The sequence below is a fragment of the Herbaspirillum sp. AP02 genome, assembly GCF_015767275.1.
In the GTDB taxonomy this organism is placed as follows: Bacteria; Pseudomonadota; Gammaproteobacteria; order Burkholderiales; family Burkholderiaceae_D; genus Herbaspirillum.
The window spans coordinates 113,382-169,337 of the sequence record NZ_JADWMY010000011.1 but is presented as its reverse complement, the minus strand read 5'-3'; the positions used below and the strand labels follow the sequence as shown (position 1 = coordinate 169,337).

Here is a 55,956-nt window from a genome sequence, read left to right as displayed (position 1 = left end):
GGCGTCGAAGGCAGCCTGCGAAACGAAGGTCATGGACGTCTTCAAGCCCCCTCCATAGGCGCCGAACATCATCCGGTAATGCACCGGCTGCGGCGTCGGGATGGAGGCATTCGGGTCACCCATCTGGGCCGCCGCGATCATGCCGCTCTTCAGGATCATCGAGGGCTTGGCACCGAAGAAGGCCGGCTTCCACAGCACGATGTCGGCGATCTTGCCCACCTCCAGCGAACCCACCACGTGCGAGATGCCGTGGGTGATGGCCGGGTTGATGGTGTACTTGGCGATGTAGCGCTTGATGCGGAAGTTGTCGTTGCGCGAGGTATCTTCTTTCAGCGAACCGCGCTGCACCTTCATCTTGTGCGCGGTCTGCCAGGTGCGCAGGATCACTTCCCCGACGCGGCCCATGGCCTGCGAATCGGAAGACATCATCGAGATCGCGCCGATGTCATGCAGGATATCTTCGGCCGCAATCGTCTCGCGCCGGATGCGCGATTCGGCGAAGGCGATATCCTCGGCGATGGCCGGGTCCAGGTGATGGCAGACCATCAGCATGTCCAGGTGCTCGTCCAGCGTATTGACCGTGAACGGGCGCGTCGGATTGGTGGAGGACGGCAGCACATTGCCTTGCCCCACCGCCGCAATGATGTCCGGCGCGTGCCCGCCGCCCGCGCCTTCGGTGTGGAAGGTGTGGATGGTACGGTCCTTGAAGGCGGCCAGGGTGTGCTCCAGGAAGCCGCCTTCGTTCAGGGTATCGGTATGGATGGCCACCTGGATGTCCATGCGGTCGGCCACCGTCAGGCAGTTGTCGATGGCCGCCGGGGTGGAGCCCCAGTCCTCGTGCAGCTTCAGGCCGATGGCACCGGCGCGGATCTGCTCTTCCAGCGGCAGCGGCAGGCTGACATTGCCCTTGCCCAGGAAGCCGAGGTTCATCGGGAAGGCATCCGCTGCCGCCAGCATCGAATGGATGTGCCAGGGACCGGGCGTGCAGGTGGTCGCCGCCGTCCCCACGGCCGGGCCGGTGCCGCCGCCCAGCATGGTGGTCACGCCGCTCATCAGCGCTTCCTCGATCTGCTGCGGGCAGATGAAGTGGATGTGGCTGTCGATGCCGCCGGCGGTGACGATCATGCCTTCGCCGGCAATGATTTCGGTTGCACCACCGATGGCCATGGTCACGCCGGGCTGGATGTCCGGATTGCCGGCCTTGCCGATGCCGGCGATCTTGCCCGACTTGATGCCGATGTCAGCCTTGACGATGCCCCAGTGGTCCACGATCAGCGCATTGGTGATGACGGTGTCCATCACGTCGGCATGGGCGCGCTGCGATTGGCCCATGCCATCGCGGATCACCTTGCCGCCGCCGAATTTCACTTCCTCGCCATAGACCGTATAGTCCTTCTCCACTTCCAGGAACAGCGCGGTATCGGCCAGGCGCACGCGGTCGCCGACAGTGGGGCCGAACATCTCGGCATAGGCCGAGCGGGAGATCTTGCTCATTGGGTCTGTCCCTTCTTGTCAGTAGCCAATTGGGCCTTCAGCTTGCCCATCACCAGTGCATTGAAACCATAGACGCGGCGGTCCCCCGCCAGCGCCACCAGTTCCACCGTGCGCTCCTGGCCCGGCTCGAAGCGCACTGCCGTACCGGCGGCGATGTTCAGGCGCATGCCATAGGCCACGGAGCGCTCGAAGCGCAGCGCCGGATTGGTCTCGTAGAAATGGAAGTGGGAACCCACCTGGATCGGCCGGTCGCCGCTGTTGGCCACCGTCACGGTGGCCGTGGCGCGGCCGGTATTGAGTTCGATGTCGCCGGGTTCGACCAGCATTTCGCCTGGAATCATGACGCGCTCCTCAAGGAATCGGATGGTGGACGGTGACCAGCTTGCTGCCGTCGGGGAAGGTGGCTTCGACCTGGATGTCGGGGATCATCTCCGGCACGCCTTCCATCACATCGTTGCGGGTCAGGATGGTGGTGCCCTCGGACATCAGCTCGGCCACGGTCTTGCCGTCGCGCGCGCCTTCCATGATGGCGGCCGTGATCAGCGCCACCGCTTCCGGATAGTTGAGCTTCAGGCCACGCGCCTTGCGGCGTTCGGCCAGCAGCGCGGCGGTGAAGATCAACAGCTTGTCTTTTTCTCTTGGTGTCAGTTCCATGTTGGCTCCCGGCCGGCTGGCGGCCTTCAGTTTCTATCACTTGCTGGGACTTCGCTTGATTCGGTTTTCTTGTGTCGCTCAGGTATTCAGGTATTCCAGATGCGCGGAATTGCCGCCACCCTGCCCGTGACCGCGGGCCGCAGCACCTGCCACGCCGTATGCAGCCATCGCCGCGCCACCAGGCTGGATTGGCCCATGTAGCGGGCGATGAGCACCTGCTTCATCAGGGTGGCGCCGCTGCGTCCTTCCAGCTGCAGCGCGCCGATGGTCTCGCGCAGGCGGCCCAGCAGGGCGGCATCCATGCCATCGCCCACGGCGATCAGAGTGCCGCAGATGGTCTGCCCGTCCAGTGCCAGCGGCCCTTGCATGGCACCCGCCTCGGCCTGCAGGCGACCCTGCTCGAACCAGACCAGCTTGCCGCCACGGCGGATGCTGGTGCGCTGGCTCACTGCGCCGGTGGTGAAGGTTTCGCCGGAGGCGGTGCGACCAAAGCAGAGAATCTCCGCACCCAGGTAGGCGGCGTCGGCCGCCAGCGTCACCTCGTGTTCCATGCGCACATCGGCGCCATCGAAGAAGATGGTTTCCTGCGGCAACCATTCCAGCTTTGCACCTGCGCCGGCGTCCAGGCGCACCACCTGGCGCGAATGCTGGCCGTTGGCGCGATACCACTTGCCGGCACCCGGCGTGGTCAGCAGGGCATGGGCGCGTTCGCCCACCTCGGCGGTAATGGAGAGCTGGTCGCCGCCCACGATCCCGCCAGGGGGATGGACGATGATGGCATGGCAGATGGAAGGGTCTTCGGGGTAGAGCGGCTTCTGCACGCGCAAGGGGCCGAAGTGCTGGCGGCGCAGCAGGCGCGTGGTGCCATGGTCATCGGCAAAGCCCAGCACCAGGCGTGCCTGGTCCGGCGCATGCCGCAGGGGCGCGCCTGGAGTCGCTGGAGCTGGCATGCTGGCGGGTTCCGGATCGCCGGGGAGTCGTTTCATACCTGGTTCTTGATGGCTTGGTGGGCAGCGTGCGCCGGGTCTGCCGGCCGCGATCATGCGACTTTATAGCAGACCCGGTGCAAATGCGCAGCCTTCCCGTACGACGGTCTCAGACCGCCAGATGCTTCCTCACGTCCTCGCCATCCATCTGGTCCTGCGTGCCGGCAGCGACCACTTCGCCGCGTGACATGACCACGAAGGTATCGGCCAGTTCGCGGGCGAAGTCGAAGTACTGCTCGCACAGCAGGATGCCGATATCGCCACGCTGGCGCAGCAGGCTGATGACGCGGCCGATATCCTTGATGATGGACGGCTGGATGCCCTCGGTCGGCTCATCCAGGATGATCAGCTTGGGCTCGGCCAGCAAGGCCCGGGCAATCGCCAGCTGTTGCTGCTGACCGCCGGAGAGGTCACCGCCGCGACGGTGCAGCATTTCCTTGAGCACCGGGAAGAGTTCATAGACCTCGCCCTTGATGCTGGAGGCACGGCGACCCGACAACGTGGCCATGCCCATGAGCATGTTCTCTTCCACCGTCAGGCGCGCAAAGATCTCGCGCCCCTGCGGCACGTAGGCGATGCCCAGCCGGGCGCGCTGGTGGGGCTTCAACCTGGTGATGTCCTGGCCCTCGAACATGACATTGCCACGGGCTACCGGGAGCACGCCCATCAGGCATTTCAGCAGCGTGGTCTTGCCCACGCCGTTGCGGCCCAGCAGCGACAGCACGCGGCCCTTCTGTACATCCAGCGAGACACCGCGCAGCGTATGCGCCGCGCCGTAGTACTGGTTCAGTTCATTGACTTGCAGCATGGATGATGGTCTCCGCTCTTATCTTCCCAGGTAGACTTCGATGACGCGCTCGTTGGATTGCACCTGGCGCATATTGCCCTCGGCCAGTACCGATCCCTCGTGCAGCACGGTCACCTTGCCACCCTGGGCAATCTCTTCGACGAAGCCCATGTCGTGTTCCACCACCATGATGGAATGCTTGCCGCGCAGCTCGTTCAAGAGCTCTGCCGTGCGGGCGGTCTCGGCGTCGGACATGCCCGCCACCGGTTCATCCAGCAACAGCAGTTGTGGCTCCTGCATCAACAGCATGCCGATTTCCAGCCATTGCTTCTGGCCGTGCGAGAGCAGGCCGGCGATGCGATGTTCCTGGCCGTTCAGGCGGATCAGCTTGAGGATTTCCTCGATCTTGCCGATCTGCTCCGACGACAGGCGTGCAAAGAGCGTGGTCTTGACGCGCTTGTCCATCTTCATCGCCAGTTCCAGGTTCTCGAACACGGTGTGCTGCTCGAACACGGTAGGACGCTGGAACTTGCGGCCGATGCCGGCGTGCGCGATTTCATACTCGGTCATCTTGGTCAGGTCGATGGTCTGGCCGAAGAAGGCGGTGCCGGCAGTGGGCCGGGTCTTGCCGGTGATGACATCCATCATCGTGGTCTTGCCCGCCCCGTTGGGACCGATGATGCAGCGCAGCTCGCCCACCGAGATATCCAGGTTCAGGTTGTTGATGGCCTTGAAGCCATCGAAGGAGACCGTGATGTTTTCCAGATAGAGGATGGCCCCGTGGGTGGTATCGACGCCCTCGGGTTTGATGCGGTCATAGGACGTGCCATGGTCGGCGCGGGGCGTATCGACATTGCCGCCCAGGCCACCGATACCGACCGGGTTCTTGCCAGGTTCGACTGCACTCATGCTGCCTCCTTGGATGCGCTGCCTTCAGCGGGTGCTGCATCGCGTTTCTTGAATTTCTGCACCAGGCCCAGGATGCCCTGCGGCAGGAACAGCGTCACCAGGATGAAGATCAGGCCCAGCGCATACAGCCACAGGTCGGGGAAGGCGGCGGTGAACCAGCTCTTGAGACCATTGACGGTAAAGGCGCCGATGATGGGGCCGATCAGCGTGCCACGGCCACCGACGGCGGCCCAGATCACCATCTCGATGGAGTTGGCCGGCGACATCTCGGAAGGATTGATGATGCCCACCTGCGGCACATACAGCGCACCGGCGATACCGCAGATCACGGCCGATAGCGTCCACACGAAGAGCTTGAACCACAGCGGGTTGTAGCCGATGAACATGAGGCGCGATTCGGAATCGCGCACGCCCTGCAGCACCCGGCCCAGCTTGGAGGTGACGATCATGCGGCAGACCAGCAGTGCGCCCACCAGCAGGCCCAGCGTCACCAGGTACAGCACCGCCTTGGTGGACGGTGCGGTAATGGTGAAGCCCAGGATGCGCTTGAAGTCGGTAAAGCCGTTGTTGCCGCCGAAGCCGGTATCGTTGCGGAAGAACAGCAGCATGAAGGCGAAGGTCATGGCCTGCGTGATGATGGAGAAGTACACCCCCTTGATGCGCGAACGGAAGGCGAAGTAGCCGAACACGAAGGCCAGCAGACCCGGCACCAGCACCACCAGCAGCATGGAGAACCAGAAGTGGTCCGTCATCCACCAGTACCAGGGATAGGCCTTCCAGTTCAGGAACACCATGAAGTCCGGCAGGTTGCTTTGATACACGCCGTCACGCCCGATGGCACGCATCAGATACATGCCGTGCGCGTAGCCGCCCAGCGCGAAGAACACGCCGTGACCCAGCGACAGGATGCCGGTATAGCCCCACACCAGATCCAGCGCCAACGCCGCCATGGCGTAGCACATGAACTTGCCGACCAGCGCGATGGTGTAGGAGGACACATGCAGGCTGCTGTCCGCCGGGAACAGCAGGTTGCAGATCGGCAGCAGCGCCAGCACCACGGTGCCGATGACGATCCCGGCCCAGGCCGGGCGATTGAACAGCGAGGGGCGCATGATCATGGTGCTCATTCCACGCTCCTTCCCTTGAGTGCGAAGAGACCTTGCGGACGCTTCTGGATGAATACGATGATGAAGACCAGGATGGCGATCTTGGCCAGCACGGCGCCGGCCATCGGTTCCAGGAACTTGTTGACTTCGCCCAGACCGAAGGCGGCGATCACGGTACCGGCCAGTTGACCGACGCCGCCCAGCACCACCACCATGAAGGAGTCCACGATATAGCCCTGGCCCAGGTCGGGGCCGACGTTGCCCAGCTGCGAGAGCGCCACGCCCCCCAGGCCGGCGATGCCGCAACCGAGGCCGAAGGTCATCATGTCGATCTTGCCGGTGGACACGCCCACGCAGTCGGCCATGCGGCGGTTCTGCGTGACGGCCCGGACGAACAGGCCCAGCCGGGTCTTGTTCAGGATCAGCCACACCGCAAACACCACGAACAGCGCAAAGAACACGATCACGATACGGTTATAGGACAGCACCAGCGAGCCCAGCACGGTGACCCCGCCCGACATCCAGCTCGGATTGGCCACCTCCACGTTCTGTGCGCCGAAGATGGAGCGCACACCCTGCATCAGCATCAGGCTGATGCCCCAGGTGCAAAGCAGGGTCTCCAGCGGGCGACCGTAGAGCCAGCGGATCACCAGTCGTTCCAACGCGATACCCACGGCCGCGGCGACGATGAAGGCGGCCGGCAGGGCCACCACCAGATAGGCATCGATGGCACCGGGGAAGAACTTGCGGAACACCAGCTGGCAGACATAGGTGGTGTAGGCGCCGATCATCAGCAATTCACCGTGGGCCATGTTGATGATGCCCATCAGACCGAAGGTAATGGCCAGGCCCAGCGCGGCCAGCAGCAGCACGCTGCCCAGCGAGACGCCATAGAACAGCTTGCCGGCGAAGTCCACGATGGCCAGGTGGCGGTCCAGCGCCGACAGGGTGCGCACGGCTTCCACCCGCACGCCTTCATCGGGTTCGACATAGGAGCCGTCGGGATTCTTGGCCAGCATGTTTTCCAGCGCCGGCTTCAACGACGCATTGGTAGTCTCGGCCAGCGTCTTCACCGCAGCACGGCGCGCGGCCGGGTCCGCAGCGTGCAGGTTGGCGGTGGCCTGTACCTGCAGCAGCACATCCTTGATCTGGGGATCGCTTTCCTTGACCAGCGCCTTTTCGATCAGCGGGATCTGCGCCGGGTCGGCATTCTTCAGGAGCTCGCTGGCGGCGGCCAGGCGCTGGTCGCGTTGCGGCGAGAGCAGCTTCAGGCCTGACAGGGCGCCATCGACGGCGCCACGCAGGCGGTTGTTGACCGTGATGCCCTCGGCATCATCGGGTGCCGGGCCGGTCTGGTCGGTGGCCGGGTTGAAGGCCTTGCCCGCATCATCGACGATGAGCACATCACCGGCAGGGGTGACATACAACGCGTCGCTGTTCAGGGCATTGAGAATCTTGAGGGCGTCGTCGTTGGCCAGCGCCGCAATCTGGTTGACGGCGGCGATGCGCGCGTCGGGGTCGTCTCCGCCAAGGGGCTTGAGCAGGTCCGGTGCGATGGCCGCGCCCGCCGTCAGGGCGTGCACGCAAAGCCAGGTCGCGAGGAGCCCGCGTAGGAACTGGATGGCTGGTGTCATGGTCGTGGTGCGCCTCGAAGCGCGAGCCGGACACGAAGCCGTGGCCGTTGCACATCGTCGGGCGTTCTTCTTGTGGAGGGAGGAACGATCGGCGGTTGGAGCGCCTTCGACAGGCGGCGCGGGTGCCTGTCGAAGGCGCTCCGAAGAACGCCGTTACAACAGCAAGCCTTAGTTCTTCTGCTTGCTTTCGTTACCCGGGATGTACGGGCTCCACGGTTGTGCGCGGATGGTGGTCTTGGTCTTGTAGACCACGTTGAACTGACCGTCTGCCTTGATTTCGCCGATCATCACGGGCTTATGCAGGTGGTGGTTGGTCTTGTCCATTTCCAGCGTGTAGCCCGACGGTGCCTTGTAGGTCTGGCCACCCATGGCGGCGATCACCTTGTCGGTATCGGTGGACTTGGCCTTTTCCACCGCCTGCGCCCACATGTGCATGCCGACGTAGGTGGCTTCCATCGGGTCGTTGGTCACGACGGTATCGGCGTTGGGCAGGTTCTTGGCCTTGGCGTATTCCTTCCACTTCTTGATGAAGGCGGTGTTGACCGGGTTCTTCACCGACTCGAAGTAGTTCCAGGCAGCCAGGTGACCCACCAGCGGCTTGGTGTCCACGCCGCGCAGTTCTTCCTCGCCCACGGAGAATGCCACCACCGGCACGTCGGTCGCCTTCAGGCCGGCGTTGCCCAGTTCCTTGTAGAAGGGCACGTTGGAGTCGCCGTTGATGGTCGAGATCACAGCAGTCTTGCCACCGGCCGCGAACTTCTTGATGTTGGCCACGATGGTCTGGTAATCGGAGTGACCGAAGGGGGTATAGACCTCGTCGATGTCGGAGTCCTTCACGCCCTTGCTGTGCAGGAAGGCGCGCAGGATCTTGTTGGTGGTGCGCGGGTAGACGTAGTCGGTACCCAGCAGCACGAAGCGCTTGGCGCCGCCACCTTCCTTGGACATCACGTATTCCACGGCGGGAATGGCCTGCTGGTTGGGCGCAGCGCCGGTATAGAAGACGTTCTTCTCCAGTTCTTCACCTTCGTACTGCACCGGGTAGAACAGCAGGCTGTTCAGTTCCTTGAAGACCGGCAGCACCGACTTGCGCGACACCGAGGTCCAGCAACCGAACACCACCGACACCTTGTCCTGCGAAATCAGCTGACGTGCCTTTTCGGCGAACAGCGGCCAGTTGGAAGCGGGGTCCACGATCACCGGTTCCAGCTTCTTGCCCATCACGCCGCCGGCGGCGTTGATCTCGTCGATGGTCATCAGGGCCACGTCCTTGAGGGAGGTTTCCGAGATGGCCATGGTGCCCGACAGCGAGTGCAGGATACCGACCTTGATGGTATCTGCAGCAAAGGCGGCCGGCAGCCAGGAGGAGGCGGCCAGTGCGAATGCGCCCAGTGCGGTGGCTTTCAGTACGGTACGACGTGACATGTGGTGCTCCCTCGAGAAAAGTTTTGGAAGATTTTTTTCACTGCCCAGTCGCTTTAGCAGAATGCGTGCCAATGGCGCGCCGTGGGCGCGGGCTTGCATCAAAGCGGGGCGCAAGGGCAGGGCGAGAGAGAGAAATGTTGTCAGCCGGAACAGATTTGCGCACCAAAGTCGAGCGCAATTGTCGACAGTGTCATGGCGCAACGGCAATATTCACCAAGCTGGCGCTTGCGTCTGCCCGAAGTTGGGGCGCTGCGCCAGGCGCCAGCACAGGCGGGTTCTGCGGGATCGGGCCGCCAGACGGCGGGGCTGGAACCGGGTCCTCAGGATTGTTAACAATGCCGTCCGACCACGTCAGTGGCCGGGCGGTCCATTGCGGGGCGCTCAGCGCAGCAGTACGTGCTGCATGAATTGCCGCAGAGGAAATTCGATCATGTTCTGCAGTGCCACCGGCAACTCCAGGGGCCGCATGATCATCTTGATGGTGGTCTCGGGTTTGAGGTTTACGCGCACCGTGCGGCTCATGCGCGACGCCAGTTCCTTCAGTCGCGCCGGGTCCGCCGCCAGGTCCGGCTTGTGCACCATGACCACATGACGGATGGCGCAGTCGGCGTCCTCGTTCTTGAGTTCCAGCGTGCGCCGGCTCAGGGTGCCAAAGACCCGCGAGCGCCCGATGTTTTCCTGGCGACGATAGCGGCGGAAGTACTGGTAGAAGTGCTTGTAGTGGTTGACCTCGTCGTTGGCGATCAGCCCGGCCAGGTGCTTCAGGACCGGCTCGTCGGTGGCGCGCGCCAGGGCGCGGTAGTAGGTGGAGGTCCCGGTTTCGACCACACAGCGGGCAGCCAGCTCCTGGGCCCGGGTGGGTTCGAGCAGCTCGACCTTGCAATAGCCGGAATACTCGTCGAGGAAGCCCTGGTAGGCGCGCTGCCAGTCAAACTCCGGCCAGACATGCTCGACATAGGCGCGCAGGGCTGCGCCGTGCTGCAGTTCTTCCTTTTCCCAGTGTTCGCGCAGCCAGCTCTCGACCTCGGCATCACCCTTGTAGAACTCCACCAGGTTATGCGTGTAGAGGTCCGAGCCGCTTTCGACGAAGGAGGCGCAGGCCACCATGTAGAACAGGTCTTCATCGTTTCGCACGCGCTCCAGGTCGATACGGCTCAGATTGATGTCATCGATGGTCCAGTGTTTTTTTTCTTGGCGACTCGGGTTCATCTGCTATACCTCTCTCTAGGGTGACGGGTTGGCATAGCGGTATGATGCAGCGCACGGTCAATGGTTCAGGGGGCCGGCGCAGAGCTTGATCAAACTTTACAATGGCCTCGCTTGCCGTCAGCGCTTTGTCAGCACTTCACAGGTTGCGCGTGGCATCGCTGCCCAGCACGACCCGATTACGGCCCTGGTATTTGGCGTGGTAGAGCGCCTGGTCGGCGATGCGCACGATCTGTTCGGCGGTGGTGTGGTCGTCGGCCTGCAGGGCGGCCACGCCGATGCTGGCGGTGATGTAGCCGGAGGGCGAATCGGCGTGCGGCAGCTTCAGTTCGAAGATGGCCTGGCAGATGTTCTCGGCCTGCAGCAGGGCATGCGCGGTATCGCTCTCGGCGATGATGACGCTGAACTCCTCGCCGCCGTAGCGGGCCACCAGATCGGTTGCGCGGCGCGAACTCTTCTGCAGCACCCGCGCTACGATGCGCAGGCATTCGTCGCCGGCCACGTGGCCGTAGCGGTCGTTGTATTTCTTGAAGTAATCCACGTCCAGCATCAGCAAGGCCAGCGGATGGCCCGAGCGCACCGAGCGCCGCAGTTCATTGACCAGCACCTCGTCGAAGCGGCGCCGGTTGGCCACGCCGGTCAGACCGTCGGTGGCCGAGAGCGCTTCCAGCTTGCGGTTGGCGCGCTCCAGTTCGCGCGTGCGCAGCGCCACCTGCTGCTCCAGTTCTTCCTTGTTCTGCTGCAGCTTGCCGGCCATCTCATTGAACTTGCGCGAGAGCACGGCGATCTCGTCGCCCCCTTCCTGCGCCACCCGCACCGTGGTATCGCCGCTGCCGGCTTCCTTCATGGCCCCGACCAGCCGCTGCAGCGGCACGCTGATGCTGCGTGCGATCAGCGCCGAGAGCAGCAGCGAGACCGCAAAGCAGACCAGGCCGATGGCGATGATCTTGTCGCGCACCGAACGGGTATCGGCGTTGAGCTTGTCGCTGGGCGTGGTGCTGACCACCCACCACGAAGAGTGCGGCAGCTTGGCGATGGCGGCGTAGTAGCGTGTCTTGTCCAGCCCGGTATAGGCGATGAAGTCGCTGGTGCGCCGTTGCGACAGGCTCTCCGAGATGCCCCCCAGCAAGGCCGGGTCGGCGGTGCTGGCGCTGCCGTCGCGCCCCTGCACCACCACCGTGCCATCGCTGGCATCGACGATGAAGATGCTGGAGTCATAGCCTAGTTCCACTCCCTCGAAGATGCTGAAGAAATAGCTGGGTCTCACCCCCACGAACAGATAGCCCGCCGTGCGGTTGTTGCCGGTGAAGCGGATCTCGCGCAGCATGGCTACGCTCTTCTGACCGTGGCCGGCGTGATAGAGCGTCCACCAGGCGCGCCCACCGAGGTCGGGTGCATCTTCGGCGACGCGACTGATACTGCCGGCCAGTGGCGCGAAGATCTGCGGATCGATGACCTGGCGTCGCCGGTCCAGCAGGTATTTCTGGTTGACGTCAGGCAGCGCCCCGTAGCTATCCAGCAGCACCCGCGCCACCCCGCTGCGGGCTGCGGCGCTGGCGGCTTCATGGCCGCTGTAGTAGTCGCCCAGCAGGCGCTGCAGCTTGTCCGAGAGCGCCAGCTCCTCACTGGTGTCCTCGATCTTTTCCATGCGCAGCAGCAGGTTCTGCGAAATCTGCCTGGCGACCTGCACCGAGTAGGCCCGCACCTTGTCCTGGGTGGCGCGGGTGGTCTCGCGGTAGGCCAGCAGACCCGAGATCAACAGCGGCACCAGCGACACCAGGATGAAGGAATTGATCAGCCGATAGCGGATTTCGATCTTGCGCAGGAAACCCAGGGAGAGGAAGTCTAGCCGTCTATGCATGGAACATATCCTGTCTCCCGCCTCACTTGCCTGCCAATTGCGCCTGCGCGGCAATGGAGTCCTGCAGTGCGTGCGCGGCCTGGGCTGGTGTCGTGCTGCCCGCCAGGACGGCCTGCAACTGGGTGTGCAGGACCTCGATGGTATTGACCGGCAGCAGGGAGTAGTACAGCCCAGGTGCGTTGCTGCGCGCCGCGTCATCTTTCATCTGGTCCACCAGCGCAAATAGTTCATGGTCACCCTTGACCTCGGCCGCACTGATCCGGAACGGTGGAATGTTCTGGCGCTTGCCCTGCCAGATTGACATCCCGGGGCCGTACAGGAAATCCAGGAACTGCGCCGCCATCTCGCGATGCCGGGGGCTACTGCCCTGGGCCACGGCAAAGCCGGTTTCGCTGCCGATGACGGGCTTGCTGGGCTGGCCGCGGTCGTTCCAGGGCGGCACGAATACGCCCACTCGCATCCCGCGCCCATGCATCAGCACCCCGGCTGCCCAGGTTCCCTGGAAGGTCATCGCGGCGCGGCCTTCGGCGAACTGGCGCAGGGTGGCATCGTAGCCTGCGCGCAGGCAGTCGGCCTGCACCATCTTCTGTTCCACCAGCGTGCGCAGACGCCCGAAGATGGAAATGCCCTGCGGGTTGTCCAGCCGCAGGGTGCCGTCGGCGATGCGGGCGCGCCAGTCCGGGACATTGGCGGCGACGGCATTGGCAAAGCCATAGCTGAACGGGCCATTGCCCAACATGTTGGGGAAGGCACCGGACAGGGCCAGCGGCGTGAAGCCGGCCTTCCTCAGTGCCGCGCCGGTGGCCAGGAATGCGTCGAAGTCGACTGGCGGTGCGGCGATGCCGGCACGCTCGAACATGTCGCGGTTGTAGTAGATCAGCGTGGTTGCGATGCCCGACGGAATGCCATAGCGCCGCCCACCCGGCGCCGTCCACTCGCGTTGCAGGATGTCCAGCAGATTGTTCCAGGCACGCGTCTGGCCAAGGTCGGCCAGCATGCCCTGATCGGCCAGCTCGGCGGTATAGGGGCTGGCATTGACGGAAATGATGTCGGGCAGGCTATCGGTGGCGGCGCGGGGTTTGAGGTTTTCCTCGACGGAATTGCCGATCATGAATTGCAGGTCGATGCGGACATCGGGATGGTCGCGTACGAATGCATCGGCCACCCGATGCATTTCTTCCGACCAGTCCGGTGCCCACACCAGGGCCGTCAGCACCAGCGGGCCGGACGCCTCTGCACCATCGGCCGCCTGACCACCGTCTTTGGCTGCAGCGCTTTCGTCACCGCCTCCGCATGCTGTCAGCAGCAATGCCGCAGCAACCCCTGCAACGATGAGCTTGAGGTTGGCGAAGGCCTGCCCTGTCATGCCTGGCAAGCTGCGGCCTGGATCACAGCGCGCGGCAAGTGCGCCTTTGATTGATGGCGTAAATCGGCCAAGCATTGATTTCCCCTGCGGCAAAGATCTTTTTTGTTCTACAGCAACGTGCCGCACCGTATCGTCGGCGTTTGGCTCGCACTGCACCCACCTGCCGCCCCCTGCATGAAGTCCTGTCAAATGAAAACGACGGAATCGAGTGTGCCAGCTTTTAGGCGAGCCTGCACGAACGCCGTAGGATTTTATTGTCCTCGCTCAGTTTTTTCCGGGCGGCAAACTCGCATTGCCGGAAGTGCCTGGCTGATGCAAGCGCGCCCTCACCTTATAATGTCGCACTCACGCCATCAGGCTGCATTGCTTCATCTCGTTGCATCCACGCCCTCGTGCGTAATGCGGCTGCCTCGACAATTCCACATGCACAACAACGATCAATCGCTCTCGACGGGCAAATTTCCTCCATGGCTGGCAGTGCTGGCCGCACTCACGGCCATGGGCGCGCTGGCCATCGACATGTACCTGCCCAGCTTCACCGCCATCGCCCAGGACCTGGGGGTGGGGACCAACCTGGTCCAGCTCACCCTGGCTTCCTTCCTGATCGGCCTGGCCGTCGGCCAGATGTTCTACGGTCCGCTGTCGGACCGCTTCGGCCGCAAGCCGCCGCTGTTCTTCGGCATCGCGCTGTACTTCGTCTGCTCGCTGCTGTGCATCTTCGCCCAGAACATCGAGACCCTGATCGTGCTGCGCCTGTTCCAGGGCCTGGGCGGCAGTGCCGGCATGGTGATCCCGCGCGCCATGGTGCGCGACCGCATGGGCGCGGAGGGCTCGGCCAAGGCCTTCTCGATGCTGATGCTGGTGTTCGGCCTGGCGCCCATCCTCGCCCCCTTCATCGGTGGCCTGATGCTGGTCTTCGCCAGCTGGCGCGGCATCTTCGTGGTGCTGACCATCTTCGGGCTGCTGTGCATGGTAGGTACGCGCAAGTACCTGACCGAAACCGTGGATGTCACCCGGGCCGAACCGCTGCACCTGGGACGCACGCTGCGCCAGTACTGGGGCCTGCTGCGGCATCGCCAGTTCATGTCCTATGTGCTGTGCGGTGGCCTGGTGCAGGCCGGCATGTTTGCCTATATCGCCGGCGGCCCGTTCGTGGTGATCGAATTGCACGGCATCAAGCCGCAATACTTCGGCTTCGTGTTCGCCTCCAATGCCATCGGCCTGATTGCCGCCTCGCAGATCAATGCACGGCTGGTGGTCAAGCGCTCGGCCGAGCGCGTGCTGGGCAAGGTACTGTGGGTACCGGCCGGTCTGTCCCTGTTGGTGGCGCTGTTGGTGCTGGTCGGCCTGGAGAGCCTGCCGCTGCTGCTGTTCGGCTTCTTCGGTTTCCTCACCGCCTACGGCTTCACCGGTCCCAACGCAACCGCCATCGCGCTCAAGCACCAGGGCCGCCAGGCCGGCACAGCGGCCGCGCTCATGGGGACGCTGCAATTCGGCATGGGGGTGATGTCCGGCGTGGTAATGAGCCTGTGGCATGACGGCACCGCCTTGCCGCTGGTCTCGGTGATGGCCATCTGCGGTATCGCCGCCTTTCTGCTGTATCACCTGGTGGCCAAGCATGAGCCGGTGACGCCGGCGGTCCAGTAAGGCCGCGATCCTGCTGGCACTACTCATGCAACCCGGCCCTGCGCCGGGTCTTTTTTTGGGCGCGGCCTGCCCGATTTTCGGGATGACACCTCACGCATGAGGTGCGTCACTGCATCAATAGCGCTCATGGCGCATGGCACGTCAGCCCTCGTGCGGTTTCCCTGCATGCCCGCCAACGCCTTGGTGTACAAGGCTTTGCGGCTTGCGTGAAGGAAGGTGGCACGCTCGTTGCTGTAGACGTCTTCGCGGTCTGACCAGTCAGGCCAATCCGACCATGCTGGCCAGCCCGGCCAGCGTGGTCATCGAGGACGCCACCATGAGCATGCCCAATATCGCAGCACAGACCTTGCAGCGCCAGATTCTCAGCGGCACCTATGCCGCCGGCGAGATGCTGCCCAGCCAGCGCGAGCTGGCCGAGTCCATGGGCATCAGCCGCGCCTCCCTGCGCGAGGCCTTGTCGATGCTGGAGGCGCTGGGCTTCATCCGCTCCGTGCCTGGCAAAGGCACCCTGGTCACCGAGCGCCAGGATGGTCGCATCGCACCGCCGCTACTGTCCGTGGGCGCGGAAGACAGCAGTGCCCCCGAACTGGACCTGGCGGCGGTGTTCCAGCTGCGCCATGTCCTCGAATCGGCCGCCGCCGCGCTGGCCGCGCGCCACATCACCGCCCATGCCACGCCGCGCCTGTGGGGCATCCAGGCCCGCTTCGAGGATGCGCTCAAGAATCTCGACCTGGTCAGCGCGTCGCATGCCGACCTGGAATTCCATCAACTGGTCGCCGAACTCTCCGGCAACCCCGCCTTTGTCCAGGTGGTGCGCCAGTTCGAACGTCCCATCAGCCACAGCCTGCGCGTGCCATTTGCCGATCGCGAACGCATCTGGGCGCCCGCCGTGGAGCATCGTGCCATCGCCGCCGCCATCTCGGCAGGCGACATCGACGGCGCGCGGCGCGCCATGCAGGCACACATCACCAATGCCGCCGAACGGGTCGGCCTCGGTTTTTCGCCACCCTGACGCGGCGCCTGCGGGTGCTGCCTTTGCCGTGTTTGCCATGTTCGTCGCCTTTGCTGTTGTTGTCCTCGTGCCGTTTGCGTTTCATCTGTCGTTTCCATCGTCATCCCTCAACAAGGAAAGCACTGCCATGAAATTTCCCAAGACCGCTACCCTGACGCTGGCCTGTACCCTGGCCTTCGGCACCTTCGCCAGCCTGGCTGCCCTGCCTGCCCACGCCGAAAAGGTGTTGCGCATCGCCATGACCGCCGGCGACATCCCGCGCACGCTGGGCCAGCCCGACCAGGGCTTCGAGGGCAACCGCTTCACCGGCATCCCCATGTATGACGGGCTGACGCAATGGGACCTGTCCAAGGCCGACAAGGCCAGTGAGCTGATCCCCGACCTGGCCCTGTCCTGGCAGGTCGATGCCAAGGACAAGACCAAGTGGATCTTCAAGCTGCGCCCCGGCGTGAAATTCCATGACGGCTCGGCCTTCAATGCCGATGCCGTGGTGTGGAACGTCAACAAGGTGCTGGACAAGAACGCCGCCCAGTTCGACCCCAGCCAGGTGGGCGTGACCGCCTCGCGCATGCCCACCCTGCGCGGCGCCAAGAAGATCGATGACCTCACCGTGGAGCTGACCACCTCCGAGCCGGATTCCTTCCTGCCGATCAATCTGACCAACCTGTTCATGGCCTCGCCCGTGCAATGGGACAAGAAGCTGGCCGCCGTGCCGGCCTCGGTGACCGACAAGGCCGAGCGCTCCAAGCAGGCCTGGGCCGCCTTTGCCGCTGACGCGTCCGGCACCGGTCCGTTCCGCATGGCCAAGTTCGTCCCGCGCGAGCGGCTGGAAGTGGTCAAGAATGATGGCTACTGGGACCCGGCGCGCCGCCCCAAGATCGATCGCGTGGTGATGCTGCCCCTGCCCGAGGCCAACTCGCGCACCGCCGCCCTGATGTCGGGCCAGGTGGACTGGATCGAGGCCCCCGCGCCTGACGCGCTGGACGCCATCAAGGCACGCGGCTTCAAGATCTATTCCAATCCACAGCCGCACGTGTGGCCGTGGCAACTCTCCTTCGTCCCCGGTTCGCCCTGGCTGGACAAGCGTGTGCGCCATGCCGCCAACCTGTGCGTGAATCGTCCGGCCATGAAGCAACTGCTGGGTGGCCTCATGGGTGAAGCCACCGGTACCGTGGAACCCGGCCACCCGTGGCGCGGCAACCCCAGCTTCCAGATCAAGTACGACCCCGCCGCCGGCAAGAAACTCATGAGCGAAGCCGGCTACTCGGCGGCCAAGCCGCTGACGGTGAAGGTGCAGATCTCGGCCTCCGGCTCGGGCCAGATGCAGCCGCTGCCGATGAACGAGTTCATGCAGCAGAACCTGAAGGATTGCTTCTTCGATGTGCAGTTCGACGTCATCGAGTGGAACACGCTCTATACCAACTGGCGCATCGGCGCCAAGGACCCGAGTGCGCACGGTGCCAATGCGATCAACGTCAGCTTCGCCTCGATGGACCCGTTCTTCGCCATGGTGCGTTTCGTCGATACCAAGGCTGCGCCGCCGACCTCCAACAACTGGGGCTTCTACAGCAATCCGGAAGTCGATGCCCTGATCGCAAAGGCCCGTACCACCTTCGATCCCAAGCAACGTGATGCGCTGCTGGCCCAGTTGCACGCCAAGATCGTGGATGAGGCGCCCTTCGTCTGGGTGGCCCACGACACCGGTCCGCGTGCCATCGCCGCCAAGGTCAAGGGCGTGGTACAGCCGCAAAGCTGGTTCATCGATATCGCCACCATGAGCATGGACTGAGACTGAACCGCGTCAGCGGCGCCACCCTGCACGACATGCGCCGCTGACGTTTTTTGCACCTTGACGTTTTCTGCACCATCCCTTGTCTTGCGGCGCTGGTGCCGCTGATCCCGACCCGTCGCCGGAACCGCCATGATCGCCTACCTCATACGACGCATCCTCTACGCCCTGCCCATCATGCTGGGCGTGGCCTTTCTCTGTTTCATGCTGGTCCATATCGCCCCGGGTGATCCGCTGGTCTCGATCCTGCCGCCGGATGCTTCGGCTGACCTGCAAAAGCAGTTGATGGAACTCTACGGTTTCAACCGCAGCTATCCCGAGCAGTTCCTGAGCTGGGTCTGGCGTGCCCTGCATGGCGACCTGGGCAGCTCGATCGCCACCGGCCGGCCGGTGGCCGCCGAAGTGTTCAAGGCGGTCGGCAATACCTTCATGCTGGCGGCCGTGGCCACCCTGATCGGTTTCGTCTTCGGTTCGCTGTTCGGTTTCGTGGCGGGCTACTTCCGCAATTCCTGGATCGACCGGCTGGCTTCCTTCATCTCGGTGGTGGGCGTCTCGGTCCCGCACTACTGGCTGGGCATGGTGCTGGTCATCGTGTTCTCGTCCAGGCTGATGTGGCTGCCCGCCACCGGTGCCGGGCCCGATGGTTCGGGCGCGTGGGTGTGGGACCTGGAGCACATGAAATACCTGATCATGCCGGCCGTCACCATGTCCTTCATCCCCATGGGCATCATCGCCCGTACCGTGCGGGCGCTGGTGGCCGACATCCTGTCGCAGGAGTTCGTGGTCGGCCTGAAGGCGCGTGGTCTGTCCGATGCCGGTGTGCTGCGCCATGTGGTCAAGAACGCCGCCCCCACCGCGCTGGCCGTGATGGGCCTGCAGCTGGGTTATCTGCTGGGTGGCTCGATCCTGATCGAGACCGTGTTTTCCTGGCCCGGTACCGGCTTCCTGCTGAACCAGGCGATCTTCCAGCGCGACCTGCCGCTGCTGCAGGGAAGCATCCTGGTGCTGGCCCTGTTCTTCGTCGCGTTGAACCTGCTGGTGGATATCCTGCAAACCATCTTCGACCCCCGTATCGAGCGAGCCTGACATGAATCTCACCACCCCCGTCTCCGCCCTCGCCGCTGCCGATGCGCAGGACGCTGCCCTGCGGCGCTCGCGCGGCCACTGGGCCAACGTGGCCGCACGCCTGGTGCGCAACCCCGGCGCCATGATCGCCGCCGGCATCCTGCTGCTGCTGATCTTCGCCGCCGTCGCCGCACCCTGGGTGATGCCCAGTGATCCCTTCGCCACCTCGATGTTTGCGCGCCTGAAACCCATCGGCACCGCCGGTCACCTGCTGGGGACCGACGAACTGGGCCGCGACCTGTTCTCGCGCCTGCTGCTGGGCGGGCGACTGTCGCTGTTCATGGGGATCACGCCGGTGCTGCTGGCCTTCGTGATCGGTAGCGCCCTGGGCATCCTGGCCGGTTATGCGGGCGGCTTCACCAATACCGCCATCATGCGCAGCATCGACATTCTCTATGCCTTTCCCTCGGTGTTGCTGGCCATTGCGCTGTCCGGCGCCCTGGGTGCGGGCATCTTCAACGCGCTCACCTCGTTGACCATCGTCTTCGTGCCGCAGATTGCGCGTATCGCCGAAAGCGTCACCACCCAGGTGCGCCGCAGCGACTATGTCGATGCCGCACGCGCCTCCGGGGCCGGCGCCTTCACCATCGTGCGGGCGCATGTGCTGGGCAATGTGCTGGGACCGATCTTCGTGTATTCCACCAGCCTGATCTCGGTGTCGATGATCCTGGCCTCGGGCCTGTCCTTCCTCGGCCTGGGCGTGAAGCCGCCCGAGCCGGAATGGGGCCTGATGCTGAACACCCTGCGCACCGCCATCTATACCCAACCCTGGGTGGCGGCCTTGCCGGGTGCCTTCATCTTCGTGACCTCGATCTCCTTCAACCTGCTGTCCGACGGCCTGCGTTCGGCCATGGAGGTCAAACAATGAGCCTGACCAATCTTCTTCCCGGCGAAGACAAGCGCGATGTCGGCGGCCCGCGCCAGCCATTGCTGGGCGTGCGCGCGCTGCTCAAGCACTTCCCGCTCAAGCAGCAGGGCCTGCCCTTCCAGCGGGGACCGGCCAATGCCGTGCGTGCCGTCGATGGCGTGAGCTTCGACATCATGAAGGGCGAAACCCTGGGCGTGGTCGGCGAGTCCGGTTGCGGCAAGTCCACCACTGCCCGCGTGCTGATGCAGTTGATCCAGCAGGACAGCGGCGAGCTGGTGTTCGACGGCCAGACCGTCGGCTCGCGGGCCTTGCCCTTGCGCCAGTTCCGGCGCCAGGCGCAGATGGTGTTCCAGGACAGCTATTCTTCGCTCAACCCGCGCATGACCATCGAGGATTCGATTGCCTTCGCGCCCACCGTGCATGGCCTGCCGGCACGCCAGGCCATCGCCCGCGCGCGCAGCCTGTTGGCTCGCGTCGGACTGCAGCCGGAACGTTTCGCCGGACGTTATCCGCACGAGCTCTCCGGTGGTCAGCGCCAGCGCGTCAATATCGCCCGCGCCCTGGCGCTGGAGCCGCGCCTGGTGATCCTGGACGAAGCCGTGTCGGCGTTGGACAAGTCGGTCGAGGCCCAGGTGCTGAACCTGCTGCTGGACCTGAAGCAGGAATTCGGCCTGACCTATCTTTTCATCAGCCACGACCTGAACGTGGTGCGCTTCATCTCCGACCGCGTGCTGGTCATGTACCTGGGCCAGGTGGTTGAGGTCGGTCCGGCCGAGCAGGTGTTCGACGCGCCCCGCCATCCCTACACGCGGGCGCTGCTGCGGTCCATGCCCAGCATGGACCCTACCCGCCGCACCGAGGAAGCCCCGCTGGCGGGAGATCCGCCCAATCCCATCAACCCGCCCTCCGGCTGCCGCTTCCATACGCGCTGCCAGTTCGCGCAGGAAGTCTGCAAGCAGCGCGCCCCGAGTTTCGTCGAGGCGACGCCCGGGCATGGCGTCGCCTGCCTGCGCTATGAAGCCGACAGTGGCTACGAGGCCACGGCTTTCGAGGCCGGCATGATCATCGAGGAGCCACAACATGGCTGAACAAGGCAAGCAATCCATGGTGCGCCTGCAGGACCTGCGCGTGAGCTTCAAGGCGCCCGGCAAGACCATCCGCGCCGTCAGCGGGGTGGACCTGGAAGTGGGCGAGGGCGAGGTGGTGGCACTGATCGGTGAGTCCGGTTCGGGCAAGAGCGTCACGCTGCGTTCCATCATGCGCCTGCATCCTGAAGCACGCACCCGCATCGAGGGCCGGCTGGAAGTCGATGGCCGCGACGTGCTGGCCATGAACGGGCGCGAACTCTCGGCACTGCGCGGCGATGCGGTGGCCATGATCTTCCAGGAGCCCCTGCTGGCGCTGGATCCGGTCTATACCGTGGGCGCGCAGATCGTCGAGACCATCCGCCGCCACCGCAAGGTTTCCGCCGCAGAGGCCCGTGCCCAGGCCCTGGCCCTGTTCGAAAAGGTGCGCATCCCCAGCCCGGAGCGGCGCCTGGATGCCTATCCGCACGAGATGTCGGGCGGCATGCGCCAGCGCGCCATGATCGCGCTGGCCCTGTCATGCGCACCCAAGGTCTTGCTGGCCGATGAACCGACCACCGCGCTAGATGCCACGGTGCAGATCCAGATCCTGCTGTTGCTGCGCGACCTGCAGCGTGAGCTGGGGTTGTCGATCATCTTCGTCACGCACGATATCGGCGCCGCCGTCGAGGTGGCCGACCGCATCGCCGTGATGTACGCCGGTCGCATCGTCGAACAGGGGCCTGCCGCCCAGTTGCTGACCCGGCCGCGCCATCCCTACACCATGTCGCTGCTGCAAAGCCGCAGTCACGGTGCCATGCAGAAGGGCCAGCGCCTGCAGACCATCCCCGGGGCCCCGCCGGATCTTGCCAATCTTCCGCCCGGCTGTGCCTTCGCCGAACGCTGTGCCCACGCCCGACCGGATTGCCTGAGCCAGCAACCCCCCGAGCTGAAACTGGATGCGCAGCATGCGGTACGCTGTCTGCGCGCGCAGGAACTGCAGTTCGCCGCCGCCTGAGAGATGGCCGCTGCCTGCCCTGCATCCTGACCATCCCGACCACCTCGATCACTCTGACCTGACAAGGACCTTTGCATGACCGCCGATGCCCACGCCGTTGCTGCCGTCTCCGCCCGCTGTTTCGTCCCCTATCCGCCCGTGCCGCTGGAGCACGCCGCTGCCGGCCCGCTGGCCGGGGTCCGCCTGGCCGTGAAGGATATCTTCGATGTGGCCGGTTACCCCACCGGTTGCGGCAACCCGCACATGCTGGCCATGTCCGGCATCAAGGTCTCCTCGGCGCCGGCGGTGCAGGCACTGCTGCAGGCCGGCGCCCACTTCGTGGGCAAGGTCTATACCGATGAACTGGCCTTCTCCATGAATGGCAAGAACGCCCACTTCGGTACCCCGCGCAACGGCGGCGCACCCGATCGCATTCCCGGTGGCTCCAGTTCCGGTTCGGCCTCGGCGGTCTCCAACGGGCTGGCCGATCTTGCGTTGGGCACCGATACCGGTGGTTCGGTGCGCGTGCCGGCCAGCCATTGCGGTCTGATCGGCCTGCGTCCCACGCATGGTCGGGTGTCGCTGGACGGGGTGATGGACCTGGCCAGCAGCTTTGACACCTGCGGCTGGTTTGCCCGCGACATGGGCGTGTTCAGCCGCGCCGGCGAGATCCTGCTGGGCCCTGACAGCGCGCCTCTGCCCGAGCAGCCGCGCACCATGGTCGCGGCCGATGTGCTGGCCCTGCTGGAGCCGCGCGTGCAGGATGTGTTTTCGCAGGCGCTGGATCGGCTGGCCGGCGTGATCGGCACGCCGCAACCGGTGAAGACCGCCGCGCCTTCCTTCGACACCTTGTACTGGGCGTTCCGCCACATCCAGGGCTATGAGGCCTGGCAGGCCCATGGCGAGCAGATCCGCCGTCATGATTTCCAGCTCGGTCCGGGTGTGGCCGAACGCTTCTCGTGGTCGGCCACCATCACGCCGCAGCAGATGCAGCAGCATGGTGCTGTGCGCGCCAGCTTCCGCGAGTTCTTCCACCGCCTGCTGGGCCAGGATGGCGTGCTGCTGCTGCCCAGTGCACCGGACGTGGCACCGCTACTGACCGACTCCGAACAATCGCTGGAAAACTATCGCAACCAGGCCGTGCGCATGCTCTGCCTGGCCGGGCTGTCGGGTTGCCCGCAGATTTCGCTGCCACTGATGCGCCTGGATGAGGCGCCCTTCGGTTTGTCGCTGATCGCCCCGGCCGGCAGCGACCGCTCCCTGATCCGCTATGCCGCGAGACTGATGCATGAGTGCGCCTGATCCCACGCCGCGGGTGGTGCTGGCGCAACCGCTGACGGCACGGGCCTTTGCGCCCTACGGCGACCTGATCGCGCCGGGCGAGGCCGGGCGCGAGATCAACTTCGGCACCACCCAACGTTTCGATGACGTGGCCCGGCTGGACGTGCAGGAGCAGGGCGGGCTGGCCTGCGTGGCCCTGTTCCGCACCGACGCGCAGACGCATCGGGCGCCCTATCCGCTGCGCGCCTTCGAGCGCCATCGCCTGGGCAGCCAGAGCTTCATCCCGCTGGGGGCCAGCCGTTGCCTGGCGGTGCTGGCCGGCAGTGGCGAGACCCCCGACGAGGCGGCCATCGTCGCCTTCCTGATCGAGCCCGGCCAGGGTGTGACGCTGCGGCGTGGTGTCTGGCATCACCCGCTGATCACGGTGGGTGCGGCTGACGTGCTGGTCATCGAACGCGCAGCGGCCAGCGAGGATTGCCAGGTCATGGCCATGACCACGCGCGTGGATGTGCGGCTGGACTAGTCGGCCTGCTGGTCCGGCTCATGTTGAGCCTGGGCAAGCTGCGCCAGGCGAATCCTGCAATAATGATGGATTGTCACGGCCTTGATCAGTCTTGCGCATGCCCGGCATGTGCGCTGTACGTCGGCCGCCTTCCTTCTTTCCTGTCACCGTCATGCTGCATGCAGTCGCCGCCTCCGTCCTGTGGGGCCTGTTCCCGCTTTACTTCAAGTTGTTGAAGGAGGTTTCCTCCTTCGATATCGTGGTGCAGCGCCTGTTCTGGTCCTGCGTGTTCCTGGCGGGGGTGCTGGCCTGGCGGCGGCAGTGGCGCTGGCTGGGCGAGGTGGCGCGGCAGCCCAGGGTAGTGGCCGGCTGCCTGCTGTCGGCGCTGCTGCTGAGCGGCAACTGGACCCTCTATGTCTGGGCGGTCAATGCCGGTCGCATCGTCGATACCAGCCTGGGCTATTTCATGAGCCCCCTGATGAGCGTCTTCATGGGTTACCTCATCCTCAAGGAGCGCATGCGCCCGCTGCAATGGCTATCGGTGTTCCTGGCGCTGGGGGCGGTGCTCTGGCTGACGCTGGCCAACGGCAGCCTGCCCTGGATTTCGCTGTTGATCGCCCTGTCCTTCGCCTTCTATGGCCTGCTGCGCAAGACCGCCCACCTCGGCCCGCTGGAAGGGCTGTCGCTGGAAACCCTGCTGATGCTGCCGCTGGTCCTGCTGTTGCTGGGCATCGATAGCCTGCGCGGCAGCAATGCCTTCACCCACGCCTCCACCACCGCCCAGGTCCTGCTGGTGCTGTCCGGTCCCATCACGGCGGTGCCACTGCTGTTGTTCGCCCATGGTGCGCGCCGCATCCCGCTGTCCATGCTGGGCCTGATGCAGTACATCTCGCCCACCATCCAGTTGCTGGGCGGGGTGCTGATCTATGGCGAACCCTTCACCGGCGCCCGCGCCATCGGCTTTTGCGTGATCTGGGCGGCGCTCGCGGTATACTCCGCCGAAGGCTTGTGGCGCTACCTGCGCTCGCGCGCACAAAGCTCGACCGAGCCCGGCGCCGGCAGCGCCTGAACACCGGCTCATCGTTTCCCTCTTACTGGCAACTCATACCATGGCCCAATACGTCTTTACCATGAACCGCGTCGGCAAGATCGTGCCGCCGAAGCGGCAGATCCTCAAGGACATCTCGCTGTCCTTCTTCCCCGGCGCCAAGATCGGCGTGCTCGGCCTGAACGGCTCGGGCAAGTCCACCCTGCTCAAGATCATGGCCGGCATCGACAAGGAAATCGAGGGTGAAGCCATCCCGATGCCCAACCTGAACATCGGCTACCTGCCGCAGGAACCGCAACTCGACGCCGAGAAGACAGTGCGCCAGGAAGTCGAAAGCGCCCTGGGCGAAGTCTTCGAAGCCCAGGCCAAGCTGGATGCCGTCTACGCCGCCTATGCCGAGGAAGACGCCGATTTCGACGCCCTGGCCACCGAGCAGGCACGGCTGGAGGCCATCATCGCTGCCGCTGACGGCAACAGCCTGAACCAGCAACTGGAAATGGCCGCCGACGCGCTGCGCCTGCCGCCGTGGGATGCCAAGATCGGCGTGCTCTCGGGTGGTGAAAAGCGCCGCGTGGCACTGTGCAAGCTGCTGCTCTCCAAGCCCGACATGCTGCTGCTGGACGAACCGACCAACCACCTGGATGCCGAATCGGTGGACTGGCTGGAGCAGTTCCTGCAACGCTTCCCCGGCACCGTGGTGGCCATCACCCACGATCGCTACTTCCTCGACAACGCCGCTGAATGGATCCTGGAACTGGACCGTGGCCACGGCATCCCCTGGAAGGGCAACTACAGCACCTGGCTGGAACAGAAGGAAGCCCGCCTGAAGCAGGAAGAATCCAGCGAATCGGCGCGCCAGAAGACCATCGCCAAGGAACTGGAATGGGTGCGGCAGAACCCCAAGGGTCGCCAGGCCAAGAGCAAGGCACGTCTGGCCCGCTTCAACGAACTGTCCGAGTACGAATACCAGAAGCGCAACGAGACCCAGGAAATCTTCATTCCCGTGGCCGAGCGCCTGGGCAATGAAGTCATCGAGTTCAAGGATGTCAGCAAGGGCTATGGCGACCGCCTGCTGATCGACAACCTGAACTTCAAGATTCCGGCCGGCGCCATCGTCGGCATTATCGGCCCCAACGGCGCCGGCAAGTCGACCCTGTTCCGCATGCTGGCCGGCCGCGAGACCCCGGACAGCGGTGAACTGGTGCTCGGCCCCACCGTCAAGGTGTCGCTGGTGGACCAGTCGCGTGAAGACCTGGGCAACAAGAAGACGGTCTTCGAGGATGTTTCCGGCGGTGCCGACATCCTCACCGTGGGCCGTTTCGAAATGCCGTCGCGTGCCTACCTGGGGCGCTTCAACTTCAAGGGCGGCGACCAGCAGAAGGTCGTCGGCAACCTCTCCGGTGGCGAGCGTGGCCGCCTGCACCTGGCCAAGACCCTGCTGCAGGGCGGCAACGTCCTGCTGCTGGATGAACCGTCCAACGACCTCGACGTGGAAACCCTGCGTGCCCTGGAAGATGCGCTGCTGGAATTCGCCGGCACCGTGCTGGTGATCTCCCACGATCGCTGGTTCCTGGACCGCATCGCCACCCACATCATCGCCTTCGAGGGCGATTCCCAGGTCACCTTCTTCGACGGCAACTACCAGGAGTACGAAGCCGACAAGAAGAAGCGCCTCGGTGAAGAAGGCGCCAAGCCCAAGCGCATCCGTTACAAGCCGGTGACGCGTTGATCGTCTGACCGATCCGTCCCAGAGAAACGCCGCTGAACGTCGCTGACGTCAGCGGCGTTTTTTTCGCCGGCGGGGATGGCGTGTAAAGAGTTGTAGAGATGCATGACGTGGCCCGTGCCGATGGCTACCATCCCAGCATCACAGGAATCCTCGGGGGGACGTCGATGAAGACGCGTCAGGTGCTGGCCATCTGTCTGCTGCTGGGTGCTTGCGCCAGTTCGCAACCGGTCACGCAGATCGACAAGGACACCTATCTGCTGGTGGCCAGCTCGCGCTGGCACGGCAACGAGGGCGTGGCGATCCAGGGCGTGCAGCAGGCCGACGACTGGTGTCGCCAGCGCGGACGCCGCGCACGCGTGACCGGCAGTGAGCGCTCCGACGGCGTGATCGGGGTGATGCCGCCGAAGGTGATGTTGAGTTTCAAGTGTGATCCCTTGCCCTAGGGCCCGTTCCCATGGCCCGGGAGTGGGCAGAAAACGCCCCGCGCGGGTAGAATCACGCCCTCGCGCCCACCAGGCGCCCGGTCGAGAAGAGGCCGCCGTCCTATCCCGGGCGCGATGATCTCTCCTTCCTCGTTCGCGTCATCCGCGCACCCGATAAAAAATTCGCGCCACCTGGCTCCCCTGGCATCGTTTGCCATCGGGTCCCAGGACTGTCTCCATCATTCATCCGCCCTGACATGCTCGCCACGATTACCCGCCTCTTCCCCGTGTGGGCGCTGCTGCTTTCCGCCGCCGCCTATTTCTCGCCGCCGACCTTCACGCCCCTGGGCAAATACATCACCCAGCTCCTCACCCTGATCATGCTGACCATGGGCGTGACGCTGACGGTGGATGACTTCAAGCGCATCATCAAGCGCCCCGCGCCGGTGGCTGCCGGCATCATCCTGCACTACCTGGTCATGCCGCTGGCCGCCTGGGTCATCGCCAAGGTGCTGCGCATGCCGCCTGACCTGACCGCCGGCATGGTGCTGGTGGGCAGCGTTGCCTCCGGCACCGCCTCCAATGTGATGATCTATCTCTCGCGTGGCGACGTGGCGCTGTCGGTCACCATCTCCACGCTGTCGGCGCTGGTGTCGGTGTTTGCCACGCCGCTGCTGACCGAACTGTATGTGGACGCTTCCATCCACTTCGACGCGCATGCCATGCTGATGTCCATCGTGCAGATCGTGGTGGTGCCCATCGCCGTGGGCCTGGTATTGAACATCTTTGCCGGCCGCCTGATCCGCCGTATCGAACCCTACCTCTCGCTGGTGTCGATGGTGGCGATCCTGCTGATCATCTCGGCGGTGGTCGCCGGCAGCCAGGCCAGCATCGCCTCGGTCGGCCTGGTGGTGCTGGTGGGCGTGATCCTGCATAACGGCCTGGGTTTGCTGGGCGGCTACTGGGGTGGTCGCCTGCTCGGCTTCGAGGAAGCCGTGTGCCGCACCCTGGCCATCGAGGTGGGGATGCAGAATTCCGGTCTGGCGGCTGCGCTGGGCAAGCTTTACTTCACCCCGGTGGCGGCCTTGCCGGGCGCGCTGTTCTCGGTGTGGCACAACCTGTCGGGTTCGCTGCTGGCCGGTTACTGGCGCGGTCGCCCACCGCGTGACTGAGGCCTGATACTCGCTTGATACGACGCGGCCCGCTCCCGGATGGAAGCGGGCCGTTGTTCATGGGTCGTTATGTGCCTACAATCGGCCACATTCATCATCCAAGGAAGGGACCATCATGCAAAAACGCCAGTTCATGCGCCTGGGCGCCACTCTGCTGGCCACACCGGCCGCCCTGCCGGCGCTGGCTGCGGACAAGAAGGCCGGTGGCTCCGGGCCGGTGTTGCTGACCGTCACCGGCGACATCGGCAACAGCAATCGCGGCGCCCTCGATCCGGCGCTGGACCAGATGATGGCCAAGCAGAAACTGAGTTTCGACAAGGCCTATACCTTCGACTTTGCCGCCCTGTCGGCCCTGCCTTCGGTGGAAATCCACCCCACGCTGGAATACGACCGCCGTCGCCATAGCCTGCGTGGTCCCTTGTTGTCGGAGGTGTTGCGTGTCTGTGGCGCCCCCGCCGCGCTGCAGAACTGCGCCCTGCGCGCCGTGGATGGCTATGCGGTGCTGGTGTCCGCAGCCGACATCGCCAAGTACCGCTTCATCGTCGCCACCCACCTGGATGGCAAGCCGATTCCGCTGGGCGGGCTCGGCCCGCTGTGGGCGGTCTACGATGCCGACAGTTTCCCGGAGATGACTGCACGCCCCTTGCCGGAACGTTTCGGCCAATGCCCGTGGGGCCTGTACCACATCGCCGTGCGCAAGGCCTGATGCAAGCGTCGGTGAACGCGCCGACGCGCTTCAGACATTGATGGCGCTGTCCGACTTCATCCGCTTGCGCAGTTCGAACTTCTGGATCTTGCCGGTGGAGGTCTTGGGCAACGGGCCGAAGTAGATCGCCTTGGGCACCTTGAAGCCGGCCAGGTGGCCACGGCAGAACTCGGCCAGTTCGGCCGCGCCGATGTCGGCACCTTCCTTCAGTTCGACGAAGGCGCAGGGGGTCTCTCCCCACTTCTCGTCCGGCTGTGCCACCACGGCGGCTGCCAGTACGGCCGGGTGGCGGTAGAGCACGTCTTCCACTTCGACGCTGGAGATGTTTTCACCACCGGAGATGATGATGTCCTTGCTGCGATCCTTGATCTTGATGTAGCCGTCGGCATTCATCACGCCCAGGTCGCCGGTGTGGAACCAGCCACCGGCGAAGGCTTCGTGCGTGGCCTTGTCGTTCTTCAGATAGCCCTTCATGCAGATGTTGCCGCGGAACATGATCTCGCCGATCTCCTCGCCATCGGCGGCCACCGCTTCCATGGTGTCCGGCGAGAGTACCGTCACGCCGCTCTGCAGGTGATAGCGCACCCCCTGGCGCGACTTCAACACCGCCCGCTGGTCCACCGACAGGCCGCTCCAGTCATCCTGCTCGGCGCAGACCGCCGCCGGCCCGTAGACCTCGGTCAGGCCATAGACGTGGGTCAGTTCGAACTGCATCGCCTCCATCTTGGCCAGCACGGCTGCCGGTGGCGGCGCCCCGGCCACCATCGCCTTGACCGGGCCGCGAATGCCGGCGCGCCAGCCCTCGGGCGCATTGGCCAGCGCCGCATGGACGATGGGTGCGGCGCAGTAATGGGTGATGCCGTGCTCGGCGATCAGGTCGAACACCAGCTTGGGCTCGAACTTGCGCAGGCAGACGTTCACCCCGGCGCGCGCGGCGACCGTCCACGGGAAGCACCAGCCATTGCAATGGAACATGGGCAGCGTCCAGAGATAGACCGGGTGCTTGGGCAGGTCCCATTCGAGGATGTTGGACACTGCATTCAAGGCCGCGCCACGATGGTGATAGACCACCCCCTTGGGGTCGCCAGTGGTGCCGGAGGTGTAGTTCAGGGCAATCGCATCCCATTCATCGGCCGGCATCTGCCAGTCGAATTGTTCGTCACCGCTGGCCAGCAGGGCTTCGTATTCCAGGTGACCGAAGCGTTCGCCGGCCACCGGTGGCGGGCCCAGTTCATCAAAGACTTCGACGATCTTCAGCGCCGGTAATTGCGTGCGCAACTGCTGCGCCAGTGCGGCGAATTCGCTGTCGATCAGCAGTACCCGGGCTTCGCCATGGCGCAGCATGAAGACGATGGATTCGGCGTCGAGCCGGATGTTGAGTGCGTTGAGCACGGCACCGGCCATCGGTACGCCGAAGTGCGCCTCCACCATCGCCGGAGTATTGGGCAGCATGGCCGCCACGGTGTCGTTCTTGCCCACGCCCAGGCCTTGCAAGGCGCTGGCCAGGCGGCGCGTGCGGCGGTAGGTCTGTTCCCAGTCCTGACGCAGTGCGCCGTGGATGATGGCGGTGCGCTTGCCATACACGGCGGCGGCACGCGCGATGAAATCGATGGGGGTGAGGGCCGCGTAATTGGCGGTATTGCGGCCGAGGCCGGTGTCGAAATCTGCCATGTCTGTCTCCTAGCGGCGGGGATGGTGGGGCGGCGACCTTGTGCATTTTTTATCAGTCGCGCATCAGCTTCATAGGGTAGCACTGAAGCCGGCTTGCGCTTTGTCATCACGACGACAAGGCTGACATGCGACAATATCCAGCGTTTTCCTCCTTCCCCCCAGCCCCTCATGAGCAGCAAGATGGCGCAGCTTCTGCAGCAATACGACTGGTTCGCCGCGCTGGCGAGCGAGCATCGCACGCTGGCTGCTGCCACCACCCAGCTCACACGCTTTGCCGCCGACGCCTTCGTGGCCCGGCGCGGCGAGCTCTCGCAATACTGGATCGGCGTGCACGAGGGCCTGATCAAGCTGGCGGTCTACAACATCGACGGCCGCAGCAGCACGCTGTCGGGCGTGCCCGAAGGCGGCTGGTGCGGCGAGGGCAGCGTGATCAAGCGCGAGCCGCGCCGCTACGACGTCATCGCCATCCGCGCCTCGCAGATCCTGCTGGTACCGGCCGATACCTTCCATCGCCTGATGGCCGAGAGCCTGCCCTTCAATGCCTTCGTGATCGGCCAGCTCAACGAACGCATGGGCCAGTTCATCGCCACCGTGCAGAACGAGCGTCTGCTGGATGTGGATGCCCGCGTAGCACAGGCGATTGCGCAACTGTTCCATCCCATGTTGTACCCGCGTACCTCCAAGGTGCTGGAACTGTCGCAGGAAGAGATCGGCCTCCTGACCGGTCTGTCACGCCAGCGCGTGAACCAGGCCATGCGCCACCTGGCAGAACTGGGGCTGGTAGAGATTTCCTACCAGAGCATCCGCGTGGTCGACCTCGATGGCCTGCGCGCCTTCGGCATGGCCTCGCTATGAGGCGGCGCAGCCTGTCACCGCAACGACAGTCTGGCGGCCAGGCCTGGCATACCATCGGCCGACCTTCCCGGAACTGAATTCCCATGGCCATCGTCACCCACCATCACCTGCAATTGCGCGAACTGCGTTTCGCCGCGCCGGCGCGGGTGCGGGTGTGGAAGGGCGCAGCCACGCTCAGGAGCGGCAATGTCACCATCGAACTGAGGGAGGGCGAGAGCTTCACGGTCCCGTCCTTCGTGCGCTTCTCCTGCCTGGCCCATCCACGCATGGCGGCGCAGGGCATGCGTCCGGCCGTCTGGTCGCTGGCGCTGGAGACGCAATCCCCGGCTGACATGGAAAGTGCGGCCGATGCCAGCAAGCCCCATGCACGTCGCCTGGCCGCCGCGATCTTCGCGCGACCTGCCGCCGACTGGCGCGCCGAGGGCATTGCCCGTGACTGGCAGATGAGCCCGGCGCGCCTGCGCGCGCTGCTGTTCGCCGAAGGCGAATCGCTGCGCAGCCTGGTGCGTGAGCAGCGCGTGGCCTGGGTCCTGGCCGGGCTGGCGCGCATGGAAGATGCCGGCGCACCGCCTGCGATGGCCGGATTTGCCTCGCTGGCGGCGCTGCAACGGGCTTGCCAGGAAGCCATCGGCCTGCCGCCGGAGATTGCCCGGCGCGCCATCTCCCTGCTCAGCAGCACGCCCGTGCAGGTCGCACCGTCGCGCCAGGACGAGGCGCGCAAGCCGCGCTACCGCCCCTATTTCTGAGATTTCCGGCGCGCAGTCCGCCGCCCGGCGGCAAGTTTGCTACCATCTGCGCTTTCCCTCAATTCTGTGTGGCCCGTTACGGGCCGATTTCTCATGAGCAAGTTCTGGAGCCCCATCGTCAGCCGCCTGACGCCCTACACCCCCGGCGAACAACCCAAGATCGCGCGCCTGGTCAAGCTCAATACCAACGAGAGCCCGTATGGCCCGTCGCCGCTGGCGCTGCAGGCCATCGCCCGCGAAGTCAGCGACAGCCTGCGCCTGTATCCCAATCCGGATGCCGAGCCGCTCAAGCTGGCCATCGCCCGCCGCCATGCCGCCGACGGCATCAGCGCGCGCGAGGTGTTCGTGGGCAACGGCTCCGACGAAGTGCTGGCGCATGCCTTCCAGGCCCTGCTGCAGCATGGCAAGCCCATCCTGTTCCCGGACATCACCTACAGCTTCTATCCGACCTACGCCGGCCTGTACCAGGTCGAGTATCGCGCCGTGCCGCTGGCCGAGGATTTCACGCTGCGCGCCGATGACTACATCGGCCAGGGCGAGGCCATCGGCGGCATCATCTTCCCCAACCCGAACGCGCCCACCGGTTGCCTGCTGGGCCTGGAGCAGGTCGAGCGCATCCTGCAAGGAAACCCGGAGCGGGTGGTGGTGGTCGATGAAGCCTATATCGATTTCGGCGGCCAGAGCGCCATCCCGCTGGTGCAGCGCTATCCCAACCTGCTGGTGGTGCAGACCTTCTCCAAGTCGCGCGCGCTGGCCGGCATGCGGGTCGGTTTTGCCATCGGCCACGCCGACCTGATCGATGCACTGGAGCGGGTCAAGAACAGCTTCAACTCCTATCCGCTGGATCGCCCGGCGATTGCCGGCGCTACCGCCGCCATCGAGGACGAGGACTATTTCCAGAAGAGCTGCGGCATGGTCATCGCCAGCCGTACCGCCCTGGTGGCGCAACTGGAAGGCCTGGGCTTCCAGGTCCTGCCGTCGGCCGCCAACTTCGTCTTTGCACGCCATCCACAACATGATGCGGCCACCCTGGCGGCGGCGCTGCGCAGCGACGGCATCATCGTGCGTCACTTCAAGACCGAGCGCATCAACCAGTTCCTGCGCATCACCATCGGTACCGACGCGGATTGCGGCACGCTGGTGGAGGCATTGGGTCGTTACCTGGGGCAGGGCTGATCGCTGCGGGCGTCGGCCCGCGGTGCAGAAAACCTCAGGCAACGCGTGGCGCTCGTTCCGTGCGCCGCGTCTCACCTCAGCCCAGCGGCCGCTGGCGCCACGCCACCAGGGACCCGGCCAGCAGCATCAGTGCGGAAAACACCAGTCCGCGTTGCAGCCCACCGGCGCCATCGGCGATCCAGCCGACGATGGACGGACCGATGATCTGCCCGACCGCGAAGACGATGGTGAAAGCGCTGATGCCGGCCGGCCAGTCCGAGGGCGGCAGGTTGTGGCGCACCATGGCCGTGGTCGAGGCCACCGCAGAGAGAAAACATCCCCCGAAGAGCAGGCCGGAGGCGAACACTGCCAGCGTCGCGTCGGTCGTGGCCGGCAGCAGCGTGGCCACGCACAGCAGGCCGTTGAGGATGGCCAGCGACTGCCCGCCACGGAAGCGGTCCAGCATGCGCGCCCAGATGCGTGAGGAGGCGAAGGTGGCCGCGCCCAGCAGCGCAAAGAAGAGCGTGATGCGCGCCGGTGCCATGCCTTCTTCCTTGAGCAGAGCGATGACAAAGGTCATGTAGCCGATATAGCCCAGTCCGAAAAAGAGATAGCCGACCAGTCCGTATAGCAGGCTGCGTGCGCGCCAACGGCTGGCGCCGGCCGCCTGCGCCGGGCTGGTCGGCATCAGTCGCGCCGGCAATGCCATGACCACGCTGGCCGCCAGCGCCAGTACGCCCAGCAGTATCCAGGCCGATTGCCAGGGATGGGGCGCGCCCTGTGCCAGGGCGGCGTCCATCACGGGTGGCACCAGCAGTGCGGCGGCGACGATGCCGATGCCGGTGCCACCGTAGTAGAGCCCCAGCAGCAGGCCTGCGCGTTGCGCATGCAGCGCCGCCAGGCGGCTGACCAGCAGTCCCCCCGAGACGAAGATGAACGCACTGGTCACGCCCGTGACCATCCGCAGCAACAGTTGTAGCAGTGTGTCCGTGGTCAGGGCCGGCAGGAAGGACAGCAGCGCCGTCCCGAAGGCGCCTGCAATGAGCACCCGGTGCGCCTGGAAGCGGCGCATCAGCAATGGCGTCAGCAGCGCGCCCAGCAGGTAGCCCAGGGCATTGCCGGTGTTCATGCCGCCGGCCACCAGATAAGGCCAGCCGAGGTCGGCGCGCATCGGTGCCAGCAGCAGGGCGTAGGAAAAACGCGCCAGGCCGAGTGCCACGGCGGTGCCAAGCGACAGGGCCAGGGCAGTCAGGATGGGGTGGCGCAGGATGAAGGGCGAGGGCGCATGCGCAGCGTGGCTGGTCATGGGGTGGCGTCTCCGGGCGGTCTTGTTATGGCGCCCAGTGTAGCCGATGCAGCAGGGATGCACGCTGCATCGGTGGCGGTTCAACTGGCAATGGGGCGCCAGTTGTGCTCCTGTACCACGTGCAGGCAGGCGTCCACTACCACCGGATCGAGACGGCTGCCACGCTGGCGCTGGATTTCTTCCAGCGCCACGGCCATGCCCAGCGACTTGCGGTAGGGGCGGTCGGCCGACATCGATTCGACGATGTCAGCAACGGTCAGGATGCGCGATTCGAAGGGCAGGGCGTCGCCGCTGATGCCACGCGGATAGCCGCTGCCGTCGAGGTATTCATGGTGGCACCAGACGATCTCGGCCAGGTTGAAGGGGAAGCTGATCTTGTTGAGCATCTCGTAGCCGAATTGCACGTGGGTCTTGAGCACGCCATATTCGTCGGCCGTGATGCGGCCCGGCTTGGTGAGCAGCTCCAGCGGTATCCTGGCCTTGCCGATGTCATGCACCTGGGCCGCCATGTGCAGCACGTCGATGCGCTCGGCCGGCAGGCACAGATGCCGCCCGATCATGACCGCCAGCTCGGCGGTCTGGTCTTCGTGATTGGGCGTATAGCCGTCAGTGAGCCGATGCATGGCGATCAATGCATCGATGACTTCCTGATAGATCTTGTTCGGTTCTGAAACTGGCATTCCTGTCCCTGCGAGATTGCAGCCGCCGGCAGCGTCGGTCGCTCAGAGCTGCGGTTCGATCCGTGATCTGCAAGGCGGCATGCGCCCTTCTTGCAAGCTGGCAGGTCCGTTGGCTTCTGATTGGCCGCCCGCAGACGGCCCTGCACCGCGGTGTCCGACAGCGCATGACGATGCGCTTTCCCGGTTGTCGGATAATAGCGGTTTGCAATACTGAAACTCATTTCAGGAAAGAAATGATTTTTGCGCAGTTTACATTCCTGACCTATCGATGACAACCAAGCCGTCTCCTTCCCGTCCTGCTTCTCCCTCGCGTCTGATCTGGCGCAAGTTTGCCATTCCCCTGTTTTTCCTGCTGCTGGGAATCGTTTTTGCCACCTGGGCCGCACGCATTCCCGCCATCCGGGATCATTTGCAGCTGGATGCGGCTACCCTGGCGCTGGTGCTGTTGTGCGGCGGAATCGGCGCGGTCGGTTCGTTTCCGCTGGCGGCCTGGATCACCGCACACTACGGGGCGCGCCATAGCACCCTCTACGCCGGGCTGGCGCTGCTGGTGTCGCTGCCGCTGCTGGGCCTGGCGCCGGGACTGGCGAGCCTGATGCTGGTGTGCACGCTGTATGGCGCAGCCTCCAGTTGCTTCGACGTCGCCATCAACGCGCTCGGTGCCCAGGCCGAACGCGATGCCGGGCGACCCATCATGTCGATGCTGCACGGCTGGTTCTGCGTAGGGACCTTCTCGGGCGCGCTGGCTGCCAGTGCGGTGGCGGGGCTGGGCATCGCTCCGGTCTGGCATTTCCTGCTGGTGGCGGCGCTGTTCCTCTATCCCCTGCATGCGGCCTACACGGCCCTGCCTGACGACCGCCCGGAACACGATCCGCAGCGCAAGCTCTTCGCGGTACCGCACGGGCATCTGGTGGTGCTGGGGGTGATCGCCTTTTGCGGGGCCATCGTCGAGGGTTCGGTGGCCGACTGGAGTGGCATCTACATGAAGGACCATATCGGCGCCAGCGATGGCACCACGCCGCTGGCCTATGCCGCCTTCGCCGGCATGATGCTGATCATGCGCATGGTCGGTGACGGCCTCAAGGCCCGTTACGACGCGCGCCGCGTGGTCTGGGTCGGCACCCTGGTCGCCAGCGTCGGCATCGCGCTGGCGGTGGTCGCGCCGGGCATGGCCGTGGCTATCGTGGGTTTTGCCATCGCCGGTACCGGCGTGGCGGCGGTGTTTCCCTTCGTCTTCAGTGCTGCCGGCCGCCACGGTTCGACGGCACTGGCGGCAGTGGCCACGCTGGGCTATAGCGGTAGCCTGATCGGGCCGCCGGTATTCGGCTTCCTGGCGCATGGCTGGGGTCTGCAGGCGGCGCTGGCGCTGCTGGGCGTGCTGTGCCTGGCCATGGCCGGCTCCAGCCGGCGCGCGCTATGGCTGCAGTAGATGGCGCGGGCGCCTACAATGGCGCCTCTTTTTGGTACAACGGATGCAAGGAAAATCACGATGCGCAACCTGGTCCTGCTGCCGGGCTTCATGCTCAACGAACACCTGTGGGACGACATGCAAGGCGATCTCGCCACGCTGGGCTCCCTGACCTTTGGCGACCTCGGCCAGGACATCGGCGTCCAGGCCATGGCCGATGCGGTCCTGCGGCAGGCACCGGAGCGTTTCGTGTTGTTCGGCTTTTCCATGGGAGGCTTCGTGGCCCAGGCGATTGCCCTCAAGGCGCCCGAGCGCGTGCTCGGGCTGGCCTTGCTCAATACCTCTTCGCGCCCGCAGACCGAGCGTGAATCGCAGGGCACGCTGGCCCAGATCGACATGGCCCAGCGCACGCCCTTCAAGGGGCTGACCTCGCGGGCGCTGGCTTCGTCGCTGCATCCGGCGCGCAGTAGCGACCGGACGCTGCTGGACCGGCTGCAGGCGATGGCACTGGCCAACGGCAAGGAAGTCTTCCTGCGCCAGCTGCAGACCCTGCGCGACAGCAATGCGGAAGAGCTGCAGCAATTGCAGTGCCCGGTCCTCATCGTCAGCAGTGATGAAGACAAGTTGCGCAGCGTGGAGGAATCGGAAGAGATGGCACGACGGATACCGCAATCGTGCCTGGAGATCATCGGCGATAGCGGTCACATGACGCCGATGGAAAAGCCGCAGGAGTTGTTTGCCATCATCTCGGACTGGATCGTCCGTTCAGATCTGTAATCTCTCCCGGGGGCGCGGGACGCAGGCGGAGCGGCCCGCTCATCCGGCGCGCGGCCTGACAGCACTCTGTCTGCTCAACCTTCGTCGAGCTCCTTGCGCGGGGCACCGGCTGCCCGGCCGCCCGCACCCTTGTTGACTTCGTCCAGACCGCCCGTACCGCGCAGGTCGGTATCGACCTGGCCCTTGCGGATATCGTCGTAGGCCTGGCGGATTTCCGGGCGGTCTACCTGATGGCCGCTGCGCGCCGGGTCCTGGCGGTCAACGTTCTGGTCTTGCTCATGCGGTAGTCGGGGTTTGTCGTGTTTCGGATGACGATCTTTTCTGGTTCTCAGGAAGCTGGTCATGTTGGGGTCCTCGCATCAAATGGTTGACTCTTCTTTTGCTGCAGGGCAGGTACCGTGAGGCGTGACTACGGCGGGTCACAAGCTCATCAGCTACCTTGCGCATGCACGAAGCGAACAAATACGACCGGACCCCGTACAAGAAGTGCCGCCAGTTACAAGGCAGGATGCAAAATAGGATTCTGTCCGACAGACGATTCGCACAAGGCGAGCGGCAAGAGCGTGGTAGGGCGATGAACTCGTCCGTGGGATGCGCCAGGACTGGGCGCGTTCCCCCGCGCTGGTGCAGAGATGCACAAAAAGAGAAAGGCGGATGGGGTCACCCATCCGCCTTTGCTCAAACCATCAATACTCCGCCGTGCAGGCCCCTACAACGCCAGCCGGGCGCGCGCTGCGCGGTATTCGGCTTCCAGCCGGTCCACCATCTCCGCGACACCGGGTACGTCCTCCATCAGTCCCACTCCCTGACCCGCGCCCCAGATGTCGCGCCAGGCCTTGGCCTTGCTGCCGCCGCCTGAGCCGAAGTTCATCTTGGTCTTGTCGGCCTCGGGCAGGTTGTCCGGGTCCAGCCCGGCATTGACGATGGACTTCTTGAGATAGTTGCCGTGTACCCCCGTGAAGAGGTTGGTGTACACCACATCGGCCGCGGTGGAGTCGACGATGGCCTGGCGATAGGCTTCATCGACGTTCGATTCGCGGGTCGCCAGCCAGCGCGAGCCCATGTAGGCGAAGTCGGCGCCCATGGCCTGCGCGGCCAGCACGGCGTCGCCCGTGGCAATGGCGCCGGACAGCACCAGCGGCCCCTGGAACATCTTGCGTACCTCGCCCACCAGCGCGAAGGGAGACAGTGTCCCGGCATGACCGCCGGCGCCGGCCGCCACCAGGATCAGGCCATCGACCCCGGCTTCCAGCGCCTTTTCGGCATGGCGCAGGGAAATCACGTCATGCAGCACGATGCCGCCATAGCTGTGCACGGCATCCAGCATTTCCTGCGGCGGCGCGCGCAGGCTGGAGATGATGACGGGGACCTGGTGCTTGACGCAGGTGGCCACGTCCTGGGCCAGGCGGTCGTTGGACTGGTGCACGATCTGGTTCACCGCAATCGGACCGACCTTGCGCTCCGGATGCTGCGCCTGCCACTGCGCCAGTTCGTCCTGCAACTGGGTCAGCCAGACATCCAGCTGCTCTGCCGGCCGGGCATTGAGCGCGGGAAACGAACCGACCAGCCCGGCCTTGCACTGGGCCGCGACCAGCGCAGGACCGCTGGCGATGAACATGGGCGAGCAGATGATGGGCAGGCGCAGATCTTGCAATGCTTTGGGGTAAGCAGGGGCTGGTGGCATGGTCGTCTCTCGTTGGTTGTCGTTATATCAAGGCACAAGGCCGCTTTTGTCGGACGATTATAGGATAAAAGTCGAAAAAATATAACGACCGTGCTTTTTGTTGCGCGAATGGGAAATTGCAGGAAATTATTTATATGATTTACTGTCTTATCCCGGCCATGTGCTATGTTTTCCACAAGCTTGGCGTAAAACAGGCCACGCAGGCGCCACCGGGGGCGTGTTGCGGGTCCGGCACAGCCGGAGGGGCCATGCCCGAGTTTCATCAGCCGTCATTTGTCGTAGGGGGAATCATGCAAAACTTCGATCTGGTCAACGTCCTCATCATCGTCCTGGCTGCCGTCGCACTGATCGCCGGCGCCGTGCTGCACAAACGCGCCTTGAAGAAGGCGCTGATCGAGGCCGACAAGTTGCCGGTACGCGGATTGCGTCGTTATCGTCAGCAGTGAGCAAACTGCAATAAGGAATAAGCGATGGCGCGGCGGCTGCTCATGGCAGCCCCGCGCCGTTCTGCTTGCCAGCTGTCAGTCGGTCGGTACCATCACTGCAACTGAGGCGACTGTCCAACAGTGCCGCCTCACCCCACCCGCTTTGCCGCCATCGCATTTCCCGCACGGCTGACCGACTTGCGTCCCAGGTGCTGCGAGATGAACTGTCCCGCATCGACCACCGCATCCAGGTCCACGCCCGTCTCTATCCCCAGGCCGTTCATCATGTACAGTACATCTTCGGTGGCGACGTTGCCGGTTGCGCCCTTGGCGTAGGGGCAGCCGCCCAGGCCGGCGACGGAGGCGTGGTAGATGCTGATGCCGACCTGCAGGCTGGCGTAGATGTTGGCCAGCGCCTGTCCATAGGTATCGTGGAAATGGCCGGAGAGTCCTTCGATATGGAATTCGCGGATCGCCGTTTCCATCACCGGGCGCACCTTGTCCGGCGTAGCCACGCCGATGGTGTCGGCGATGTCGATCTCGTCACAGCCCAGCTCGCGGAAGCGCCGGACGACATCGGCCACCGCCTCCAGCGGGACCTCACCCTGGTACGGGCAGCCGAAGGCGCAACTGACCGCCGCACGCAGGCGCTTGCGATGGGCCTTGGCGGCCTTGGCGACTTCGGCGAATCGGTCGATGGATTCAGCGATGGAGCAGTTGATGTTCTTCTGCGAAAACGCTTCCGAGGCCGCGCCAAAGATCACCACCTCATCCACACCCGCTTCCAGCGCCGCCTCGAAGCCCTTCATGTTGGGCACCAGCGCCGAATAGACCACGCCCGGCTTGCGCGTGATGCCATGCATGACCGCGGTCGAGGTCGCCATCTGCGGCACCCACTTGGGCGAGACGAAGGAGGCCGCTTCCACATTCGGGAAACCCGCCGCCGTGAGACGGTCGACCAGTTCGATCTTGATCGCGGCGGAAATGGTTTCCTTCTCGTTCTGCAGACCGTCGCGGGGTCCGACTTCGACGATCTTCACTTTCTTGGGCAGGTTCATCTGGCTTGTCTCCGTTGGCTGTGTTCGTGGGAATTCTTGTTCTGGTCTGGTTCAGTCGAGATCAGGCTGCGGTCGGCGCGGCGTCCAGTCGCACATCACTGACGGCGCCGCCGGTCATGTCCTGCAGTTGCGTGGCGGTGAGATTGAAGACGGCATGCGGGTGGCCGGCGGCGGCCCAGACGCTGTCGTAGTTGAACAGGTCGCGGTCGATCAGCATCACCGGCTTGACGACGTGGCCGACCGGGCAGACGCCACCGATGGCGTAGCCGGTGTTGTCGCGCACGAAGCGGGCATCGGCCTTGCCCAGCGGGCCGACCAGGGCGGTCACCTTGGCTTCGTCGACGCGGTTGGCGCCGCTGGCGATGACCAGCACCGGCGCATCGTCGGCCACACGGCGGAAGATGATGGACTTGGCGATCTCGGCCACGCTGCAACCGACGGCGGCGGCGGCCTCAGCCGAGGTGCGGCCGGTCGAGGGCAGCATCACGACCGGTTTGTCATGTCCCATGCCGGCCAGCAGGTCGGCAACGCGTTGGGCGGAGGAGGGCAGGGGGGCAGCGGTGTCGTTCATGGGTCGAGGTCGGATCAAACGCGGTAGGTAGATGGAGCGGGAAATGATAACAGCATGGCCGTCACGCTTCAGGCTCCGGCGCCGCGCTCACCGGTCCAGCAGGAACACGCCGTCGCTGTGCGCCGCGCCGGCCCGTTCCAGTTGCGCCACGCACCAGCGGGACAGGGCGATGTCGTCCATTTGCAGGAAGCGTTCATTGGTGATGCGCAGCAAGGGGATGTCGCGCATCATCGCCGGCAGTTGCTCCAGCGGGATACGGCCGCGCTCCAGCAGCAAGAACTTGATCAACACCTTGACGCCATTATGGGCGTTGCGCAATGGATCGGCCTGCAGATAGTCCAGCCGCGAGAAGGCCTTGTCCAGGGCGTCATCGATGTCCTGGAAGGGCGCGCCATGGCCGGGGATGACGGTATGCACGTCGAGCGTGCGGATCAGTTCCAGCGTGGCGCGCGCTTCATCGAAACCGGATTCGCCATCCAGCTCGGGAAAGATGATGCCGAAGCCATTGCGCCACAAGGCATCGGCCGAGATCAGCACGCCTTCCTGTGCGCAGTAGAACAGCAACGCATGCGGGTCATGTCCGGGAGCGGCCAGCGCCTGCCAGTCCAGGTCGCCCATGCGCAACACGTCGCCACTGCCGATGGTCTGCGACGACGTGAATCGCGGGCAGCGCTGGCCGGTGGCGCGGTAGCTGAGGGCGTCCTCGTCCCAGTGGCGGACCTTGTCCGCTTCGGCGGCGGGGATGGCAATGCGGCAGCCATAGGCTTCCTGCAGGGCGGCATTGCCACCGCAGTGGTCGGAGTGCAGATGGGTGTTGACCAGCAGGTCCAGCCCGTCCCGACCGCGCTGGGCCAGCACGTGCCGTACCAGCGTCAGGGTCTGCTCGGCATGGCTGACATAGCCGCTGTCGATCATCGCCACTTCGTCGCGGCCGAACAGCAGCACGTTGTTGGAGGACAGCCAGCCCCGCTCCAGCACGTGGATGGAGGGGGCCACGCGCAGCGCGGGGGCATTCATGGCAAAGTACCCGGCACGCTCAGGCGGCCTTGAATTCCAGCAACTGCGCGCCCTCGGCCACCTGGTCGCCAACCGTATAGAGCAGGTCCTCGACTACGCCGGCGGCGGGCGCGGCGATGGTGTGTTCCATCTTCATGGCTTCCATGATGAGCAGCGGTGCGCCCTGGGCTACGCTGGCACCCTTCTGCACCAGCAGGGCGACGATCTTGCCGGGCATCGGGGCGGTCAGGCGGCCGCCCTCGGCTTCGCTGTGGCCGGCGTGGGCCATGGGATCGAGATGGCGCAGGCTGCGCTGTCCCTGACCATCGAAGATGTGCAGCCATTCGCCCTCCCGCTGGACCTCGGCGCGCAGCGTGCGGCCATCCAGCGAGACCAGTACGCCATCCTCGCCGCTGGGGTCGAAGGCCAGCGTATGCTTGCCGCCGTCGGCAAGCAGCGTCCAGTGCCGGCCGTCGCCGGCGTAGTCCAGTTGCACCGTCGTCGGTCCCGCTTCGTCCTCGAAGTCCAGGCTGCGCAGCAGGCGGGTGTTGAGTCGCCAGCCACTGGTACGGGCCCAGGGATCGGTGTCGCTTGTGGCCTGGCGCTCCTGCTGCAGGATGGCGGCGCTGGCCAGCGCCAGGGTCTCGATACTTGGCCGGACGGGTGCCGGGAACAGGCTGTCGCGATGACGTTCGATCAGGCCGGTATCGAGATCGGCGGTGGCGAAGGCTTGACCGGCAATCAGGCGCTGCAGGAAGCCGATATTGGTGGCCAGCCCCACCACCTGGTACTGCGCCAGCGCACGCGCCATGTTGCGCAGGGCGGCGTCGCGGTCGGCGCCCCAGACGATGAGCTTGGCGATCATGGGGTCGTAGAAGGGCGAGATGGCATCGCCCTCGCGCACGCCGGAATCGATGCGCACCGGCGCCGGTTGCCCGGCACCACTCTCGCTCAGGCGGAACTCCACGGCTGCGGCGCTACGCATGCGGGTGAGGGTGCCGATGGAGGGCAGGAAGCCCTTCTCGGGATTCTCCGCATAGATGCGGGCTTCGATGGCGTGACCGTTGATGCGCAGTGCCTCCTGCTTCAGCGGCAGTGCCTGGCCTGCGGCCACGCGCAGTTGCCACTCCACCAGATCGAGGCCGGTGATCATTTCGGTGACCGGGTGCTCCACCTGCAGGCGGGTATTCATTTCCATGAAATAGAAACTGCCATCCTGGCCGCTGCTGTAGTCGGCGATGAATTCCACCGTGCCGGCGCCGACATAGCCGACGGCGCGGGCCGCAGCCACCGCCGCTTCCCCCATGGCAGCGCGGCGGCCGCAGCTCATCCCGGGGGCCGGGGCTTCTTCCAGGACCTTCTGATGACGGCGCTGCACGGAGCAGTCGCGTTCGAACAGATAGACGCAGTTCCCCTGGCCATCGGCGAAGACCTGGATTTCGATGTGGCGTGGCCGGGTCAGGTATTTTTCGACCAGCACGCGGTCGTCGCCGAAGCTGGAGATGGCCTCGCGCTTGCAGGAGGCCAGCGCGGCCTCGAAGTCTTCCGAGCGCTCGACCACGCGCATGCCCTTGCCACCACCACCGGCGCTGGCCTTGAGCAGTACCGGATAGCCGATGCGATCGGCTTCGCTACGCAGGAAATCGCTCTCCTGGCGCTCACCGTGGTAGCCCGGCACCAGTGGCACGGCAGCGGTTTCCATCAGCGCCTTGGCGGCCGATTTGGAACCCATGGCGCGGATCGCCGAGGCCGGTGGGCCGATGAAGACCAGGCCGGCGTCGGCGCAGGCCTGGGCGAATTCGGCGTTCTCGGAAAGGAAGCCGTAGCCCGGATGGATCGCCTGGGCGCCGGTGGCCAGGGCAGCGGCGATGATCTTGTCGGCGCAGAGATAGCTTTCCTTGGCCGGCGCCGGTCCCAGGCGCACGCTCTGGTCGCAGGCCTGGACGTGCTTGGCGCGGGCGTCGGCGTCGGAATAGACGGCCACCGTGGCGATGCCCAGGCGACGTGCGGTAGCCGCCACGCGGCAGGCGATTTCGCCGCGATTGGCGATCAGGATCTTGTTGAACATGGTGTCTCCTCGGTGGCGTGGCTCAGATGCGGAAGACGCCGAATCGGGTCTCTTCGATGGGGGCGTTGAGCGCCGCCGACAGGCCCAGCGCCAGCACCTGGCGGGTATCGGCGGGGTCGATCACGCCGTCGTCCCACAGTCGCGCCGAGGCGTAGTAGGGATGGCCCTGGCTTTCGTACTGGGCGCGGATGGGTTCCTTGAAGGCGGCTTCTTCCTCGGCGCTCCAGCTGCCGCCGCGGGCTTCGATGCCGTCGCGCTTGACGGTGGCCAGCACACTGGCGGCCTGTTCACCGCCCATCACCGAGATGCGTGCATTGGGCCACATCCACAGGAAGCGCGGCGAGAAGGCGCGGCCGCACATGCCATAGTTGCCCGCGCCGAAACTGCCGCCGATGATGACGGTCAGCTTGGGGACCTTGGCGGTGGAAACGGCGGTGACCATTTTTGCACCATGGCGGGCGATACCCTCGTTCTCGTACTTCTTGCCGACCATGAAGCCGGTGATGTTCTGCAGGAAGATCAGCGGGATCTTGCGCTGGCAACATAGTTCGATGAAGTGGGTGCCCTTTTCGGCGGCCTCCGAGAAGAGGATGCCGTTGTTGGCGATGATGCCCACCGGCATGCCGTGCAGGTGCGCGAATCCGCACACCAGCGTGGTGCCGTAGCGGGCCTTGAATTCATCGAACGCGCTGGCATCGACGATGCGGGCGATCACCTCGCGCACATCGAAGGGCTTGCGGGTATCGGTGGGGATGACGCCATACAGTTCCTGCGCCGGGTAGTGCGGTTCAACGCTCTCGCGCAGCGCCAGTTGCTGCGGCTTGCGGCGGTTGAGGTGACCGACGATGTTGCGGGCGATCGCCAGGGCGTGGGTGTCGTCCTGGGCCAGATGATCGGCCACGCCCGACAGGCGTGTATGGACGTCGCCGCCGCCCAGCTCCTCGGCACTGACCACCTCGCCGGTGGCGGCCTTCACCAGCGGCGGGCCGGCCAGGAAGATGGTGGCCTGGTCCTTGACGATGATGGATTCGTCGCTCATGGCCGGGACATAGGCACCACCGGCGGTGCAGGAGCCCATCACCACGGCGATCTGGGCAATGCCCTGGGCCGACAGGTTGGCCTGGTTGAAGAAGATGCGGCCGAAGTGGTCGCGGTCCGGGAAGACCTCATCCTGGTTGGGCAGGTTGGCGCCGCCGCTGTCGACCAGATAGATGCAGGGCAGGTGGTTGAATTCGGCGATCTCCTGGGCGCGCAGGTGCTTCTTGGCCGTCATCGGGTAGTAGGTGCCACCCTTGACGGTGGCGTCGTTGCAGACGATCACGCATTCCTGGCCGGCCACGCGGCCGATGCCGGTGATGATGCCGGCCGAGGGCGCGGCGTCCTTGAGGTTGCCGTCGCGATCCTTCTCGCGGTACATGCCGTAGGCGGCCAGTTGCGACAATTCCAGGAAGGGCGTGCCGGGGTCCAGCAGCATCTGCACGCGCTCGCGTGGCAACAGTTTGCCGCGGGCCAGGTGTTTTTCGCGGGCGGCCTGGCCGCCTCCTTCGGCGATGGCCGCGACCTTCTGGCGCAGGTCATCCACGATGCGCTGCATGGCTTCGCGATTGTGCTGGAATTCCTCGCTGCGCGGGTTGAGCTTGCTTTCAATCTGCGGCATGGTGGTCTCTCGTCTCTCTGTTTTAGTTTCTTGTTGTGGCGCCGTGGTGCAGAAAGCGTCAGCCTTCGGGGAAGTTGCCGTCCACGTAGTACCAGCGTATCTGTCCCTCGCCATCGGGCTGGCGCACGAAGTTGCTGATCTCGTGCAGGCGGTGGGCCTTGCCCCCCACCTTGAAGCGCGCCACGAATTCGACCGTGGCGGTATCGCTGCCGGCAGCGTGCTGGTGCTTCTTGATCTCCAGGCCGATCCACTTGACGTCGGTCTCGCTGGTGAGCTCTTCTTCCGGCAGTGTCTCGGGGAACCAGGTGGCGCGCAGGTAGGCTTCGTCGCGCAGGGCGTAGGCGCTATAGCGCGAGCGCATCAGCAGTTCGGCTGTGGCGGGCACCTGGCCGCCGGTGATGAAGCGGCCGCAGCATTTGTCGAAGCTGGGCTGGCCGCAGGGGCAGGGGCCGCTCTTGTCTTTCTTGTTGCTCATCAGATCTTTCCGTTTTTCAGCAGGGCTTCCAGTTGGGGGAAGCGGTCGAAGCCCCAGAATTGTTCGCCATCGGCAATCACGAAGGGCGAGCCGAACACACCGGCCTTGCCGGCGGCCTCGGTCGCCTGCCGCAGCTGGTCCTTCAGTTCGGGAGACGCCAGGGCCGCCTCCAGCGCGGTGCGGTCGATGCCCAGATCGGCGGCGATGCGCAACACGTGCTCGACCACGCTGATATCGATGTCCTCGGTGAAGTAGGCGCTGTACAAGGTCTTGATCAACTCGACCGCCTTGGCCGGCTGCGTCTGCTGCACCCACAGCGTGGCGCGCGCGGCGACCTGGCTGCCGATGGGGAAGTTGCTGGGGGCCTTGTAGAAGATATTGTGGAAGCGGGCGGTACGCTCCATGTCGTGGCGCGAATACTCGCCCTTGACCGGGATGTTGACCAGCGAATTGGTGCCCAGGGTCTTGAAGATGGGACCCAGCAGGATCGGGTACCAGCTCACGGCGCGGCCGTAGCGCGCAGCCAGCTTGTCGATCTCGACGGCACCGAAGTAGCCGTAGGGGGAGCTGAAGTCGAAGTAGAAGTCGATGGGTGTGCTCATGATGTTCCGTGCGGTTGAAGAGGGGGAGCCGTCGCTTACAGCGTATCGGCGAACAGTTCGCGTCCGATCAGCATGCGCCGGATTTCGCTGGTGCCGGCACCGATCTCGTAGAGTTTGGCGTCGCGCCACAGGCGGCCGACCGGATATTCGTTGATGTAGCCATTGCCGCCCAGTGTCTGGATCGCCTCGCCGGCCATCCAGGTGGCCTTCTCGGCGCTGTACAGGATGGCGCCGGCGGCGTCCTTGCGCAGTGCGCGCACCTTGTCCGCACTGTCGGCGCGGTCGCAGGCCTGGCCCACGGCATAGACATAGGCCTTGCAGGCCATCATGGTGGAATACATGTCGGCCAGCTTGCCCTGCATCAGCTGGAATTCGCCGATGGCCTGGCCGAACTGCTTGCGGTCGTGGACATATGGCACCACCACGTCCATGCAGGCCTGCATGATGCCCAGCGGGCCGCCGGAGAGCACGCTGCGCTCGAAGTCCAGGCCCGACATCAACACGTTGACGCCTCGGCCGATGCCGCCCAGGATGTTTTCTTCCGGCACCTCGCAATCCTGGAACACCAGCTCACCCGTGTGCGAGCCGCGCATGCCCAGCTTGTCCAGCTTCTGTGCCACCGAGAATCCCTTGTAGCCTTTTTCGACCAGGAAGGCGGTCATGCCACGGGCGCCGGCGTCCAGGTCGGTCTTGGCGTAGACCACCAGCACGTCGGCGTCGGGCCCATTGGTGATCCACATCTTGCTGCCGTTGAGCACGTAGCGGTCGCCCTTCTTGTCGGCGCGCAGTTTCATGCTTACCACGTCGGACCCGGCGTTGGGTTCGGACATGGCCAGGGCGCCGATGTAGTCGCCCGAGATCAGTTTGGGCAGGTAGTTGCGCTTCTGTTCTTCGTTGCCGTTGCGCTTGATCTGGTTCACGCACAGGTTGGAGTGGGCGCCGTAGGACAGACCCACCGAGGCCGAGGCCCGCGAGATTTCCTCCATGGCGATGATGTGGGCCAGGTAGCCCAGACCTGCGCCACCGTATTCCTCCGAGACGGTGATGCCCAGCACGCCGAGCTCGCCCAGCTTCTTCCACAGGTCCATGGGGAACTGGTCGCTGCGGTCGATCTCGGCCGCGCGCGGGGCGATCTCGCTGTGCGCGAAGGCGGCCACTGCTTCGCGCAGGGCGGCGATGTCTTCTCCGTGGTCGAAACTCAGGCCGGGCAGGTGGATCATGGTGTCTCCTCGTTGGGTAATTTGTTCTGGTGTTCCGGATGGGGCGTTCCGGTTGACGTTAACGGCAGATGAATCCGGATTGCCGGGGCTCAGGCGGCCACGGCCTTGCGTTTGGTCTTGGTGACACTGCTCCTCGATCTGCCCTCGACCAGCAGTTGCCGGCATTCCTCTTCGTGGGCGGCAATTTCGGAGAGGGTCAGTTCCAGATCCTCGCGCTGTTGCTCCAGCTTTTCGCGATGGTGTTGCAGCAGGCCCAGGAAACGCTGCAATTGCGGCTGCGTATCCTTGGGCGATTCGTACATGTCGATCAGGTCCTTGATCTCGGAAAGCGTGAAGCCGAGCCGCTTGCCGCGCAGCGTCAGTTTCAGGCGGGTGCGCTCGCGTGCGGGATAGACGCGATGCCGTCCCCCCACGCCTTCGCGCTTGGGATTGAGGATGCCGTGGTCTTCGTAGAACCGGATCGCACGCGGCGTGATCGCGAATTCTTCTGCCAGTTCGGTGATGGTGTAGGTGGGCATAACGACGTGGACGCTGATGGGCTTGGGGCTCGAAGGAGTCGGATCGGCCTGGTCTGGCACTTTACGTTAACGTAAAGTATATTGTGCCTTGTCGTCCAGCGGAAATTGCAGCATGCGCTAGACTGGCGGTCTTTCGTTGTCGCTGGAGCAATGTCCGGCGTCGCTCCTGTCCACGTTCCCGGCCCGGCTCATTGATGAATGCACTTGAATCCCAGCTCGACTACGCCTTCGGCGATACCCTGCCCGAGATCGGCCGCACCATGCAGGTCGCGCCCGGTGTGCGCTGGCTGCGCATGGGGCTGCCCTTTGCGCTGAACCACATCAATCTCTGGCTGCTGGAAGACGAGGTGGACACACCGCACGGCCGGCAGCGTGGCTGGACCGTGGTCGATTGCGGTATCGCCACCGACGAGACGCGCCAGGCCTGGGAAACCATCTTCGCCGAGGAACTCGATGGCCTGCCCATCGTGCGCGTGCTGGTCACGCATTGCCATCCGGATCACGTGGGCCTGGCCGACTGGCTGTGCCAGCGCTGGCAGGTGCCGCTGTGGATGAGTACCGGTGATTACGCGTTTGCGCGAGTGATGTCGGCGGCCCTGCCGGGGGCCGAGGGGACGGCGGCGACGCCGCATTTCCAGCGCCACGGGCTGGCCGATCCTGAAACAGTGGCCCTGCTGCAGGGGCGCAATAACTATTATCAGGACCTGGTACCGACGGTGCCGCGTGCCTACCACCGGATGCAGGATGGCCAGGCGGTGCGCATCGACGGGCGTGACTGGGAGATCATCGCCGGGTTTGGTCATGCGCCGGAGCATGTGTCCCTGTACAGCCGCGCATTGAACCTGCTGATCTCGGGCGACATGGTCTTGCCACGCATCTCCACCAATGTCTCGGTGTTTGCCATCGAGCCTGAGAGCAACCCGGTGCAGCAGTATCTGGATTCGCTGAAGAAGTACGCTCACCTGCCTGCCGATGCCTTGGTGCTGCCTTCCCATGGCAAACCTTTCCGCGGCCTGCACACACGCATCGAACAGCTGAACGACCATCACCGGCTGCGCCTGGCCGAGGTGCTGGAGGCCTGTGCCACACCGCAGACGGGGGTGGATATCCTGCCGGTGATGTTCAAGCGTCCGCTGGACACGCACCAATTGTCCTTCGCGCTGGGCGAGGCGGTGGCGCATCTGCACAAGCTCTGGTACGACGGGGCCCTGAAGCGCGTGCTGGGCGAGGACGGGGTGTACCGTTTCGTGGCGGTCTGATCAGATCCATGGCTTGATGCGCAGGGCGCATCAATGCCAAAACGCCGGCCGGGGTTGCCCCTGGCCGGCGTTTTGATTTTGTGCTGCAGATGAACAGCAGGCTTAGCCCGCCTTCTTCTTCAATTCTCGCTCTTCCTTCTGCAGCTTGGTCTTGATGCGGTTGCGCTTCAACGGCGAGAGATATTCGACAAAGACCTTGCCCTTGAGGTGGTCCATCTCGTGCTGGATGCAGACCGCCAGCAGATCATCGGCATCCAGCTCGAAAGCCTTGCCGTCGGCATCGAAGGCGCGCACCTTCACGCGTGCCGGACGCTCCACGCCGTCATAGATGCCAGGGACCGACAGGCAGCCTTCGTCATAGACGCGCTTTTCCTCGCTGGCCCACAGGATTTCGGGGTTGATGAACACCTGCAGGTGCTTGCCTTCATCGGAGACATCGATCACCACCACCTGTTCATGCACGTCGACCTGGCTGGCGGCCAGGCCCACGCCAGGGGCGGCATACATGGTCTCGGCCATGTCGGCCACCAGTTGCTTGATGCGCGCGTCGAAGACGGTCACGGGCTGGGCGATCTTGTGCAGGCGCGGATCGGGGTAACGGAGGATGTTGAGCTGGGCCATACGTGGTTCTCGGCAATCTTGGAGTTCGGTCCCGGTGGACCTGGATGGTCCGGACCTCGACATTTTGCGAGGGTCCGGGGGATTCGTTTCGGGAATTGTTATTTAAATGTGGCCGAAGCGCGACGCTTCAAGCGCGGCCGCAGCACAATCGCGGTCTTGGCTGCCAGCGCCTGTGCATTGTTGCCCGGTGGCCACCGTGGTGTTCCCGATCAAGATGAAAAGTGTATCACAGCCCGCCCCCTGGTCGCCGCAAGCCCGCGCCACGCGGCGGTGAGCGCGGTACTTCAATTATGCAAAACAATTTCCCTTTTGATGCAACCCCTGCCGATCCCGGGCGCCTCGACGCCTGGCTGCGACTGGCCTTCGCCGATGGCATCGGACCGGTGGCGGCGCGACGCCTGCTGGCTGCATTCGGCTTGCCTGGTCAGATCTGGCAGGCGCAATTCTCCGCCCTGTGTGCCGTGGTGTCGCCCCGGCAGGCCGCGACCTTGCTGGCACCACCGTCGGGCCGCCAGCGCGAGCGCATGGAGGCCACGCTGGACTGGCTGCAGACGCCCGGGCGGGCGGTCGTCACGCTGGCCGATGCCGCTTATCCGGCCGCCCTGCTCAACATTCCCGATCCGCCGCTGCTGCTCTACGTGCGTGGTGATGCGGCACTGTTGTCGGCGCCCGCGCTGGCGGTGGTGGGCAGCCGGCATGCGACGGTGCAGGGGCGCGCGCATGCGATGCGCTTTTCGGAGGAGCTCAGCCATGCCGGGCTGAGCATTGTGTCCGGGCTGGCAATGGGGATCGATGCGGCCGCGCATGAGGGTGGTCTGCGAGGGGCCGGATCGACGGTGGCGGTGATCGGGACCGGCTGCGATATCGATTATCCTTCGCGTAATCGGGAGCTGGCCGAGCGCATTGCCCAGGGCGGTTGCATCGTCAGCGAATATGCACTCGGGACGCCGCCGCTGTCGGCCAATTTCCCCCGCCGCAACCGCGTCATTTCAGGACTGGCGCAGGCGGTACTGGTGGTCGAGGCGGCGGCCCGCTCAGGCTCGCTGATCACTGCGCGCATGGCGGCCGAGCAGGGGCGCGATGTGTTCGCGATACCTGGCTCCATCCACGCGCCGCTGTCCAAGGGCTGTCACCAGCTCATCCGTCAGGGGGCCAAGCTGGTGGAGACGACGCAGGATATCCTCGAGGAGTTGCCATTGCGGCAAGCCGTCGCTGGCATCGCACAGGCGCAAGCTGCCGCAGGCCAGTTGCCGGACGATGACGATCCGGCAAGTCTGCTGGTCATGCGCGCCATGGGGCATGATCCCGTGGATGTCGACACCCTGGTGCAGCGTTGTGGCCTGGATGCGGCGGCGCTGGCAGCGATCTTGCTTGGGCTGGAGTTGCAAGGGCGGGTTGAAGTGTTACCTGGTGCACATTACCGGTACGTGGCGTGAAGAAATTATCCCCGCGGGGCTGCGATTCCTGCCATACTGGACTTGGCTGACTTGTACATTCATAACCTTCGCGATAGAGTACGAACATGTTTGATGTCCTCGTTTACCTGTACGAAACCTACTATCGCCCCGATGCCTGCCCCGAACAGGAGGCGCTGGTCAAGAAGTTGTCCGCGATCGGTTTCGAAGAAGATGAAATTTCCCAGGCACTCGGATGGCTGACTGATCTTGAAGTCGCCAATCACGAATTCGCCGACAACTATCCCCGCCAGACTGCCTTCTCCTTCGGTACCCGTATTTACGCACGCCAGGAGAGCGACGTGCTGGGCGTAGAAGCCATCGGCTTCATCCAGTTTCTCGAGTCGGCCAAGATGCTGGATCCGATCCAGCGCGAGATCGTCATCGAGCGTGCACTGGCTGCCGGCGAGGCTCCCATCACGCTGGAAAAGCTCAAGGTCATCGTGCTCATGGTCTTGTGGAGCCAGGGCAAGGAGCCGGATGGCCTGATGTTCGAGGAACTGTTCCTCGACGAAGACGATACCGAGCCGCGCCTGTTGCACTGAGCCACCGTGGCGGCTTGCCGGCGTGACATCGCACCGGCAGCTTGGTCGCCATGCTGACAGCCCGCTGACGATATCTGCAGCTTGTTGCTTCATACCAAGCTGGATATGAGTGAAACTCTGAGACGGCAAGCCCTTGTGCTTGCCGTTTCGTTTGCATCACGCTTATCATTCCCCCGCATTGGCCCGATATTGGCTACTATATAAAAATTCCGTTGTCCACAGGCAACGAAACGCCGGCCGCATGCTCCGCACGCCGCCGCTGCCAGTTTCAACCCTGGGATGGCATGGCGTTGTTTCGGAACGATCCGGCCCCAACTGGGACTGACCGATTTCCTGGAACGCGCCAGCAACCGATCTCTCATTACCGAGACCCATACTTATGAGCAAGACCCTCATCATTGCCGAGAAGCCCTCTGTCGCGAACGACATCGCGAAGACGCTCGGCGGCTTCACCAAGCACGATGAGTATTTCGAATCCGACCAGTACATCCTGTCGTCGGCGGTTGGCCACCTGCTGGAAATTGCAGTCCCCGAGGAATACGACGTCAAGCGCGGCAAGTGGAGCTTCACCCACCTGCCGATGATTCCGCCGCACTTCGCCCTGAACCCCATCGCCAAGACCGAGTCGCGCCTGAAGGTGCTCTCCAAGCTGATCAAGCGCAAGGATGTGACCACCCTCATCAACGCATGTGACGCGGGCCGCGAAGGAGAACTGATCTTCCGTCTCATCGCCCAGTACACCAAGGCCAAGCAGCCGGTGAAGCGTCTGTGGCTGCAGTCGATGACGCCCGGTGCCATCCGCGAGGGCTTTGCGCACCTGCGTGAGGATGAGGAAATGTTGCCGTTGGCCAATGCGGCACGCTGCCGCAGCGAGGCTGACTGGCTGATCGGTATCAACGGCACCCGTGCCATGACGGCCTTCAATTCCAAGGAAGGCGGCTTCTACCTCACCACCGTGGGTCGCGTGCAGACACCGACCCTGTCCATCGTGGTGGAGCGCGAAGAGAAGATCAGGAAGTTCGTCTCCCGCGATTACTGGGAAGTGCACGCCGAGTTTGTCTGTGCCGCCGGCATCTACAAGGGTCGTTGGCTGGACAAGGGGCACAAGAAGGACGAGAACGATCCCGAGAAGCGCCCGGAGCGTCTCTGGAGCCGTGCTGCGGCCGATTCCATCGTGGCGGCCTGCCGCGACAAGCAGGGCAATGTCACCGAAGAATCCAAGCCGACCACCCAGATGTCGCCGGGCCTGTTCGACCTGACCAGCCTGCAGCGCGAGGCCAACTCGCGCTTCGGCTTCTCGGCCAAGAACACCCTGGGCCTGGCCCAGGCGCTCTATGAAAAGCACAAGGTGCTGACCTACCCGCGTACCGATTCGCGCCACCTGCCCGAGGATTACATCAGCACCGTCAAGGACACGATGGAAGCGCTGGCGGAGAACAACAACTACCACCAGTTCTCCAAGCAGATCTTGAAGCAAGGCTGGGTCAAGCCCAACAAGCGCATCTTCGACAACACCAAGATCAGCGATCACTTCGCCATCATCCCGACCACCCAGGTGCCCAAGAACCTGTCGGAGCCGGAACAGAAGCTCTACGACCTGGTGACGCGCCGCTTCATGGCGGTGTTCTTCCCGCCGGCCGAGTTCCAGGTGACCACCCGCTTCACCGAAGTGTCGGGCCACCAGTTCAAGAGCGAAGGCAAGGTCATGATCAATCCCGGCTGGCTGGCCATCTACGGCAAGCAGGTCGAGGAAGACGACAAGGACAAGGAGGGCAGCGGCAACCTGGTCGCCGTGGCCCAGGGCGAGAAGGTCAAGACCGACAAGGTGACGGCCAACGCGCTGGTTACCAAGCCGCCGGCCCGCTACACCGAAGCCACGCTGCTGTCGGCCATGGAAGGCGCGGGCAAGCTGATGGATTCCGACGAGCTGCGCGAGGCGATGGCCGGCAAGGGCCTGGGCACGCCAGCCACGCGCGCGGCCATCATCGAAGGACTCTTGAACGAGAAGTATCTGCTGCGCGAAGGCCGCGAGATGATGCCCACCGCCAAGGCCTTCCAGCTGATGACGCTGCTGCACGGCCTGGGCGTGGATGAACTGACCGAACCGGAACTGACCGGCGAATGGGAACACAAGCTGGCCCAGATGGAGCGCGGCAAGATCAGCCGTGACGAGTTCATGCGCGAGATCGCGCAGATGACCCAGATCATCGTCAAGCGCGCCAAGGAATACGACAACGACACCATCCCGGGCGACTATGCGACCCTGCAGACGCCTTGCCCCAACTGCGGCGGCGTGGTGAAGGAAAACTATCGTCGCTTTGCCTGCACCAAATGTGAATTCTCGATGAGCAAGGTGCCAGGTGGCCGCCAGTTCGAGATCGCCGAAGTGGAAGAACTGCTGGACAAGCGCACCATTGGCCCCTTGCAGGGCTTCCGTTCCAAGATGGGCCGTCCGTTCGCGGCCATCCTGAAGATTTCGCGCGACGAAGAGATCAAGAACTTCAAGCTCGAATTCGACTTCGGCCAGGACCAGGCCGAAGGCGAGGGCGGCGAGCCGGTGGACTTCAGCGAACAGACCCCGCTGGGCGCCTGCCCCAAGTGTGGCAGCGGCGTCTACGAGATGGGCCTGGCCTATGTCTGCGAAAAGACCGTGGCCAAGCCCAAGGCCTGCGACTTCCGCAGCAGCCGCATCATCCTGCAGCAGGAAATCCTGCCCGAGCAGATGGCCAAGCTCTTGAACGAAGGCAAGACCGACCTGCTGCCGGGCTTCATCTCGCAGCGTACGCGCCGGCCGTTCAAGGCCTTCCTGGTGCGCGGCAAGGATGGCAAGATCAGCTTCGAGTTCGAGGAGCGCAAGGCCAAGGCACCGGCCAAGGGCAAGGCCGCCGCGGCTGATGCCGAGAACGGTGCCGACGAGGCTGCGGCCAAGCCGGCAGCGAAGAAGGCGGCCACCAAGACAGCAAGCAAGACCACGGCCACCAAGACCAAGGCGGCCGCAGCCAAGAAGCCGGCCCTGCGCAAGGCCACGCCCAAGAAGGCGGCAGCGCCGGACGCCTGATCCTTCCTGTCGGCAGACGTCAAAAAGCCCTCGCGCTGTGAAGTGCGAGGGCTTTTTGTCATGGGGTCGCCGGCCTAGTCGCCGTAGACCACCGTCAACGGCGCATGGTCGGAGAAGCGCTGTTCCTTGTAGATCGCCGCGCTGACCGCCTTGGCGGCGATGCCCGGGGTGGAGACGTGATAATCGATGCGCCACCCCACGTTGTTGGCCCAGGCCTGGCCGCGATTGCTCCACCAGGTGTAGGCGTCGCCGGTGGTCTCGGGATGCAGGCGCCGGTATACGTCCACCAGGCCCAGCTGGTCGAAGATGCGCGTCATCCAGGCGCGCTCCTCGGGCAGGAAGCCGGAGTTCTTCTGGTTG

At 64.6% G+C, this 55,956-nt stretch carries 52 protein-coding genes (2 of these 52 running past the window's edge); 24 read left to right on the top strand and 28 right to left on the bottom strand.

Annotated features, from left to right (window positions below; genetic code table 11):
* The 12 genes from ureC to I5R65_RS20215 form a co-directional block, all read right to left on the bottom strand.
* Positions 1 to 1,494, bottom strand: partial view of an urease subunit alpha gene (gene ureC, locus I5R65_RS20270; protein WP_180666992.1) — the 5' portion only. 207 nt of this gene lie to the left of the window's left edge; the window shows 1,494 of its 1,701 coding nt (coding positions 1–1,494); the start codon lies at positions 1,492 to 1,494; the stop codon falls past the left edge of the window.
* Entirely contained in the window at positions 1,491 to 1,835 is a 345-nt protein-coding gene (locus tag I5R65_RS20265) for an urease subunit beta (protein WP_180666990.1), read from the bottom strand. The genes ureC and I5R65_RS20265 overlap by 4 nt, the downstream gene beginning before the upstream one ends.
* A gap of 10 nt (positions 1,836 to 1,845) precedes the next feature.
* Positions 1,846 to 2,148 carry an urease subunit gamma gene (locus tag I5R65_RS20260; protein WP_017452803.1) on the bottom strand — a complete coding sequence of 101 codons (303 nt, stop codon included), beginning with the start codon at positions 2,146 to 2,148 and terminating at the stop codon, positions 1,846 to 1,848.
* A gap of 86 nt (positions 2,149 to 2,234) precedes the next feature.
* Positions 2,235 to 3,134 carry an urease accessory protein UreD gene (locus I5R65_RS20255; protein ID WP_370460926.1) on the bottom strand — a complete coding sequence of 300 codons (900 nt, stop codon included), beginning with the start codon at positions 3,132 to 3,134 and terminating at the stop codon, positions 2,235 to 2,237.
* 109 nt (positions 3,135 to 3,243) lie between these two features.
* Positions 3,244 to 3,942: an urea ABC transporter ATP-binding subunit UrtE gene (gene urtE, locus I5R65_RS20250; protein WP_180666988.1), complete on the bottom strand. Its 699-nt coding sequence runs from the start codon at positions 3,940 to 3,942 to the stop codon at positions 3,244 to 3,246.
* Between the two features lie 18 nt (positions 3,943 to 3,960).
* Positions 3,961 to 4,830, bottom strand: a complete 870-nt coding sequence (gene urtD, locus I5R65_RS20245) for an urea ABC transporter ATP-binding protein UrtD (protein WP_180666985.1) — start codon at positions 4,828 to 4,830, stop codon at positions 3,961 to 3,963.
* Positions 4,827 to 5,957, bottom strand: coding sequence for an urea ABC transporter permease subunit UrtC (gene urtC, locus I5R65_RS20240; RefSeq protein ID WP_180666983.1), 1,131 nt, complete (start codon positions 5,955 to 5,957; stop codon positions 4,827 to 4,829). The genes urtD and urtC overlap by 4 nt, the downstream gene beginning before the upstream one ends.
* A complete protein-coding gene (gene urtB, locus I5R65_RS20235) occupies positions 5,954 to 7,570 on the bottom strand; it encodes an urea ABC transporter permease subunit UrtB (protein WP_180666981.1) in 1,617 nt (538 codons plus the stop codon). The genes urtC and urtB overlap by 4 nt, the downstream gene beginning before the upstream one ends.
* Positions 7,571 to 7,738: 168 nt before the next feature.
* The gene (urtA, locus tag I5R65_RS20230; protein WP_180666979.1) at positions 7,739 to 8,992 is read right to left on the bottom strand and encodes an urea ABC transporter substrate-binding protein; all 1,254 of its coding nucleotides are present in this window, start codon (positions 8,990 to 8,992) and stop codon (positions 7,739 to 7,741) included.
* Between the two features lie 381 nt (positions 8,993 to 9,373).
* Positions 9,374 to 10,201, bottom strand: a complete 828-nt coding sequence (locus I5R65_RS20225) for a ferritin-like domain-containing protein (protein WP_180666977.1) — start codon at positions 10,199 to 10,201, stop codon at positions 9,374 to 9,376.
* 136 nt (positions 10,202 to 10,337) lie between these two features.
* Positions 10,338 to 12,059: a diguanylate cyclase gene (locus tag I5R65_RS20220; RefSeq protein WP_180666975.1), complete on the bottom strand. Its 1,722-nt coding sequence runs from the start codon at positions 12,057 to 12,059 to the stop codon at positions 10,338 to 10,340.
* Between the two features lie 22 nt (positions 12,060 to 12,081).
* Positions 12,082 to 13,425: an ABC transporter substrate-binding protein gene (locus tag I5R65_RS20215; RefSeq protein ID WP_180667077.1), complete on the bottom strand. Its 1,344-nt coding sequence runs from the start codon at positions 13,423 to 13,425 to the stop codon at positions 12,082 to 12,084.
* Positions 13,426 to 13,848: 423 nt separating this feature from the next.
* Here I5R65_RS20215 and I5R65_RS20210 point away from each other — a divergent pair, with 423 nt between their 5' ends.
* From I5R65_RS20210 to I5R65_RS20145, 14 genes are all read left to right on the top strand, one after another.
* Positions 13,849 to 15,072 carry a Bcr/CflA family multidrug efflux MFS transporter gene (locus I5R65_RS20210; protein ID WP_180666973.1) on the top strand — a complete coding sequence of 408 codons (1,224 nt, stop codon included), beginning with the start codon at positions 13,849 to 13,851 and terminating at the stop codon, positions 15,070 to 15,072.
* A 274-nt stretch (positions 15,073 to 15,346) separates the two neighbouring features.
* A complete protein-coding gene (locus tag I5R65_RS20205) occupies positions 15,347 to 16,084 on the top strand; it encodes a FadR/GntR family transcriptional regulator (RefSeq protein WP_231395266.1) in 738 nt (245 codons plus the stop codon).
* Between the two features lie 127 nt (positions 16,085 to 16,211).
* Positions 16,212 to 17,873, top strand: coding sequence for an ABC transporter substrate-binding protein (locus I5R65_RS20200; RefSeq protein ID WP_180666971.1), 1,662 nt, complete (start codon positions 16,212 to 16,214; stop codon positions 17,871 to 17,873).
* A gap of 132 nt (positions 17,874 to 18,005) precedes the next feature.
* Positions 18,006 to 18,959, top strand: coding sequence for an ABC transporter permease (locus tag I5R65_RS20195; protein ID WP_180666969.1), 954 nt, complete (start codon positions 18,006 to 18,008; stop codon positions 18,957 to 18,959).
* Position 18,960: 1 nt separating this feature from the next.
* Positions 18,961 to 19,866, top strand: a complete 906-nt coding sequence (locus I5R65_RS20190) for an ABC transporter permease (protein WP_180666967.1) — start codon at positions 18,961 to 18,963, stop codon at positions 19,864 to 19,866.
* A complete protein-coding gene (locus I5R65_RS20185; RefSeq protein WP_180666965.1) occupies positions 19,863 to 20,954 on the top strand; it encodes an ABC transporter ATP-binding protein in 1,092 nt (363 codons plus the stop codon). The genes I5R65_RS20190 and I5R65_RS20185 overlap by 4 nt, the downstream gene beginning before the upstream one ends.
* Positions 20,947 to 21,948: an ABC transporter ATP-binding protein gene (locus I5R65_RS20180; protein WP_180666963.1), complete on the top strand. Its 1,002-nt coding sequence runs from the start codon at positions 20,947 to 20,949 to the stop codon at positions 21,946 to 21,948. The genes I5R65_RS20185 and I5R65_RS20180 overlap by 8 nt, the downstream gene beginning before the upstream one ends.
* A 75-nt stretch (positions 21,949 to 22,023) precedes the next feature.
* On the top strand, positions 22,024 to 23,229 hold the full coding sequence (locus tag I5R65_RS20175; protein ID WP_180666961.1) for an amidase: 1,206 nt from the start codon (positions 22,024 to 22,026) through the stop codon (positions 23,227 to 23,229).
* On the top strand, positions 23,216 to 23,731 hold the full coding sequence (locus I5R65_RS20170; RefSeq protein ID WP_180666959.1) for an ureidoglycolate lyase: 516 nt from the start codon (positions 23,216 to 23,218) through the stop codon (positions 23,729 to 23,731). Before I5R65_RS20175 ends, I5R65_RS20170 begins: the two co-directional genes overlap by 14 nt.
* 151 nt (positions 23,732 to 23,882) lie before the next feature.
* The gene (rarD, locus tag I5R65_RS20165; RefSeq protein ID WP_180666957.1) at positions 23,883 to 24,779 is read left to right on the top strand and encodes an EamA family transporter RarD; all 897 of its coding nucleotides are present in this window, start codon (positions 23,883 to 23,885) and stop codon (positions 24,777 to 24,779) included.
* Positions 24,780 to 24,819: 40 nt separating this feature from the next.
* A complete protein-coding gene (gene ettA, locus I5R65_RS20160) occupies positions 24,820 to 26,487 on the top strand; it encodes an energy-dependent translational throttle protein EttA (RefSeq protein ID WP_180666955.1) in 1,668 nt (555 codons plus the stop codon).
* Between the two features lie 98 nt (positions 26,488 to 26,585).
* Entirely contained in the window at positions 26,586 to 26,930 is a 345-nt protein-coding gene (locus tag I5R65_RS20155; protein WP_231395265.1) for a hypothetical protein, read from the top strand.
* Positions 26,931 to 27,166: 236 nt separating this feature from the next.
* Entirely contained in the window at positions 27,167 to 28,081 is a 915-nt protein-coding gene (locus tag I5R65_RS20150; RefSeq protein WP_180666953.1) for a bile acid:sodium symporter family protein, read from the top strand.
* A 115-nt stretch (positions 28,082 to 28,196) separates the two neighbouring features.
* Positions 28,197 to 28,787 carry a molybdopterin-dependent oxidoreductase gene (locus tag I5R65_RS20145; protein ID WP_180666951.1) on the top strand — a complete coding sequence of 197 codons (591 nt, stop codon included), beginning with the start codon at positions 28,197 to 28,199 and terminating at the stop codon, positions 28,785 to 28,787.
* Between the two features lie 30 nt (positions 28,788 to 28,817).
* Here I5R65_RS20145 and I5R65_RS20140 read toward each other — a convergent pair whose 3' ends face one another.
* Positions 28,818 to 30,458, bottom strand: a complete 1,641-nt coding sequence (locus tag I5R65_RS20140; protein ID WP_180666949.1) for an acyl-CoA synthetase — start codon at positions 30,456 to 30,458, stop codon at positions 28,818 to 28,820.
* A 180-nt stretch (positions 30,459 to 30,638) separates the two neighbouring features.
* On the opposite strand from I5R65_RS20140, the gene I5R65_RS20135 reads away from it, so the two are divergent.
* From I5R65_RS20135 to hisC, 3 genes are all read left to right on the top strand, one after another.
* Positions 30,639 to 31,313 carry a Crp/Fnr family transcriptional regulator gene (locus I5R65_RS20135; RefSeq protein WP_180667071.1) on the top strand — a complete coding sequence of 225 codons (675 nt, stop codon included), beginning with the start codon at positions 30,639 to 30,641 and terminating at the stop codon, positions 31,311 to 31,313.
* Between the two features lie 83 nt (positions 31,314 to 31,396).
* Positions 31,397 to 32,059: a hypothetical protein gene (locus I5R65_RS20130; protein ID WP_180666947.1), complete on the top strand. Its 663-nt coding sequence runs from the start codon at positions 31,397 to 31,399 to the stop codon at positions 32,057 to 32,059.
* Positions 32,060 to 32,152: 93 nt separating this feature from the next.
* Positions 32,153 to 33,235, top strand: a complete 1,083-nt coding sequence (gene hisC, locus I5R65_RS20125) for a histidinol-phosphate transaminase (RefSeq protein WP_180666945.1) — start codon at positions 32,153 to 32,155, stop codon at positions 33,233 to 33,235.
* Positions 33,236 to 33,311: 76 nt separating this feature from the next.
* Here hisC and I5R65_RS20120 read toward each other — a convergent pair whose 3' ends face one another.
* The gene (locus I5R65_RS20120; RefSeq protein WP_180666944.1) at positions 33,312 to 34,520 is read right to left on the bottom strand and encodes a YbfB/YjiJ family MFS transporter; all 1,209 of its coding nucleotides are present in this window, start codon (positions 34,518 to 34,520) and stop codon (positions 33,312 to 33,314) included.
* An 80-nt stretch (positions 34,521 to 34,600) separates the two neighbouring features.
* Positions 34,601 to 35,200 carry an HD-GYP domain-containing protein gene (locus I5R65_RS20115; RefSeq protein ID WP_180666942.1) on the bottom strand — a complete coding sequence of 200 codons (600 nt, stop codon included), beginning with the start codon at positions 35,198 to 35,200 and terminating at the stop codon, positions 34,601 to 34,603.
* A 268-nt stretch (positions 35,201 to 35,468) separates the two neighbouring features.
* On the opposite strand from I5R65_RS20115, the gene I5R65_RS20110 reads away from it, so the two are divergent.
* Positions 35,469 to 36,629 (top strand): MFS transporter, encoded by a 1,161-nt coding sequence (locus tag I5R65_RS20110; RefSeq protein WP_180666940.1) that lies wholly within the window; start codon positions 35,469 to 35,471, stop codon positions 36,627 to 36,629.
* Between the two features lie 60 nt (positions 36,630 to 36,689).
* Complete coding sequence (locus tag I5R65_RS20105) at positions 36,690 to 37,385, top strand: alpha/beta fold hydrolase (protein ID WP_180666938.1); 696 nt, start codon at positions 36,690 to 36,692, stop codon at positions 37,383 to 37,385.
* Between the two features lie 74 nt (positions 37,386 to 37,459).
* Here I5R65_RS20105 and I5R65_RS20100 read toward each other — a convergent pair whose 3' ends face one another.
* Positions 37,460 to 37,729, bottom strand: coding sequence for a hypothetical protein (locus I5R65_RS20100; RefSeq protein ID WP_180666936.1), 270 nt, complete (start codon positions 37,727 to 37,729; stop codon positions 37,460 to 37,462).
* 365 nt (positions 37,730 to 38,094) lie between these two features.
* Complete coding sequence (locus I5R65_RS20095; protein ID WP_180666934.1) at positions 38,095 to 39,069, bottom strand: nitronate monooxygenase family protein; 975 nt, start codon at positions 39,067 to 39,069, stop codon at positions 38,095 to 38,097.
* A gap of 290 nt (positions 39,070 to 39,359) precedes the next feature.
* Here I5R65_RS20095 and I5R65_RS20090 point away from each other — a divergent pair, with 290 nt between their 5' ends.
* Positions 39,360 to 39,515: a hypothetical protein gene (locus tag I5R65_RS20090; RefSeq protein ID WP_166757989.1), complete on the top strand. Its 156-nt coding sequence runs from the start codon at positions 39,360 to 39,362 to the stop codon at positions 39,513 to 39,515.
* A gap of 128 nt (positions 39,516 to 39,643) precedes the next feature.
* Here the strand turns inward: I5R65_RS20090 and I5R65_RS20085 are convergent, their stop codons facing one another.
* The 9 genes from I5R65_RS20085 to I5R65_RS20045 all read right to left on the bottom strand — a co-directional run bounded on the left by I5R65_RS20085 (position 39,644) and on the right by I5R65_RS20045 (position 48,659).
* Positions 39,644 to 40,552: a hydroxymethylglutaryl-CoA lyase gene (locus tag I5R65_RS20085; protein WP_180666932.1), complete on the bottom strand. Its 909-nt coding sequence runs from the start codon at positions 40,550 to 40,552 to the stop codon at positions 39,644 to 39,646.
* 61 nt (positions 40,553 to 40,613) lie between these two features.
* Complete coding sequence (locus I5R65_RS20080; RefSeq protein WP_180666930.1) at positions 40,614 to 41,123, bottom strand: YbaK/EbsC family protein; 510 nt, start codon at positions 41,121 to 41,123, stop codon at positions 40,614 to 40,616.
* An 87-nt stretch (positions 41,124 to 41,210) separates the two neighbouring features.
* Positions 41,211 to 42,140 carry an MBL fold metallo-hydrolase gene (locus I5R65_RS20075; protein ID WP_180666928.1) on the bottom strand — a complete coding sequence of 310 codons (930 nt, stop codon included), beginning with the start codon at positions 42,138 to 42,140 and terminating at the stop codon, positions 41,211 to 41,213.
* A 19-nt stretch (positions 42,141 to 42,159) separates the two neighbouring features.
* Complete coding sequence (locus I5R65_RS20070) at positions 42,160 to 44,187, bottom strand: acetyl/propionyl/methylcrotonyl-CoA carboxylase subunit alpha (RefSeq protein WP_180666927.1); 2,028 nt, start codon at positions 44,185 to 44,187, stop codon at positions 42,160 to 42,162.
* Between the two features lie 22 nt (positions 44,188 to 44,209).
* Positions 44,210 to 45,844 carry a carboxyl transferase domain-containing protein gene (locus tag I5R65_RS20065; RefSeq protein WP_180666925.1) on the bottom strand — a complete coding sequence of 545 codons (1,635 nt, stop codon included), beginning with the start codon at positions 45,842 to 45,844 and terminating at the stop codon, positions 44,210 to 44,212.
* Positions 45,845 to 45,902: 58 nt separating this feature from the next.
* A complete protein-coding gene (locus tag I5R65_RS20060; RefSeq protein WP_180666923.1) occupies positions 45,903 to 46,319 on the bottom strand; it encodes a YchJ family protein in 417 nt (138 codons plus the stop codon).
* Positions 46,319 to 46,921 carry a 2-hydroxychromene-2-carboxylate isomerase gene (locus tag I5R65_RS20055; RefSeq protein ID WP_180666920.1) on the bottom strand — a complete coding sequence of 201 codons (603 nt, stop codon included), beginning with the start codon at positions 46,919 to 46,921 and terminating at the stop codon, positions 46,319 to 46,321. Before I5R65_RS20055 ends, I5R65_RS20060 begins: the two co-directional genes overlap by 1 nt.
* Before the next feature lie 35 nt (positions 46,922 to 46,956).
* A complete protein-coding gene (locus tag I5R65_RS20050) occupies positions 46,957 to 48,141 on the bottom strand; it encodes an isovaleryl-CoA dehydrogenase (RefSeq protein WP_180666918.1) in 1,185 nt (394 codons plus the stop codon).
* 89 nt (positions 48,142 to 48,230) lie between these two features.
* On the bottom strand, positions 48,231 to 48,659 hold the full coding sequence (locus I5R65_RS20045; RefSeq protein WP_180666916.1) for a MerR family DNA-binding transcriptional regulator: 429 nt from the start codon (positions 48,657 to 48,659) through the stop codon (positions 48,231 to 48,233).
* Between the two features lie 194 nt (positions 48,660 to 48,853).
* Here I5R65_RS20045 and I5R65_RS20040 point away from each other — a divergent pair, with 194 nt between their 5' ends.
* The gene (locus tag I5R65_RS20040) at positions 48,854 to 49,918 is read left to right on the top strand and encodes an MBL fold metallo-hydrolase (RefSeq protein WP_180666914.1); all 1,065 of its coding nucleotides are present in this window, start codon (positions 48,854 to 48,856) and stop codon (positions 49,916 to 49,918) included.
* Between the two features lie 102 nt (positions 49,919 to 50,020).
* Here I5R65_RS20040 and def read toward each other — a convergent pair whose 3' ends face one another.
* Entirely contained in the window at positions 50,021 to 50,539 is a 519-nt protein-coding gene (gene def / locus I5R65_RS20035) for a peptide deformylase (RefSeq protein ID WP_180666912.1), read from the bottom strand.
* A 290-nt stretch (positions 50,540 to 50,829) separates the two neighbouring features.
* Here def and dprA point away from each other — a divergent pair, with 290 nt between their 5' ends.
* From dprA to I5R65_RS20020, 3 genes are all read left to right on the top strand, one after another.
* Positions 50,830 to 51,975 (top strand): DNA-processing protein DprA, encoded by a 1,146-nt coding sequence (dprA, locus tag I5R65_RS20030; protein WP_180666910.1) that lies wholly within the window; start codon positions 50,830 to 50,832, stop codon positions 51,973 to 51,975.
* 86 nt (positions 51,976 to 52,061) lie between these two features.
* A complete protein-coding gene (locus I5R65_RS20025; protein WP_180666908.1) occupies positions 52,062 to 52,538 on the top strand; it encodes a DUF494 family protein in 477 nt (158 codons plus the stop codon).
* Between the two features lie 379 nt (positions 52,539 to 52,917).
* Entirely contained in the window at positions 52,918 to 55,596 is a 2,679-nt protein-coding gene (locus I5R65_RS20020; protein WP_180666906.1) for a DNA topoisomerase III, read from the top strand.
* 74 nt (positions 55,597 to 55,670) lie between these two features.
* Here I5R65_RS20020 and I5R65_RS20015 read toward each other — a convergent pair whose 3' ends face one another.
* A protein-coding gene (locus tag I5R65_RS20015; protein WP_180666904.1) for an exodeoxyribonuclease III crosses the window boundary here: on the bottom strand, positions 55,671 to 55,956 show its end. It continues 491 nt past the right edge of the window; the window shows 286 of its 777 coding nt (coding positions 492–777); its start codon lies beyond the right edge, outside the window; its stop codon occupies positions 55,671 to 55,673.

Coding starts and splice junctions, on each gene's coding strand:
- I5R65_RS20090 (WP_166757989.1), top strand. CDS start 39,360: ATGCAAAACTTCGATCTGGTCAACGTCCTCATCATCGTCCTGGCTGCC.
- I5R65_RS20220 (WP_180666975.1), bottom strand. CDS start 12,059: ATGCATAGACGGCTAGACTTCCTCTCCCTGGGTTTCCTGCGCAAGATC.
- I5R65_RS20170 (WP_180666959.1), top strand. CDS start 23,216: ATGAGTGCGCCTGATCCCACGCCGCGGGTGGTGCTGGCGCAACCGCTG.
- I5R65_RS20120 (WP_180666944.1), bottom strand. CDS start 34,520: ATGACCAGCCACGCTGCGCATGCGCCCTCGCCCTTCATCCTGCGCCAC.
- I5R65_RS20215 (WP_180667077.1), bottom strand. CDS start 13,425: ATGACAGGGCAGGCCTTCGCCAACCTCAAGCTCATCGTTGCAGGGGTT.
- I5R65_RS20185 (WP_180666965.1), top strand. CDS start 19,863: ATGAGCCTGACCAATCTTCTTCCCGGCGAAGACAAGCGCGATGTCGGC.
- I5R65_RS20200 (WP_180666971.1), top strand. CDS start 16,212: ATGAAATTTCCCAAGACCGCTACCCTGACGCTGGCCTGTACCCTGGCC.
- I5R65_RS20045 (WP_180666916.1), bottom strand. CDS start 48,659: ATGCCCACCTACACCATCACCGAACTGGCAGAAGAATTCGCGATCACG.
- I5R65_RS20075 (WP_180666928.1), bottom strand. CDS start 42,140: ATGAATGCCCCCGCGCTGCGCGTGGCCCCCTCCATCCACGTGCTGGAG.
- I5R65_RS20195 (WP_180666969.1), top strand. CDS start 18,006: ATGATCGCCTACCTCATACGACGCATCCTCTACGCCCTGCCCATCATG.
- I5R65_RS20180 (WP_180666963.1), top strand. CDS start 20,947: ATGGCTGAACAAGGCAAGCAATCCATGGTGCGCCTGCAGGACCTGCGC.
- I5R65_RS20080 (WP_180666930.1), bottom strand. CDS start 41,123: ATGAACGACACCGCTGCCCCCCTGCCCTCCTCCGCCCAACGCGTTGCC.
- I5R65_RS20055 (WP_180666920.1), bottom strand. CDS start 46,921: ATGAGCACACCCATCGACTTCTACTTCGACTTCAGCTCCCCCTACGGC.
- urtE (WP_180666988.1), bottom strand. CDS start 3,942: ATGCTGCAAGTCAATGAACTGAACCAGTACTACGGCGCGGCGCATACG.
- I5R65_RS20150 (WP_180666953.1), top strand. CDS start 27,167: ATGCTCGCCACGATTACCCGCCTCTTCCCCGTGTGGGCGCTGCTGCTT.
- I5R65_RS20110 (WP_180666940.1), top strand. CDS start 35,469: ATGACAACCAAGCCGTCTCCTTCCCGTCCTGCTTCTCCCTCGCGTCTG.
- urtA (WP_180666979.1), bottom strand. CDS start 8,992: ATGTCACGTCGTACCGTACTGAAAGCCACCGCACTGGGCGCATTCGCA.
- I5R65_RS20105 (WP_180666938.1), top strand. CDS start 36,690: ATGCGCAACCTGGTCCTGCTGCCGGGCTTCATGCTCAACGAACACCTG.
- I5R65_RS20065 (WP_180666925.1), bottom strand. CDS start 45,844: ATGCCGCAGATTGAAAGCAAGCTCAACCCGCGCAGCGAGGAATTCCAG.
- I5R65_RS20070 (WP_180666927.1), bottom strand. CDS start 44,187: ATGTTCAACAAGATCCTGATCGCCAATCGCGGCGAAATCGCCTGCCGC.
- I5R65_RS20115 (WP_180666942.1), bottom strand. CDS start 35,200: ATGCCAGTTTCAGAACCGAACAAGATCTATCAGGAAGTCATCGATGCA.
- hisC (WP_180666945.1), top strand. CDS start 32,153: ATGAGCAAGTTCTGGAGCCCCATCGTCAGCCGCCTGACGCCCTACACC.
- I5R65_RS20155 (WP_231395265.1), top strand. CDS start 26,586: ATGCATGACGTGGCCCGTGCCGATGGCTACCATCCCAGCATCACAGGA.
- I5R65_RS20095 (WP_180666934.1), bottom strand. CDS start 39,069: ATGCCACCAGCCCCTGCTTACCCCAAAGCATTGCAAGATCTGCGCCTG.
- rarD (WP_180666957.1), top strand. CDS start 23,883: ATGCTGCATGCAGTCGCCGCCTCCGTCCTGTGGGGCCTGTTCCCGCTT.
- I5R65_RS20190 (WP_180666967.1), top strand. CDS start 18,961: ATGAATCTCACCACCCCCGTCTCCGCCCTCGCCGCTGCCGATGCGCAG.
- urtD (WP_180666985.1), bottom strand. CDS start 4,830: ATGAGTGCAGTCGAACCTGGCAAGAACCCGGTCGGTATCGGTGGCCTG.
- I5R65_RS20060 (WP_180666923.1), bottom strand. CDS start 46,319: ATGAGCAACAAGAAAGACAAGAGCGGCCCCTGCCCCTGCGGCCAGCCC.
- urtB (WP_180666981.1), bottom strand. CDS start 7,570: ATGACACCAGCCATCCAGTTCCTACGCGGGCTCCTCGCGACCTGGCTT.
- I5R65_RS20205 (WP_231395266.1), top strand. CDS start 15,347: ATGCTGGCCAGCCCGGCCAGCGTGGTCATCGAGGACGCCACCATGAGC.
- I5R65_RS20135 (WP_180667071.1), top strand. CDS start 30,639: ATGGCGCAGCTTCTGCAGCAATACGACTGGTTCGCCGCGCTGGCGAGC.
- I5R65_RS20260 (WP_017452803.1), bottom strand. CDS start 2,148: ATGGAACTGACACCAAGAGAAAAAGACAAGCTGTTGATCTTCACCGCC.
- I5R65_RS20020 (WP_180666906.1), top strand. CDS start 52,918: ATGAGCAAGACCCTCATCATTGCCGAGAAGCCCTCTGTCGCGAACGAC.
- I5R65_RS20140 (WP_180666949.1), bottom strand. CDS start 30,458: ATGGCAGATTTCGACACCGGCCTCGGCCGCAATACCGCCAATTACGCG.
- I5R65_RS20265 (WP_180666990.1), bottom strand. CDS start 1,835: ATGATTCCAGGCGAAATGCTGGTCGAACCCGGCGACATCGAACTCAAT.
- I5R65_RS20025 (WP_180666908.1), top strand. CDS start 52,062: ATGTTTGATGTCCTCGTTTACCTGTACGAAACCTACTATCGCCCCGAT.
- dprA (WP_180666910.1), top strand. CDS start 50,830: ATGCAAAACAATTTCCCTTTTGATGCAACCCCTGCCGATCCCGGGCGC.
- urtC (WP_180666983.1), bottom strand. CDS start 5,957: ATGAGCACCATGATCATGCGCCCCTCGCTGTTCAATCGCCCGGCCTGG.
- I5R65_RS20040 (WP_180666914.1), top strand. CDS start 48,854: ATGAATGCACTTGAATCCCAGCTCGACTACGCCTTCGGCGATACCCTG.
- I5R65_RS20145 (WP_180666951.1), top strand. CDS start 28,197: ATGCAAAAACGCCAGTTCATGCGCCTGGGCGCCACTCTGCTGGCCACA.
- I5R65_RS20085 (WP_180666932.1), bottom strand. CDS start 40,552: ATGAACCTGCCCAAGAAAGTGAAGATCGTCGAAGTCGGACCCCGCGAC.
- I5R65_RS20130 (WP_180666947.1), top strand. CDS start 31,397: ATGGCCATCGTCACCCACCATCACCTGCAATTGCGCGAACTGCGTTTC.
- def (WP_180666912.1), bottom strand. CDS start 50,539: ATGGCCCAGCTCAACATCCTCCGTTACCCCGATCCGCGCCTGCACAAG.
- I5R65_RS20255 (WP_370460926.1), bottom strand. CDS start 3,134: ATGAAACGACTCCCCGGCGATCCGGAACCCGCCAGCATGCCAGCTCCA.
- I5R65_RS20225 (WP_180666977.1), bottom strand. CDS start 10,201: ATGAACCCGAGTCGCCAAGAAAAAAAACACTGGACCATCGATGACATC.
- ettA (WP_180666955.1), top strand. CDS start 24,820: ATGGCCCAATACGTCTTTACCATGAACCGCGTCGGCAAGATCGTGCCG.
- I5R65_RS20100 (WP_180666936.1), bottom strand. CDS start 37,729: ATGACCAGCTTCCTGAGAACCAGAAAAGATCGTCATCCGAAACACGAC.
- I5R65_RS20210 (WP_180666973.1), top strand. CDS start 13,849: ATGCACAACAACGATCAATCGCTCTCGACGGGCAAATTTCCTCCATGG.
- I5R65_RS20050 (WP_180666918.1), bottom strand. CDS start 48,141: ATGATCCACCTGCCCGGCCTGAGTTTCGACCACGGAGAAGACATCGCC.
- I5R65_RS20175 (WP_180666961.1), top strand. CDS start 22,024: ATGACCGCCGATGCCCACGCCGTTGCTGCCGTCTCCGCCCGCTGTTTC.